Origin of the sequence: Peptoniphilus sp. GNH (genome assembly GCA_021307325.1) — a bacterium.
In the GTDB taxonomy this organism is placed as follows: Bacteria; Bacillota; Clostridia; order Tissierellales; family Peptoniphilaceae; genus KA00134.
The window spans coordinates 1,441,790-1,499,460 of record CP089931.1 but is presented as its reverse complement, the minus strand read 5'-3'; the positions used below and the strand labels follow the sequence as shown (position 1 = coordinate 1,499,460).

General features: G+C 36.8%; 37 protein-coding genes, 1 pseudogene and 1 riboswitch (2 of these 39 running past the window's edge). Of the genes and pseudogenes, 5 read left to right on the top strand and 33 right to left on the bottom strand.

The window, feature by feature from the left end; all coding sequences use genetic code 11:
* From LV469_07215 to LV469_07190, 6 genes are all read right to left on the bottom strand, one after another.
* Positions 1-6,279, bottom strand: the 5' portion of a protein-coding gene (locus LV469_07215; GenBank protein UHR02427.1) for an S-layer homology domain-containing protein. Its footprint begins 1,242 nt before the window's first position; 6,279 of the gene's 7,521 nt are visible here — the first part of the coding sequence; it begins with the start codon at positions 6,277-6,279; its stop codon lies off the left edge, out of view.
* A 50-nt stretch (positions 6,280-6,329) separates the two neighbouring features.
* Positions 6,330-11,351, bottom strand: coding sequence for a hypothetical protein (locus LV469_07210; GenBank protein ID UHR02426.1), 5,022 nt, complete (start codon positions 11,349-11,351; stop codon positions 6,330-6,332).
* 331 nt (positions 11,352-11,682) lie between these two features.
* Positions 11,683-13,035, bottom strand: coding sequence for a D-alanyl-D-alanine carboxypeptidase (locus LV469_07205; protein ID UHR02425.1), 1,353 nt, complete (start codon positions 13,033-13,035; stop codon positions 11,683-11,685).
* Positions 13,036-13,123: 88 nt separating this feature from the next.
* Positions 13,124-15,844: a cation-translocating P-type ATPase gene (locus LV469_07200; GenBank protein ID UHR02424.1), complete on the bottom strand. Its 2,721-nt coding sequence runs from the start codon at positions 15,842-15,844 to the stop codon at positions 13,124-13,126.
* Positions 15,845-16,037: 193 nt separating this feature from the next.
* A complete protein-coding gene (gene surE / locus LV469_07195) occupies positions 16,038-16,781 on the bottom strand; it encodes a 5'/3'-nucleotidase SurE (GenBank protein UHR02423.1) in 744 nt (247 codons plus the stop codon).
* Between the two features lies 1 nt (position 16,782).
* Positions 16,783-17,574 carry an MBL fold metallo-hydrolase gene (locus tag LV469_07190; GenBank protein ID UHR02422.1) on the bottom strand — a complete coding sequence of 264 codons (792 nt, stop codon included), beginning with the start codon at positions 17,572-17,574 and terminating at the stop codon, positions 16,783-16,785.
* Positions 17,575-17,693: 119 nt separating this feature from the next.
* On the opposite strand from LV469_07190, the gene murI reads away from it, so the two are divergent.
* Positions 17,694-18,446: a glutamate racemase gene (gene murI / locus LV469_07185; GenBank protein ID UHR02421.1), complete on the top strand. Its 753-nt coding sequence runs from the start codon at positions 17,694-17,696 to the stop codon at positions 18,444-18,446.
* 33 nt (positions 18,447-18,479) lie between these two features.
* Here the strand turns inward: murI and LV469_07180 are convergent, their stop codons facing one another.
* The 7 genes from LV469_07180 to LV469_07150 are packed head-to-tail and all read right to left on the bottom strand — an operon-like array spanning position 18,480 to position 25,658.
* Complete coding sequence (locus LV469_07180) at positions 18,480-18,905, bottom strand: histidine phosphatase family protein (GenBank protein ID UHR02420.1); 426 nt, start codon at positions 18,903-18,905, stop codon at positions 18,480-18,482.
* Entirely contained in the window at positions 18,902-20,176 is a 1,275-nt protein-coding gene (eno, locus tag LV469_07175; protein UHR02419.1) for a phosphopyruvate hydratase, read from the bottom strand. Before eno ends, LV469_07180 begins: the two co-directional genes overlap by 4 nt.
* A gap of 1 nt (position 20,177) precedes the next feature.
* Positions 20,178-21,683, bottom strand: coding sequence for a 2,3-bisphosphoglycerate-independent phosphoglycerate mutase (gpmI, locus tag LV469_07170; protein UHR02418.1), 1,506 nt, complete (start codon positions 21,681-21,683; stop codon positions 20,178-20,180).
* Positions 21,680-22,435, bottom strand: a complete 756-nt coding sequence (gene tpiA / locus LV469_07165) for a triose-phosphate isomerase (protein UHR02417.1) — start codon at positions 22,433-22,435, stop codon at positions 21,680-21,682. The genes gpmI and tpiA overlap by 4 nt, the downstream gene beginning before the upstream one ends.
* Positions 22,432-23,619 (bottom strand): phosphoglycerate kinase, encoded by a 1,188-nt coding sequence (locus tag LV469_07160; protein UHR02416.1) that lies wholly within the window; start codon positions 23,617-23,619, stop codon positions 22,432-22,434. The genes tpiA and LV469_07160 overlap by 4 nt, the downstream gene beginning before the upstream one ends.
* A 3-nt stretch (positions 23,620-23,622) precedes the next feature.
* Positions 23,623-24,642, bottom strand: coding sequence for a type I glyceraldehyde-3-phosphate dehydrogenase (gene gap / locus LV469_07155; GenBank protein ID UHR02415.1), 1,020 nt, complete (start codon positions 24,640-24,642; stop codon positions 23,623-23,625).
* Positions 24,639-25,658, bottom strand: coding sequence for a hypothetical protein (locus LV469_07150; protein UHR02414.1), 1,020 nt, complete (start codon positions 25,656-25,658; stop codon positions 24,639-24,641). Before LV469_07150 ends, gap begins: the two co-directional genes overlap by 4 nt.
* A gap of 165 nt (positions 25,659-25,823) precedes the next feature.
* On the opposite strand from LV469_07150, the gene LV469_07145 reads away from it, so the two are divergent.
* The gene (locus LV469_07145) at positions 25,824-26,522 is read left to right on the top strand and encodes a hydrolase (GenBank protein ID UHR02413.1); all 699 of its coding nucleotides are present in this window, start codon (positions 25,824-25,826) and stop codon (positions 26,520-26,522) included.
* Positions 26,523-26,737: 215 nt separating this feature from the next.
* Here LV469_07145 and LV469_07140 read toward each other — a convergent pair whose 3' ends face one another.
* From LV469_07140 to LV469_07095, 10 genes are all read right to left on the bottom strand, one after another.
* Positions 26,738-28,195 (bottom strand): nicotinate phosphoribosyltransferase, encoded by a 1,458-nt coding sequence (locus LV469_07140; protein ID UHR02412.1) that lies wholly within the window; start codon positions 28,193-28,195, stop codon positions 26,738-26,740.
* Entirely contained in the window at positions 28,173-28,889 is a 717-nt protein-coding gene (locus LV469_07135) for a thioesterase (protein ID UHR02411.1), read from the bottom strand. The genes LV469_07140 and LV469_07135 overlap by 23 nt, the downstream gene beginning before the upstream one ends.
* A 43-nt stretch (positions 28,890-28,932) precedes the next feature.
* Positions 28,933-29,886, bottom strand: a complete 954-nt coding sequence (locus tag LV469_07130; GenBank protein ID UHR02410.1) for a P1 family peptidase — start codon at positions 29,884-29,886, stop codon at positions 28,933-28,935.
* Positions 29,873-30,730 (bottom strand): RimK family alpha-L-glutamate ligase, encoded by an 858-nt coding sequence (locus LV469_07125; GenBank protein UHR02409.1) that lies wholly within the window; start codon positions 30,728-30,730, stop codon positions 29,873-29,875. Before LV469_07125 ends, LV469_07130 begins: the two co-directional genes overlap by 14 nt.
* Positions 30,727-31,362, bottom strand: coding sequence for a hypothetical protein (locus LV469_07120; protein UHR02408.1), 636 nt, complete (start codon positions 31,360-31,362; stop codon positions 30,727-30,729). Before LV469_07120 ends, LV469_07125 begins: the two co-directional genes overlap by 4 nt.
* Positions 31,355-32,626 carry a hypothetical protein gene (locus LV469_07115; GenBank protein UHR02407.1) on the bottom strand — a complete coding sequence of 424 codons (1,272 nt, stop codon included), beginning with the start codon at positions 32,624-32,626 and terminating at the stop codon, positions 31,355-31,357. The genes LV469_07120 and LV469_07115 overlap by 8 nt, the downstream gene beginning before the upstream one ends.
* Before the next feature lies 1 nt (position 32,627).
* Entirely contained in the window at positions 32,628-34,712 is a 2,085-nt protein-coding gene (locus LV469_07110) for an RNA-binding transcriptional accessory protein (GenBank protein UHR02406.1), read from the bottom strand.
* A protein-coding gene (gene prfB, locus LV469_07105; protein UHR02405.1) for a peptide chain release factor 2 occupies positions 34,709-35,822 on the bottom strand; the annotation gives its coding sequence in 2 pieces (ribosomal slippage) (positions 34,709-35,743 and positions 35,745-35,822; 1,113 coding nt in all). The genes LV469_07110 and prfB overlap by 4 nt, the downstream gene beginning before the upstream one ends.
* Before the next feature lie 47 nt (positions 35,823-35,869).
* On the bottom strand, positions 35,870-36,826 hold the full coding sequence (locus tag LV469_07100; protein ID UHR02404.1) for a copper amine oxidase N-terminal domain-containing protein: 957 nt from the start codon (positions 36,824-36,826) through the stop codon (positions 35,870-35,872).
* Positions 36,827-36,834: 8 nt separating this feature from the next.
* Positions 36,835-37,410 carry a hypothetical protein gene (locus LV469_07095; GenBank protein UHR02403.1) on the bottom strand — a complete coding sequence of 192 codons (576 nt, stop codon included), beginning with the start codon at positions 37,408-37,410 and terminating at the stop codon, positions 36,835-36,837.
* Positions 37,411-37,488: 78 nt separating this feature from the next.
* Between LV469_07095 and LV469_07090 the strand changes: the two are divergent.
* From LV469_07090 to LV469_07080, 3 genes and pseudogenes are all read left to right on the top strand, one after another.
* Positions 37,489-38,736: pseudogene (locus tag LV469_07090) on the top strand (tRNA adenylyltransferase).
* 78 nt (positions 38,737-38,814) lie between these two features.
* On the top strand, positions 38,815-40,155 hold the full coding sequence (gene glmM, locus LV469_07085; protein UHR03598.1) for a phosphoglucosamine mutase: 1,341 nt from the start codon (positions 38,815-38,817) through the stop codon (positions 40,153-40,155).
* 86 nt (positions 40,156-40,241) lie between these two features.
* A complete protein-coding gene (locus LV469_07080; protein ID UHR02402.1) occupies positions 40,242-41,072 on the top strand; it encodes a DegV family protein in 831 nt (276 codons plus the stop codon).
* A 117-nt stretch (positions 41,073-41,189) separates the two neighbouring features.
* Here the strand turns inward: LV469_07080 and thiC are convergent, their stop codons facing one another.
* The 10 genes from thiC to LV469_07030 form a co-directional block, all read right to left on the bottom strand.
* Positions 41,190-42,506 carry a phosphomethylpyrimidine synthase ThiC gene (gene thiC, locus LV469_07075; GenBank protein UHR02401.1) on the bottom strand — a complete coding sequence of 439 codons (1,317 nt, stop codon included), beginning with the start codon at positions 42,504-42,506 and terminating at the stop codon, positions 41,190-41,192.
* A 29-nt stretch (positions 42,507-42,535) separates the two neighbouring features.
* A riboswitch (TPP riboswitch) is annotated at positions 42,536-42,634 on the bottom strand.
* 389 nt (positions 42,635-43,023) lie between these two features.
* On the bottom strand, positions 43,024-50,130 hold the full coding sequence (locus LV469_07070; protein ID UHR02400.1) for an S-layer homology domain-containing protein: 7,107 nt from the start codon (positions 50,128-50,130) through the stop codon (positions 43,024-43,026).
* Positions 50,131-50,327: 197 nt separating this feature from the next.
* Positions 50,328-51,881 carry an ABC transporter ATP-binding protein/permease gene (locus tag LV469_07065; GenBank protein UHR02399.1) on the bottom strand — a complete coding sequence of 518 codons (1,554 nt, stop codon included), beginning with the start codon at positions 51,879-51,881 and terminating at the stop codon, positions 50,328-50,330.
* A complete protein-coding gene (locus LV469_07060) occupies positions 51,878-52,066 on the bottom strand; it encodes a hypothetical protein (protein ID UHR02398.1) in 189 nt (62 codons plus the stop codon). The genes LV469_07065 and LV469_07060 overlap by 4 nt, the downstream gene beginning before the upstream one ends.
* 33 nt (positions 52,067-52,099) lie before the next feature.
* Complete coding sequence (locus LV469_07055; GenBank protein ID UHR02397.1) at positions 52,100-53,413, bottom strand: SPASM domain-containing protein; 1,314 nt, start codon at positions 53,411-53,413, stop codon at positions 52,100-52,102.
* Between the two features lie 12 nt (positions 53,414-53,425).
* Positions 53,426-53,902, bottom strand: coding sequence for a hypothetical protein (locus LV469_07050; protein ID UHR02396.1), 477 nt, complete (start codon positions 53,900-53,902; stop codon positions 53,426-53,428).
* Between the two features lie 131 nt (positions 53,903-54,033).
* Positions 54,034-55,356 carry an RNA polymerase factor sigma-54 gene (gene rpoN, locus LV469_07045; GenBank protein UHR02395.1) on the bottom strand — a complete coding sequence of 441 codons (1,323 nt, stop codon included), beginning with the start codon at positions 55,354-55,356 and terminating at the stop codon, positions 54,034-54,036.
* 5 nt (positions 55,357-55,361) lie between these two features.
* Positions 55,362-56,300, bottom strand: a complete 939-nt coding sequence (locus LV469_07040) for an NAD(P)-binding domain-containing protein (protein UHR02394.1) — start codon at positions 56,298-56,300, stop codon at positions 55,362-55,364.
* Positions 56,297-57,193: an alpha/beta hydrolase gene (locus tag LV469_07035; protein ID UHR02393.1), complete on the bottom strand. Its 897-nt coding sequence runs from the start codon at positions 57,191-57,193 to the stop codon at positions 56,297-56,299. Before LV469_07035 ends, LV469_07040 begins: the two co-directional genes overlap by 4 nt.
* Before the next feature lie 13 nt (positions 57,194-57,206).
* Positions 57,207-57,671: the 3' portion of a hypothetical protein gene (locus LV469_07030; GenBank protein ID UHR02392.1), read on the bottom strand. 42 nt of this gene lie beyond the right edge of the window; 465 of the gene's 507 nt are visible here — the last part of the coding sequence; its start codon lies beyond the right edge, outside the window; it ends in the stop codon at positions 57,207-57,209.

Sequence of the window (57,671 nt, the reverse complement as noted above, 5' to 3'; positions counted from 1 at the left end):
TCGTCCAGAGTTTGCATCTTTCTTTTCAACCTTGACACCTTCTCCAAGCATAAATTTGACTTTTATAGCATCGCTTGGCGCATTAGTATCGCCGCCTGGCAATACATGATCTTTTACATGTAAGGTTTGGTCTTTTACTAGTATGCTTGAGCCGTCACTGAATTCTACTTTTAGGTTTCCTTTGAAGTCACCTGCTTTTTCTGTTTTTCTTTCTGCTTTTGGTGCTTCTATTGTTCCGCCTTCTCCTAGGTCTGTTACTTTTGCCTTATTGAATTCGTCTTTTAATGTTTTGTCTGTTACTGTGTCTTTTAGTTTTACTCCGTCTTTCCAGAAGTTTGAGTCTAGTGTGTCTCCTACCCATGCGGCTAGGTCTTTTCCTTTTAGTCCACCTGCTTCTTCTATTATTTCTTTTGTCGTTTTCTTTTCTGCTGTTGCTGTTACTGTTGTATTTTTTTGGATTCCGTTGGTTTCATCTATTGCTGGTTCTGCGGTCCAGATTACTTCTCCTTTGTAGCCGTTTTTTGTGTCGACTGTTGCGTTTGGCTTTCCTGGTAATTCTTTTTCTTTAGTGTTTTTCTTTACAAATACAACTTTGTCGTCGAAGGGTTTTACTCCTGTTCCTTTTTTGTAGGTTACTTCTACGGAGTCTTTTGCTGTCGGTGGGTTTGGTACGTTCGGTTTTTCTGATCCGTTTTTGTATACATATAGCTTTTGGGTTACTTCTAGGATTGAGTTGTCTTTAAATTTAACTTCTAGTTTTCCGTCTGCTGGATTTAATACTTCGTCTGCTGTTGTTCTGTTTGATTTGTCTGTTATTGTTGCTTTTTGTAACTCTTCTGCTAATTTTTTGTTTGTGTCTTTTTCTGGATTTTTTAGTTCTACTCCATCTTTCCAGAAGTCTGAGTCTAGTGTGTCTCCTACCCATGCGGCTAGGTCTTTTCCTTTTAGTCCACCTGCTTCTTCTATTATTTCTTTTGTCGTTTTCTTTTCTGCTGTTGCTGTTACTGTTGTATTTTTTTGGATTCCGTTGGTTTCATCTATTGCTGGTTCTGCGGTCCAGATTACTTCTCCTTTGTAGCCGTTTTTTGTGTCGACTGTTGCGTTTGGCTTTCCTGGTAATTCTTTTTCTTTAGTGTTTTTCTTTACAAATACAACTTTGTCGTCGAAGGGTTTTACTCCTGTTCCTTTTTTGTAGGTTACTTCTACGGAGTCTTTTGCTGTCGGTGGGTTTGGTACGTTCGGTTTTTCTGATCCGTTTTTGTATACATATAGCTTTTGGGTTACTTCTAGGATTGAGTTGTCTTTAAATTTAACTTCTAGTTTTCCGTCTGCTGGATTTAATACTTCGTCTGCTGTTGTTCTGTTTGATTTGTCTGTTATTGTTGCTTTTTGTAACTCTTCTGCTAATTTTTTGTTTGTGTCTTTTTCTGGATTTTTTAGTTCTACTCCATCTTTCCAGAAGTCTGAGTCTAGTGTGTCTCCTACCCATGCGGCTAGGTCTTTTCCTTTTAGTCCACCTGCTTCTTCTATTATTTCTTTTGTCGTTTTCTTTTCTGCTGTTGCTGTTACTGTTGTATTTTTTTGGATTCCGTTGGTTTCATCTATTGCTGGTTCTGCGGTCCAGATTACTTCTCCTTTGTAGCCGTTTTTTGTGTCGACTGTTGCGTTTGGCTTTCCTGGTAATTCTTTTTCTTTAGTGTTTTTCTTTACAAATACAACTTTGTCGTCGAAGGGTTTTACTCCTGTTCCTTTTTTGTAGGTTACTTCTACGGAGTCTTTTGCTGTCGGTGGGTTTGGTACGTTCGGTTTTTCTGATCCGTTTTTGTATACATATAGCTTTTGGGTTACTTCTAGGATTGAGTTGTCTTTAAATTTAACTTCTAGTTTTCCGTCTGCTGGATTTAATACTTCGTCTGCTGTTGTTCTGTTTGATTTGTCTGTTATTGTTGCTTTTTGTAACTCTTCTGCTAATTTTTTGTTTGTGTCTTTTTCTGGATTTTTTAGCTCTACTCCATCTTTCCAGAAGTCTGAGTCTAGTGTGTCTCCTACCCATGCGGCTAGGTCTTTTCCTTTTAGTCCACCTGCTTCTTCTATTATTTCTTTTGTCGTTTTCTTTTCTGCTGTTGCTGTTACTGTTGTATTTTTTTGGATTCCGTTGGTTTCATCTATTGCTGGTTCTGCGGTCCAGATTACTTCTCCTTTGTAGCCGTTTTTTGTGTCGACTGTTGCGTTTGGCTTTCCTGGTAATTCTTTTTCTTTAGTGTTTTTCTTTACAAATACAACTTTGTCGTCGAAGGGTTTTACTCCTGTTCCTTTTTTGTAGGTTACTTCTACGGAGTCTTTTGCTGTCGGTGGGTTTGGTACGTTCGGTTTTTCTGATCCGTTTTTGTATACATATAGCTTTTGGGTTACTTCTAGGATTGAGTTGTCTTTAAATTTAACTTCTAGTTTTCCGTCTGCTGGATTTAATACTTCGTCTGCTGTTGTTCTGTTTGATTTGTCTGTTATTGTTGCTTTTTGTAACTCTTCTGCTAATTTTTTGTTTGTGTCTTTTTCTGGATTTTTTAGTTCTACTCCATCTTTCCAGAAGTCTGAGTCTAGTGTGTCTCCTACCCATGCGGCTAGGTCTTTTCCTTTTAGTCCACCTGCTTCTTCTATTATTTCTTTTGTCGTTTTCTTTTCTGCTGTTGCTGTTACTGTTGTATTTTTTTGGATTCCGTTGGTTTCATCTATTGCTGGTTCTGCGGTCCAGATTACTTCTCCTTTGTAGCCGTTTTTTGTGTCGACTGTTGCGTTTGGCTTTCCTGGTAATTCTTTTTCTTTAGTGTTTTTCTTTACAAATACAACTTTGTCGTCGAAGGGTTTTACTCCTGTTCCTTTTTTGTAGGTTACTTCTACGGAGTCTTTTGCTGTCGGTGGGTTTGGTACGTTCGGTTTTTCTGATCCGTTTTTGTATACATATAGCTTTTGGGTTACTTCTAGGATTGAGTTGTCTTTAAATTTAACTTCTAGTTTTCCGTCTGCTGGATTTAATACTTCGTCTGCTGTTGTTCTGTTTGATTTGTCTGTTATTGTTGCTTTTTGTAACTCTTCTGCTAATTTTTTGTTTGTGTCTTTTTCTGGATTTTTTAGTTCTACTCCATCTTTCCAGAAGTCTGAGTCTAGTGTGTCTCCTACCCATGCGGCTAGGTCTTTTCCTTTTAGTCCACCTGCTTCTTCTATTATTTCTTTTGTCGTTTTCTTTTCTGCTGTTGCTGTTACTGTTGTATTTTTTTGGATTCCGTTGGTTTCATCTATTGCTGGTTCTGCGGTCCAGATTACTTCTCCTTTGTAGCCGTTTTTTGTGTCGACTGTTGCGTTTGGCTTTCCTGGTAATTCTTTTTCTTTAGTGTTTTTCTTTACAAATACAACTTTGTCGTCGAAGGGTTTTACTCCTGTTCCTTTTTTGTAGGTTACTTCTACGGAGTCTTTTGCTGTCGGTGGGTTTGGTACGTTCGGTTTTTCTGATCCGTTTTTGTATACATATAGCTTTTGGGTTACTTCTAGGATTGAGTTGTCTTTAAATTTAACTTCTAGTTTTCCGTCTGCTGGATTTAATACTTCGTCTGCTGTTGTTCTGTTTGATTTGTCTGTTATTGTTGCTTTTTGTAACTCTTCTGCTAATTTTTTGTTTGTGTCTTTTTCTGGATTTTTTAGTTCTACTCCATCTTTCCAGAAGTCTGAGTCTAGTGTGTCTCCTACCCATGCGGCTAGGTCTTTTCCTTTTAGTCCACCTGCTTCTTCTATTATTTCTTTTGTCGTTTTCTTTTCTGCTGTTGCTGTTACTGTTGTATTTTTTTGGATTCCGTTGGTTTCATCTATTGCTGGTTCTGCGGTCCAGATTACTTCTCCTTTGTAGCCGTTTTTTGTGTCGACTGTTGCGTTTGGCTTTCCTGGTAATTCTTTTTCTTTAGTGTTTTTCTTTACAAATACAACTTTGTCGTCGAAGGGTTTTACTCCTGTTCCTTTTTTGTAGGTTACTTCTACGGAGTCTTTTGCTGTCGGTGGGTTTGGTACGTTCGGTTTTTCTGATCCGTTTTTGTATACATATAGCTTTTGGGTTACTTCTAGGATTGAGTTGTCTTTAAATTTAACTTCTAGTTTTCCGTCTGCTGGATTTAATACTTCGTCTGCTGTTGTTCTGTTTGATTTGTCTGTTATTGTTGCTTTTTGTAACTCTTCTGCTAATTTTTTGTTTGTGTCTTTTTCTGGATTTTTTAGCTCTACTCCATCTTTCCAGAAGTCTGAGTCTAGTGTGTCTCCTACCCATGCGGCTAGGTCTTTTCCTTTTAGTCCACCTGCTTCTTCTATTATTTCTTTTGTCGTTTTCTTTTCTGCTGTTGCTGTTACTGTTGTATTTTTTTGGATTCCGTTGGTTTCATCTATTGCTGGTTCTGCGGTCCAGATTACTTCTCCTTTGTAGCCGTTTTTTGTGTCGACTGTTGCGTTTGGCTTTCCTGGTAATTCTTTTTCTTTAGTGTTTTTCTTTACAAATACAACTTTGTCGTCGAAGGGTTTTACTCCTGTTCCTTTTTTGTAGGTTACTTCTACGGAGTCTTTTGCTGTCGGTGGGTTTGGTACGTTCGGTTTTTCTGATCCGTTTTTGTATACATATAGCTTTTGGGTTACTTCTAGGATTGAGTTGTCTTTAAATTTAACTTCTAGTTTTCCGTCTGCTGGATTTAATACTTCGTCTGCTGTTGTTCTGTTTGATTTGTCTGTTATTGTTGCTTTTTGTAACTCTTCTGCTAATTTTTTGTTTGTGTCTTTTTCTGGATTTTTTAGCTCTACTCCATCTTTCCAGAAGTCTGAGTCTAGTGTGTCTCCTACCCATGCGGCTAGGTCTTTTCCTTTTAGTCCACCTGCTTCTTCTATCTTATCTGCGATAGATTTCTCATATACTGCATTATATGTTTTTGCGCTTGCAACAGTACCACTTTTGTCTACAGCTGGATCCCATGGTTTATTTTTGTCTTGTGTATAAGTTTTTTGGTCTTTTTTTCCTTCGACTTTAAGTTCGCCTATTAGTTTTTTTAATGTTTGATTGCTATAATCGGTGTTTTCCTTAACGTCGATATATGCTTTTTCTTGCCCTGCGTATATGCCTTGTGTATGTGTACCTTTTATGCCATTATCGCCTTGTTTTGCTTTTTCGTTCGCATCGAATGTCAAACGAATGTAATCGTCTGCTAATCCTACCGGATCTTTTGAGCCTGGCTTTGTTGGTGGGACTATTGCGTCTGGTTGGCTTGTTAATGTTATTGTGCCGCCCTTGGTATAGTCATACTCCTTCTTTACTTTGTACTCAACTCCATCAAGTGTTACTTTATAACTGCTAGTTTCATCTCCCGTTTCACCTTCTACTTCTAATTTGGGTGGATTTGATGAATCATAAACGTTTAACTCATTTATATCGCCAGCACCAGTTTCTGGATCAAACATTTCATTATTTTTAAGATTATATTCAGGGTTCATTGTGCTTAATTCAAATGGCACTTCTAAGTCTTTATTATTAAACTTAACTTTTAAGTTTCCTACTTGTACGTCTTGTCCATAGGGGTCTTTTGCGACGAGTTTAACTAGTGGGTGAACAATCTCCATTACTTCAAATTCAAAGTCCCAAGTTGAGTTTTCATCTACTTGTCTTGTATCAGTGGTAGAGTCTGCTCCCTTTACTAGTCTAATGTTTACATTAGAGTTCGGATTTTGAATTTCTGCATAAAGCACTCCCGCTCCTATTTCTGCTGGGATTTCTAATTCTGTGTTTAAAGTTTCATTTTTTTGTACAGTAATTTCTTTTGATGCTACTGGAGAATCCTCGCCTTGGCCTGTCATTTTGAAGAAAAGTTTTATTTCTAGCCCACTTGTCAAAAGGTCTGGACTCATACTATTTTCTTCGCCATTTAAACCTAATGTTATTAAGCTAACCGCTATTTTTTGATTAATTGTTTGACCCGATGATCTTACTGCCGAGTTAATTATTTCGTCTCCAAGTTCTAAGTCATCAAATGCCATGGATCTAATTTGAAATTTTTTTGCTTCGTCTTTTGGTTTTTTAGGGCTTGTGCTTTTTGTTTCCAAAACTTTAAATACTAATTTGTCGCCTTTTAAAGTCCCGTTAACCACATTTTTGTCTTTTTGATTGTTTTCGTTTGTATTGGCAAATACTGTTAAGGGTAGTGCTGTTAATATCATCAATAGTGCCAATATAAATGAAACAACTCTTTTATTGTTGGTCATAGTTCTCCTTCTTTTTTATGTTTAGGGGGATTAGACCCCCAAACATTTTTTTATTTTATTATCCAAGTGTATGGATTTGTTATCTTAAATCCATTTTGGCCTTGAGTACCAATTCTTCCTACTATGTCTACAACATCTCCCTTTGAAAATTTATAATCATTCAAAATGATTTTTTGTCTAGATGCTGTTGCAAAGTCCACTTCTTGCTTGAATTTTATTTGGGCATCTATTCCTTCATAATTAAAATATTTATCTTGCTTATAATTATCTAAACAGGTGCCTTCTTTATATACCGTGATAGTCACTCTTGTGTTCGGTTCTGTTGTTGTCACATATACATAGTTTCTATTTCTAAGAGGCCTTTGGATGCGGATTACAGTTTGTTCTACTGGCGCGTAGCTGGTGTCTGTATTATTTTCATTTCCATACTTGTCGGCTGCCTTTATCCTCATGTCCGTGATGTCATCTTTAAGCTTTAGCCTTTCGATTTCATATGCAAGCTCGCTTTTGGAGTTGAAATCTTTTTGTTTTTCTTGTCCATTTTCCTTATACAAGAGTGTTACTTGTCCTTCTGGTGTTTCGTCTAATTGGATGTATATATTAGTCCACCTTCTCCAGCGCTCTTGTCTTAAATCTTGCGATGTCACAACTGGAGCTTTAAAGTCTAATGTAACGATTTCTGAATCTACCAATCTCTTGTTTGGCTCCTTGGCTTTGATTTTTATTTTTCTCGGTGTGCCATCAGCCTTAGTAAGTTCAGTTTTTGGGACATTAAAGGTTTTTGATTTTCCCGGTGTAGTTTCGGCACCTTCGACTGGAATTGTATATTTATAACTTGTATCTTCAAATGTTCCATCATCTTTTTCAACAAGTAGGGTGTATACAGTGCCAGCTATCGGCTTGTCCGTTACTTTTGGCTCTGGTACCACAAATCTTATGGGGACAATTTCTTCATTATTTTTATCGACTGTATATTTTTCTTGGCTGATATCAGTGACTTTATTTGATTTTAGCCTTTCTTTAACTATCATCTCATCTTCTCTTGTGGTTATCCTTTCACCAGCATTTATGACTCCTACAGCTACAAATTTGTCGCCTGCTTTAAGAGCTGGTGTCAGTTTGCCCAAGATTATCATTCCTTCTTCATCTTGTTTAACTTTGATTCCTGCATCTGATTTTGCTGGATCTTGGTCTAAAACATATTGAGCATAAGATTTGTTTGGATCTATCCTAGGAGGCCTTGTTAGAGTTATTTTTTTGTTCCCCGGCATTTTGACTTCTATTTCATCAAGCTGTCTTTTTGGCGGCCTTATATATACCATGTCATCTTTTTCATCCGGTTCTTCTTTGATAGCTTCATATGCTTGGTTAATTGTAGGTGGTATAAGATCAAAGATTGTATTCTTTACATCGATTATATATCCAGTTGAGTCAAAGTAGCCTAAGTTTGCACCTGGTGCATGTGGTATGACCCCTTCTGGGTGGTCTTTTGATGTGTGTTTTCTTATAGTTGCTGCTGAAAAAGCGTCTACGTCTGGTTTGTTTCCAAGTTCTATATACTGAGTTTTTCTACCATAGTGTTTTACTGAGCCGTCTGGATTTTTTTGCATTTCTTCAATCTTTAAGTTGTAGTCTGACCAAGTTGTCGAACCACCATTAAAGGCATTTATTTGTTCTGGCGTTTTTAGTTCGACTACTATATATGACATTCTACGGCCTTTAGCGTCGTATCCTTTTAGATTTTCCCAAATAACTCCACCCGGCTTATATTCTTTTATAGTGCCTTTTATCGGATAGTATGTCGCCCCTTTAACCACAACTTCGTATCCAAAAGTTCCAACCGCAGGACGTCCTATAAGGGCAAATTTTAAATCTTTTATTAAATTAGGATCTTCACTTATTTGTTTGCCAGACTTGTCATGCCAAGTTTTGCTAGCCTTTACTGTAAAGTCTTTTTTCCAAACTGCATATAGGTCTAGTCCTTTTACGACATCGAATGTATAATCGTAGTTTTCCTCACCATTTCTTGTCTTTGTCGTACCTTTCGCAGCAAGTTTAAAAGTATCTCCATCTCTTAGGTATAGGTCCTTAGTTAAACCTTCCCCTTTTATGTTGATATCCGGTTCTTCAGCATTTTTATTTCTAGAAAATCCTACCAATGAGTAGCCTTTGCGGGTGAATTCAGCTTTTTCATAAACCGATTTTAAATTTGCATCAATTTTGCTTGGATCTGCATCTTTTGCCTTAAGCTTTTCTATGACAGATTTTTCAAGCACTTGTTTGTCAACATATTCTTGCATGCCTTCTTTAGAATCATCCTTATCAAAGTTCGAGTGAAGTCTAATCGTAGGCTCTGCCCAAACTCCGTAAACTTCTATAGCTTCGTCCATGGGTGATTTGGAATTATATACATAGGCGTTTTTCTTTGCCTCTTCCCAGTCTTTTAATTCTTTTATAACCTTATTTTCTTCTATCAGTTTGAAATATTTTTGGGCTGCTGTAAGTCTTTCTCCTTCTGGAACAGGAGCGACATCGTCTTCAAGTTTTTTGCTTGTCCAGCCTATCAGGAGCTTGCCATCTATAAGCTTGTTTCCATCTTTATCCACTACTTCTGGCCATTGTCTTTGTAATAAGGCTTGTTTTTGTTGATTTGCTATGCTTGTGTCACTAGCATTTATATCATAAGGTCTATCGTTGTGGTCGAGGTAGTTTATCATCTTTTTGCCATCAACTTCGACTACCTTTGTTGTGTCGACTCTTATATCATCTAGTGTGCCTTCTATGATCTCGCCCTTGTCGTTTAATTCCCCAAATCCATTTGCTTTATAGCTTTCATTTTTTATAAATTTTTTAGTGTCTTCATCGTAACTATATAGATAATTTTTGTTTAAGGGAGCTATCTTTTTGTAAGATACATCATCTCCAAGGGGTCCTCCCGGTTTAAATGTGACTTTCGCTTGAACCTGTTCTATAACATCCGATCCGTCAAGTGAAGCCGACATTATAGCCCTGTTTGAAACATATACTGGTGTGTCTTTTTTAATATCAGTTGGTATTATTATGGCTTGATATTTTTTTAGTTGATCATCTCCAGCTGCGTTTGGATTACTTGTATCAAATTTGTGGCCCTTGTATGTCACATACTTATCTTCTGCTACTTCAATTCCACCTTGGTCCTTTTTAAGGCTGGTTCTTAATACTGTTTCAGTTTCATCTTTCGCTGCCGAGAATTTTTGATCCTTTCTAAGAGTTTCACCTTCTGGTATAGCTAGTGTCATCTCAGCTCTGTCGTAGTTTGATGCTCCAGTGATTTTTTTATCGTCTGTAAATATTTCATCAACATAAGGCTTATAAATTGTGCTGACCATGGCACCCCCTGTAATAGTTGGTGACCATTTTACAATCCTAGGCCTGTGTTCTACTATTGGTTTAGAAAATTTAAAGAGTTCAGTATTTCCTTTTTTCATGACAAGAGTTTGCTTGTCAGCTTTTTTGAGATTATATACACCCTTTACGCTGATGTTCGCATCTTTTGGTATGATCATGTCATATGGCACTGTCCAAGTATATATTTTTGCATTTCTAAGAGGTACCATGCTAATACTTCCATAGTAGTCCATAGAGAAGTCATCATTGCCAATAGTTATCATCTTGTTAGTGTCATAGATTATGGCAGCACCACCTATATAGCCTTGAGGCTCATTATATTCTAGACTTATCTTATCGCCTTTTGAAAGTTTTATGTCGCTTGTGGATTTTGTAGTGAAGTCAAGCGTTCCTTGAGCATCTCCACTTATGACTGTGGAATAAAAAGAAAATGATTTTAGTCCTGATCCCTTTATTATATTTGCAAGGGTCTCCTTATTTACATAGTATCTAAATCTTGTCGCAACTCCAGAGTTAAGCTCGGTTGTGGTTCCATTCAAGATGGAATCTTGTGGATTGTCGCCTATTTTTTTTGTTTTTATGCTGTCTGCACCTTCATATTGGTCGTCCCAGTTGTTGCCAGCAAGTTGTAAATATGACAGACCGTTTTTGGTTGTAAAGTCATCCTTTTTCAATGAAATTACCGGATTTGCAGGATATTCGTTATCATAAGCATCCCAAATCCTAACCTCAGCAACTGTGCCATTGGCTCTTTCTTCCAACACGTCCATAAAAGACTTATCAAAGACTTGTCTTACAGCCAAGGGGTTTTTTTGATTTCTTGTTGTACCTATTGTGTTTCCTGTTGCAAGTTTTGCCTGCTTGTATATGACGTCTATATAGCCTCCATCCAAATCATAAGTTATATATGATGTCGTATTATAAAAAGGCTCTGGTGTTTCTCCTATAAGGCTTGGATTTAGCTCCTTGTCATAGTCAGTATTGGTAAGTGGCAAAACTGTTGTCAAAGTATAAGAATTGTAGGAAGCGACAGGGTTTTTTTCTGAGGCTCTGGTGTAGACGAGTTCATGATTGTCATCTACAAGTCTCGCTTGCACCAAAACTTGTTCGGTAAAATCTGTTACCCTAACTCCTTCATTTAGTACGAAGTCGATAGGAGTTGAAAGACGTGCAGATCCTCCAACCAAGTTGCCATTATTTGCCAAGCTTTGCACATAGGTGTAATCTGCACCTGTTTCAATTCTTGAAATTTTAGCAAATGGTGATATGCCTCTTGTGTCATTGTTGAAGTCATGAGCTTGTCCGTCAAATGCCAACTTGTACATGCCTGATTTTGACCAGTCAACTTTTGTGGCAAAGTTTTCAGGAAGTTTTATTATAAGCTTTTTCCAAACAGCAGTTGCCAAGTTTTGAAACATATTAAAGCTTATCCTAAGCACATCTCTTCCTTCGGCATTCTTGTAGTAGCCCACATAAGATATGGAGGGTGTTTTTACTCCTTCTGCATTTGCCACCCTTCTTAATATGTTATAGGCTCCCAAGGGCCAAGCATCTGATTTGTTCTCTACTGTTTGGTAGTTCCAGTCAGCTGGTTTTATAGCTGCAAAAGCCTTTGAGGGAATTAGCCCTACTAGCATCAATAGTACCAAACACAAACTAATTACTTTTTGTATTTTTTCCTTCATTACTTCTCCTTTCGACTTTCTGTCGGCATAAAATTTTTGTCGCAGATTTTTGTTTTTTCTTTTACCATTTTATGCCCGTCTTTATTTGTATTATTGGCATAATGGTCTTATTTTCCTATTATACACCAATTGTATGTATTTATGTATCTATGCGCTTGGATTGGCTTTATTCGCACAATTTCATTATTTTACAAATTGTTTTTTTATCATAATTTTTAGAAGTGCTTTTGTCTTTATTCATTAAATTTGTTTAAAAATTCACCTTTTATTTAAATTTTTATAGTTTATTACATTTTTGTTTCAATTGTAATCAAAAAAAGAAGTCTTAGTTTTATTTTTCTAAGACTTCTTTTTCTTGAGTTTCTTTTTTGTCATTTTTTATATCTCTAAATATATTTCTTATTAATATTTGAATTTTTTGGAGCAAGAAGGGTTCTTTTACTTCTTCTTTTGCTATCAAATCGACTACTTGTATCTCTTTTCCATTTTTATAATAGATTGCCTTTCCAAGGCTTTGTCCTCTTTTTATTGGGTAGGTCAAATTTTCATCAATTTTGTAAGAGACTTCAACTTTGTCATCAGCTCTTTTTATTATTTTTACTGCCCGATCTGGATAGGCTCCTATTTTTTGAGGTCTGCCATCGGGAATTTCTATTTCTTTTAGAGCTTTTTTGGGATCTGCCATATCCTCTAAAACATATTCCTTGAAGCCCTTTTCTACTATTTTTTTGACTGCTACATACCTTGCCCAGTCATTTTTGCAGCCCAGTGTTATTCCTATGATGCGCATGGGACTTTTAGAATTTTTGTTGATGCCTGTTGCTATCATACATCTGCCGGCTGCGTTTGTGTATCCAGTTTTAAGTCCGTCTACTCCTTCTATGATTCCCAAGGCAGGGTTTGTTGAATAGCCTATATAATCTCTATCCGGCCTATTTATACATGCCATGGATGTGTAGTCTAGTATCTGTGGATAGTCCTTTATCAAATGCCTTGCAAGTTCAAACATTTCTCTGGCACTCATCCTGTTGTAGAGGGCTTCTTCTTCGCCTGCGTATTTGGTGAGTCCATGAGGATTTATCATGATGGCATTTTTTAGTCCGAGGGCTTGGCACTTTTCATTCATCATCTGTACAAAGTTGTCGACATTTCCTGCGACATGGATGGCTAGAGCATTTATTGCATCATTTGCGGATACAACGAGGGCGGCTTCTATTAATTCTTTTACAGTATAGACTTCTCCAGCTTTTGCATCAAAATTGGAGCCTTTGATAGCAGCCGATGCGGCATCCATTGTCACCTTGTCTTCAAGAGAAATTTTGCCAGCCTTTATTGCATCAAAAACCAAATAGATAGATACGAGTTTGGATGTGGATGCCATGGCTCTTACTGTGTCTATGTCTTTTGCTTCTAGGATGGTGCCTGTGTCATAGTCTCCCAAAAGATAGGCGCTGGTGAGCTGGTCTAGGCTCTTTTTTTCTAGTTCTTCAATTGTAAGGGCCTCCTCATAGGTCGCTCTTTGTACTCCATTTTTGGTGGGTACAAAGATGTTTTGATCTCTTATGGGACCTTCTCTTAATTCAACTTCAAAATTATCTTCTTGCTTGGATTTGCTAGCTGCAAGATTTGTTTGAGGTATTATTAAAATTAGTATTAGGGCTAAAATTATAAGTCTTTTTTTCATCGTTCACCTCGTTCTCTAATTTTACCATATTTTTTTGTGGGCATAATAAAAATTCGAGCCATGGCAAGCTCGAATTTCTCTATTGTTTTTATTTGAATTCGTCCCATCCTTCTTTGCCATCTGTGCCAAAGCGAATCAATTTTTGAACTTCGCCAAGTAGCAAGGGGACAAGAGATGCTACGATTACTATGATTGTATTTTTGCTGCCCAGATCTACCAAATCAAAGATTTTTTCAAAAAATGGCACATACATTACAAGCAAAAGCAAAATAAAGGATAAGCCCACTCCCTTTATAAGGGTCTTGTTGGTAAAGAATCCGAGTTTGAAAATGGTGTGGCCCACAGATCTTGCTGAAAAAGATCTCAAAAGCTCTGCTATTATGAGAGTTGAAAATGCCATAGTCCTTGCCATTTGTAGACCTTCTCCACTGTCTGAGTAGGTCTTTAGGCCCCATAAATATACGAAAAGAGTTGCGCAGGTGATGGCGATCGATTGTACCGCTACTGTTATGGAGATTTTTTTATCCATAATAGCTTCTCTTGGGTCTCTCGGCTTTTCTTTCATTATGTCGGGATCTCCCGGCTCAACTCCAAGTGCCAAGGCTGGGAATGAATCTGTCACTAGATTTAACCACAACAATTGAATTGGCTCCAGAGGCACTGGAACATTTATCAAAATTGCTATTAGGACAATTAAAACTTCTGCTATGTTGCAGGATAAAAGGTAGGCAACGAATTTTTTTATGTTGGAATATATGATTCTGCCTTCTTCTACTGCATGGACTATTGTCGCAAAATTGTCGTCCATCAAGATTAGTTCCGCTGTGTTTTTGGCAACATCTGTGCCTGTTATTCCCATGGCTATTCCTATGTCAGCCTTTTTGATGGCTGGTGCATCGTTTACTCCATCGCCTGTCATGGCAACTATATGGCCATTTTCTTTGAAGGCGTTTACTATCTGAACTTTGTTTTCCGGAGATACTCTTGAGAAAACTCTCTTGGTCTTTACGAGTTCTCTTAGTTCTTCTTTTGAGTAAGCATCTAGCTCTTTGCCAGTTATGGCTTGTGATTCTTCTTCGGCTATGCCAAGTTCTTTTGCTATTGCAAGGGCGGTTATCTTGTGATCTCCTGTGATCATTACTGGGATTATGCCAGCTTCCTTACATTCTTTTATGGCTATCTTGGCTTCTGGCCTTGCGGGGTCTATCATGCCTACCATGCCAGTGAAAATCATTTCTCTTTCATGCTCGGCGCTGTTTGGCTCTTTAGGGATATTTTCGTGGTCTTTGAAGGAGAAAGCCAAGACTCTCAAGGCTTCTTTTGCAAAGTCTTCGTTTGTTTTTAAAATTTCTTTTCTCTTGTCGGCTGTCAGCTCTTCAACCTTGCCATCTATTAGTATTCGGTCGCATCTTTCCAAGACTAAATCTGGAGCTCCCTTGGTAAATCCGTAAACTTTTCCAGCTTCAAAATCATCGTGGAAGGTCGTCATCATTTTTCTTTCAGAGTCAAAAGGAATCTCCTTTTCTCTGTTGACCCTAGTTCTTAGTTCTTTTTGGTCAATGCCCAATTTTTCTGCAAAAGTCAAGAGGGCTCCCTCAGTGGGATCTCCTATTATGTTCCAAGTTCCATCATCTGATGTGAGCTCAGCATCATTTGCCAAGCTTCCTATTTGGCCTAATAAGAACAGATCTTCGTATTCTTTCGCCTCGACTTCTTCATCAGAAAGCAAGATTTTACCTTTCGGATCATATCCACTTCCTTCTAAGTCAAATATCTTATCTGAGACCAAAACTTTTTTTACTGTCATCTCATTTTGAGTCAAAGTCCCCGTCTTATCCGAGCATATTACAGTTGTAGTGCCCAGAGTTTCCACCGCCAAAAGTTTTTTTACTATGGCATTTTTGCCAGCCATTTTTTTCATGCCTAGCGAAAGCACTATGGTAACTATGGCGGGAAGGCCTTCTGGTATGGCTGCTACTGCAAGAGAAATTGCCGTCATAAACATGACTGTAAATTCATGTTTGAAGGCCAAGCCAACAGCAAGTACAAGTCCACAAACCACAAGAACCAAAATGCCAAGCAACTTGGACAGCCCCGCCAATTTTTTTTGAAGGGGGGTCATCTCATCTTCAAGGCCCTTTAGTCCTCCGGCTATCTTTCCTATTTCAGTTTGTTCGCCCGTACTTACGACTAGACCCTCGCCCCTTCCATAAGAAACTATTGTAGAGGAATATGCCATATTTTTTCTATCGCCAAGGGTCAAATCATCTTTATAGACTTCATAAGCGTGCTTTTCTTCTGAAACTGATTCCCCTGTGAGGGAAGCCTCGTCAATTTTCAAGTTCGATGATTTTATAAGTCTCAAATCTGCTGGCACTATGTCACCAGTATCCAAGATGACCACATCTCCCGGCACCAGACTTGCAGAGTCGACTTCCACTTTTTTGCCAGCCCTAATTACCTTGGCTGTTGGTGATGACATCTTTTTTAATGATGCCAAGGCTTCCTCTGCCTTTCCTTCTTGATAGAGCGACAAGAGTGCATTTACTACTACGATTGCAATTATTATTATGGAGTCCAGCCTTTCTCCATTTATTATTGAAACTATGGCAGCTGCAATTAAAATTAAAATCATAGGATCTAAAAATTGATCTGCCAATTTTTTTATAAAAGGCTTCTTGCTCTCTTCTTTTAATTCATTCTTTCCATAGTCTTTGAGTCTTTTCTGCACTTCATTTTCGTCCAGACCATTTGATGATGATTTTAAATTTTTAAAAGCATCCTCAATTTTTTCTTTATAAAAATCCATATATCCTCCTCTGTAAATCCCGGCAATAAAAAAAGACCTTGCCTCAACAAGGTCTTGCTACCTAGGCAGACTTTCAACCGGGCCTTTGCCGTATTGACGATTGAAAATTTAAAGCTACTCCCCTTTTTTACTAATTATAGCTTAAAGGTCTTGATTTTTGCAAGATAATTTCTCTCTTCTCCGGATTCGCCTTTTATTTGTCCTGCAATTCTTTTATGAGTTTTTTATTGGTCAAGTCATGGATTAGTGGCGTTATTGTCACATAACCCTTTTCCAAATAAGCTCTATCCGTGTCTTCTTCTAAGTCTTTTTTTGCCCTGCCCTTTAATTCAAGACTGATGCAATTGTCCTTTTGGATCATCTCATAATCATCAAGAGCATCTTTTGCCACCTTGCAATATTTTTTCCCCTTGATTTCACTTGTAGGCAAAAAAGGCACATTTATATTTAAAACAGAAACATTGTTTTTTAAAAAATCCTCTTCCTCTTTTAAGACTTCGAGCCCAAATTTGACAGCCGTTTCAAAATAGGCCTTGGCATTTACGCTTTTTGCCGAAAGAGCAAGGCCAGATACTCCAAAAAGATTTGCCTCAATGGCTGCTGAAACAGTCCCCGAATAGAGAATGTCCATGCCAGCATTATAACCCAAATTGCAACCAGAAAATACCAAGTCTATTTTATCCTTGCAAACTTGGTGGGCTATCCTTACGCAGTCTACAGGCGTACCCGTCACAGAGTAGACCTTGGCTCTTAGGCCTTCTATCTTTTCTTCTTTTATGAGCATGGGTTCTCTAAGGGTTATGGCGTGGCTCTTGCCAGAGTTTTCAATATGTGGTGCAAACACCACTACCTCATAGCCTGCTTCTTCCAGAGCCTTTGACAAGTAGGCAATCCCCGGAGCAAATACTCCATCATCATTTGTAACTAAAATTTTCATCTCATCTCACCTCATGTATCAAGGAGGCCACTTCTCTTTTTGCCACCTCTATCTTGTAGTCTATGTCTTTTATAAAGGATTTGCCCATAAGATTTGTAACCACTTCGTCTTCTGCCAAGTCAGGTTTATTGTTGTCTTTTGAAAGATGGGCTAGGATTACTTTTTCATTTTTCTTTTTCAAAAGCTTAGAGAGAACATCTGCACACATTTCATTAGATAGATGCCCCTTGTTAGATAGAATCCTCTGCTTAGTCGCCCAAGGATAGCTTCCCTCTAAGAGCATATTTTCGTTGTGGTTGGCCTCTATAAAAAATAAGTCGGAGCCTTCCATACCAGCAAGCATATCTGGATTTACATAGCCGGTGTCCGTCAAAATGGAAATTTTTTTCTTACCGCCTTTGAAAACAAAGCTAGTGCCTTCCATGCAGTCGTGAAAAGTCCTCATGGGAATCACGTCTATATCTTTAAATTTAAAAGGCAGGCCATTTTCAAAGACAAATACATTCTCCAAGGGAAAATTTTTTAATTTGCCAATAATCCCCATAAGAGTCGATTTGTTAGTAAAGATTTTATAGCCATAGCGTTTCGCCAAAACACCAAGCCCCTGTATGTGGTCTGTGTGTTCGTGAGTCACAAAGATTGCATCTATGGACTCCGGAGCTCTTTTAATTGATTCTAGGAGCCCTTCAATTTTCTTTCCTGAAAGACCGGCATCTATTAAAATTTTGGTTGATTTATATTCTATGAACTCGCAGTTGCCAGAAGAGCCTGAAGCGAGTGAGCAAAATTTCATAATATTCCTCCAAACTTAAATTATAACACAAGTCTTTTACTTATTAGTTTTAAAAATTAAGAGCCTATGTGAATTTATAAAAAGATGGTAAAATGTATTTATGAAATGGAGGTGAGAGTATGGAGCGTCCAATTGGCGTTTTTGATTCTGGCATTGGCGGAATTTCCGTCTTAAAAAGACTGTTGAAGGTCTTGCCGCAAGAAAAATATTATTATTTTGCCGATGAAATAAATCTTCCCTACGGGGATAAAAGCCCCGAAGAAATTCAAAATTTGAGCAAAAAGGCTTTCGACTATTTTAAAAAACTTGATGTGAAGCTGGCAGTTCTGGCGTGTAATACTGCCACAGCTTGTGCCAAGCCCTATCTTGAGGCAAATTTTGATTTTCCAATTTTTGGAGTCATTCAAGCCGGTGCCAAGGACAAAAGACTTTTAGGAAAGAAAAAGGTCGCCATCCTCGCCACCAAGGCCACGATAGCTTCTTGCAAATACCAAGAAGAGATTGCCAAGTTCTATCCTCAAATAAAATCTTACGGCATAGCCTGTCCGGGTCTTGCCGATGCCATAGATGCACAAGATTATCCCTTGATTGAAGATTTAATTTTTAAGGCTAGCGAAAAGATTGATGCCGATACAGATGTTGCCATTTTGGCATGCACTCACTATCCCCTTGTAAGAGATGTCTTCGAAAATATTTTTAAAAAGAAAAATTTGGCTCCAATTTTAATCGATCCAGCAGACGGTCTTGCCATCGAAATCGAAAACTATATTAAAAAAAGTGGCATGAAATCGTCTAAGGGCGAGTTGCATTTCTACTCGACAGCTGATTTAAATGAATTTATAAGCAAATCTGAAAAACTTTTAAATAAATAATGCCGACCGGGTTCTCGCCCGCTCGGCATTTTTTTATAGTTTTATTAATTTTCCAGTATAGCCATAGTCCTTCAAGAGATCTACTATGTGAATTGAGCCCTTCTTCACTTCTACCATCTCACCTGTCAATTCGTATATCCAGTCGCCTATAAAAGGCTGATGGCTTATCAAAATATTTATATCTTTTTCACATCCGAGGATCACCTTTCTCAGGTCACCCTGAGCCAAAAATTGAACCTCTTGAAATTTTTTATCAAGAATTTGGCTCAAAATTGTAGCAGTTTCTAAAGCTCTTGTTATGGGTGATGAATAAATTTTATAGTCTTTGTTTGCAACATAGGTCTTCAAAATTGGAAGGGTGTTTTTTAAATTAGCTATCCCTCTTTCTGTCAAATGCCTATGCCTGTCACTATAACCCTCTTCAGCTTCTCCATGTCTTATGAAGATTAGTCTTCTCATTTTTTGTATATATTTCCAGGATAAGTTGAAAGACCCATAAATTCGTCTTCTATGCGAAGGAGTTGGTTGTATTTTGCTACTCTATCAGTTCTTGCTGGCGCTCCAGTTTTTATTTGTCCTGCATTTACTGCGACTGCCAAGTCTGCAATTGTAGAGTCTTCTGTTTCTCCAGATCTGTGAGAGATGACAGTTGCATATCCATTTCTCTTTGCAAGTTCGATTGTTTCCAAAGTTTCAGAAATTGTTCCGATTTGATTTAATTTTATTAAAATCGCATTTGCAGCTTTCTTTTCGATTCCTTCTCTTAGTCTTTTTACATTAGTTACAAAAAGGTCATCTCCAACTATTTGAATCTTGTCGCCAAGCTCTTTTGTCATAATTGTCCAAGACTCCCAGTCATCTTCTGCAAGTCCATCTTCTATTGATACTATTGGATACTTGGAAATCAAATGCTTATAGAAATCTATCATTTCTCTAGATGTCAGAGTCTTTTTTTCTCCAGCAAGCTCATATTTGCCATCCTTGTATATTTCGCTTGAAGCAACATCCACTGCCAAGACTACCTCTTCTCCTGGCTTGTAGCCAGCCTTTTTGATAGCTTCAACGATTACTTCAAAGGCTTCTTCATTTGATGCCAAGTTAGGAGCAAATCCACCTTCGTCACCAACACCTGTGCTTAGGTTTTTTTCTTTTAAAACATTTTTTAGATTGTGATAAATTTCAGAACACATTCTCAAACCTTCTTTAAAAGAAGCCGCTCCTATTGGAGATATCATAAATTCTTGTATATCCACATTGTTATCTGCGTGTTGACCGCCATTTAATATGTTCATCATAGGCACTGGCAGAGTCCTTGCACCCACTCCACCAAGATATTGGTACAAGGGCAGATTTAATTCATCAGCGGCAGCTCTTGCCAAGGCCATGGAAACTCCAAGTATGGCATTGGCTCCCAAATTTCCCTTGTTAGGACTTGCATCTAGCTCTAGCATCATTGTGTCAACGCCTATTTGATCAAATACATCATAGTCGTAGAGCTTGGGGGCAATTATTTCATTTATATTATCTACTGCCTTTTGAACTCCCTTGCCCATGTATCTTTTCTTGTCGCCATCTCTAAGTTCAACTGCTTCATAAGCACCAGTTGAAGCTCCACTTGGCACTATTGCCCTTCCAAATCCACCATCTTCTGTATAAATTTCTACTTCAACTGTCGGATTGGCTCTAGAATCTAAAACTTCTCTGGCGTGTACACTATTTATTAAACTCATTTTATTGTCCTCCTATTAAAGAATTGCCCGTCATTTCTTTGGGCTTTTTTATATTTAATAAATCTAAAAGACTGGGTGCCAAATCACATAAGGCTCCGTCTTTTAAGCTTCCTTTTTTTCCAAACATGATTAGAAAAACCTGATTGGTCGTATGCGATGTCACAGGATTTCCATTTTCATCTTTCATCAACTCACAATTGCCATGGTCTGCAGTTATAAGACCACACCCTCCTCTTTCTTCAAGGGCATTTACAAGTCTACCAAGACAAGTATCGACAGCTTCCACAGCCTTGATAGCTGCCTTAGTATTGCCAGTATGCCCTACCATATCCGGATTGGCAAAATTTACAATTATGAGTGAATATTTATCTTCTTTTATTTTTTCTAGCAAATTGTCTGTAAGTTCGTAGGCACTCATCTCTGGTTTCAGATCATAAGTTGCCACCTTGGGAGATGGAATCAAAATTCTATCTTCACCTTCAAAGGGGACTTCTCTACCACCATTGAAAAAATAAGTTACGTGAGCAAATTTTTCTGTTTCGGCAGCCCTCAATTGTAAGAGCCCTTCTTTTGATATGACTTCTCCCAAGGTCATTGTAGGTATCGTCTCTTTAAACACCACGGGCAGAGGGAATTTTTTGTCATAGGATGTCATACAGGTTATCTCTATTTTCGGAAAGACTTTCCTTTTAAAACCATCAAAATCTTTTGAAGAAAGAGCGCTCACTATCTGCCTTGCCCTATCTGGTCTAAAGTTAAAAAATATAAGTCTGTCTTTGTCTTGAATTTTCCCCTGACCCAGATAGGCAGGTTTTATAAATTCGTCCGTGATGTCTTCTTCATAGGATTTTTTTAGATAGTCTTTTAAGTTTGAAACTTCTTCGCCCTTTCCTTGTGTGTATAGTTCGTAGGCTATCTCTATCCTATCCCATCTCTTATCCCTGTCCATGGCATAGTAGCGACCGATTACTGTCGCAATCTTTCCCACACCTTGAGAATCTAAGAACTCTTGCAACTCTTCTAAATCTTTTATAGCAGAATGAGGATTCACATCTCTGCCGTCTGTGATTGCATGGATGTAAACTTTTTTAAGACCCTCTCTTTTTGCCATAGTGATAAGTCCCTTGAGGTGGTCAAATGACGAATGGACTCCTCCCTTGGATACCAGTCCCATAAGGTGAAGGGCCTTATCTTCTCTTTTGCAAGCTCGCATGGCATCCAAAAGTTCTTTCATACAAAATAAGGATCCGTCCTCTATGGCTCTATTTATTCTCAAAAGGTCTTGGTAGATTACCCTACCAGATCCTATATTCAAGTGTCCAACTTCAGAATTTCCCATTTGTCCTTTTGGCAGACCGACAAATTCTTCGCTGGCATTTATTTTTGAATGAGGACAGGTCTTTAATAATCTATCTATATTGGGCGTCTTAGCCATATAAAAGGCGTTGTTTTCATTTTCTTTTCCCAAGCCAAGACCATCTAAAATTATCAAGGCCGCTGTTTTCATTTTTCTTCACCAAAATTTACAAGGTTTACAAAATCTTCTGCCTTTAAAGAGGCTCCTCCTATCAAGGCTCCGTCTATATCTTCTTCGGACATCAAATCTTTTATATTTGATGGATTCACACTTCCCCCGTATAGGATTCTCATCTTTTGAGCGGTTTCTGAATAGAGTCCTTCTAAAACTTCCCTTATATACTTGCACATTTCTTGTGCTTGTTCTGCCGAGGCTGTCTTTCCACTTCCTATTGCCCAAATTGGTTCATAGGCTATTATGATATCCTCTGCCCAGGTCTTATCTATATCTTTTAGACCGTCTTCAATTTGTTTTTTGATTTTTTTCTTGTGAAGACCGGCCTCTCTTTCATCTAGACTTTCTCCCAAACAAAGTATGGGGTTTAGTCCAAATTCCAAAGCTTTTTTTACTTTTTGATTTATAAAGTCGTCACTTTCTGAAAAATATTTTCTTCTTTCTGAATGACCCAAGATGACGTGCGATACGCCAAAAGGCTTTAAAAATGCCCCAGACACTTCGCCTGTATAGGCACCTTCTTCATGTGAAGACATATTTTGCGCTCCTAGATGAATTTTGCTTCCTTCCAACATTTTACTTGCAAGAGGAATTGACATAAAGCTTGGGCATATCAAAATATCAACTCCAGTAGATAAGGGTCTACTTAAAATTTTTTCAAGAAGTGCTTTACTTCTTTCTATGTCCAGATTCATTTTCCAATTGCCAGCAATCAATTTTCTTCTCATTTTGCATCACCTATCATGGCAGGTTCGATGCCCGGCAAAATTTTGCCTTCTAAATATTCCAAAGATGCCCCGCCACCAGTTGATACATGGGTGAATTTGTCTTCATAGCCAGATTTTTTTACAGCTGAAGCAGAGTCCCCTCCTCCTACTATGGTTATGGCATCAAGATTTGCCAAAATTCTTGCAAGTTCAAAAGTTCCCTTTGAGAATTTTTCCATTTCAAAAACTCCACAAGGTCCATTCCATATTACAGACTTGGCATCTTTTAGTTTGTCCTCTATGAGCCTTAGACTTTCTCTACCTATATCAAGTCCCATAAAGCCATCCGGGATCTCTTTGACTTCTTTTACTTCTCCCAGTTCTGAAAATTCCGATGCCACCACAAAATCCACCGGCAAAATAATTTCAACCGACTTTTCCTTGGCTCTTTTTAAGATGTCCTTCGCCAAATCGAGCTTATCTTCTTCGACAAGGCTCTTGCCGACTGGTTTTCCAAGGGCCTTCAAAAAAGTAAATGCCATGGCGCCGACAATTATTATTCCATCCACCTTGCCAAGTAGATTTTCTATCACTCCGATTTTATCAGATACTTTTGCCCCTCCTAAAATTGCATAAAAAGGTCTTTTAGGATTTTTTAAAACCATATCCATAGACTTTACTTCTTTTTCCACCAAATAGCCCAGGGCCATATCCAAAAATTTTGAAACGCCAACATTTGACGCATGAGCCCTATGGCTTGTACCATAGGCATCATTTACAAAGGCATCTCCAAGACTTGCAAGTTTTTTTGCAAATTCTTGGTCATTTTTTTCTTCGCCTTTTACAAAGCGAGTATTTTCTATAAGGGCAACTTCTCCCTTTTTTAAATTCTTAACTCCTTCTATGACCTTGTCTGATACCACATTTTCATCAGGCAAAAATACAACCTTATTGTCTAGGTGTTTTTGCAATTCCTCAGCCACTGCTTGCAAGGAAAACTCTTTGTTGTATTGACCCTTGGGTCTTCCCAGATGTGACATCAAAACGACATTCTTACAAGTTTTTAAAAGATATTTTATAGTTGGCAGGGCTGCGACTATCCTTTTGTTGTCTGTGACCTTGCCATCTTTTATTGGCACATTAAAATCTACTCTTACAAGGACTGTCTTGTCTTTGTAATCTACATTTTCTATACTTCTATACATATATCAAATCTCCTTAGCGATTTTTGATGTCAAGTCCACAACTCTTTGAGTATATCCCCATTCATTGTCATACCATGACACCAACTTGATAACATTTTTGTCCACAGTTGTCAGTAGAGAATCAAATATAGAGGCGTGAGGATTGCCTATTATATCCGATGAAACTAATTCCTCCTCTGAATATTCAAGAATTCCCTTCATAGGACCCTCTGCCGCTTCTTTTACAGCTTGGTTGACCTCGTCTTTAGTCACTTCTTTTGGCAAAATAAAGGTCGCATCTACCAAAGAGCCAACGGGTATAGGCACTCTCATAGAGATGCCATGAAATTTGCCCTTTAGTTCTGGTATTACCAAACCGACAGCCTTAGCTGCGCCAGTTGAAGTAGGCACGATGTTTTCAGCTCCAGCTCTTGCCCTTCTCATATCGCCTTTTTTATGGCGATTATCTAAAATATTTTGATCTCCTGTATATGCATGGATAGTTGTCATAAAGGCCTTCTCAATGCCAAATTTATCAAGGATAACTTTGGCTATAGGAGCCAAACAATTTGTAGTACATGAAGCATTAGAAATTATATTGTGCTTGTCCTTGTCATACAAGCAGTCATTTACTCCCATGACAATTGTTATGTCTTCGTCCTTGCCAGGGCTTGTAAGTATGACTTTTTTAGCACCTGATTGCAAATGCCAATTTGCTTTTTCTCTCTCCTTAAAAGCGCCAGTAGAATCTACGATTATATCTAAACCCAAATCCTTCCAAGGTGCTTTTTTAGGATCTCTTTCGGCTGTTATATAGACTTTTTCTCCGTCTACTTCCAAATAGTCTTGTCCGTAAGAAATTTCACCATCAAAAAGTCTATATATGCTATCTCTTTTCAAGAGCTTAGCCATGACTTCTGGTGCTGTCGAGGCGTTGATATTTACCAGTTTAAATCCGAGATCTTCCTTTCTCTTTCTCAAAAAATAAGACCTCACGAAATCTCTTCCAATCCTACCAAAGCCCATCAAACCTACTTTAATCATTTTTCTCCTCCAAATTCTCTTAAAACTTCTCTGGCAAGTCCCTCATCGGTCACAAGACTCATAGACGGCCTCATCTTAGCTATGCTCACAAGCGCTTGTGCCTTTTTAGCTCCACCAGCAACAGCAACTACCTTTTTAATCTTTAAAAATTCTTCCTTGCTTATTCCAAAACTCTCTTGAGAATATATTTCTTGACCGTCAAGATCAAAATAATGACCAAAGGCCTCTCCGACAGCCCCTCTTTTTAAAATCTCATTTCTCGTTTTTTGATCTAGACCTCTTTTTTGACCCATGACATCAGCCCTTCCCAGACCGAAAATCAAGATGTCTATATTTCTTACGAGGTCATACACCTCTTTAACCTCCTCATTCTTTAGGAGCATATTTAGCGTTTTTTCATCAACCATATCAGGCACAGCCAAGATATTATAAGAAGCCCTAAATCCTTCAGCCATAATAGCTGCAACTGTATTTGCCTGATACATGGGTATCTTGCCAAGAGATCCTCTAGCTGGCACCACCATAAGATCGTCCACCTTGAGATCCTTGGCCCTATTGGCAACCTCTCTAAGGCTTCTGCCTCCAGTCACGCCAATGATATCGCCTTTTTTTACGAGATCCTTTACGAAATCTACACACGCATCTCCTAAATTTATAAATATGTCCTCATCCTCTTCCACATTGCCCCTTACGACAATAGCCCTATCGATTTTTAACAAATCACACAGCTTAGAAGATATGAGTTTTAAACTTGCCGCCTCTTCATAGACGGGTCTTAGCTCCTTATATGTCATAAGAGCTTTTTTAGTCGGCTTCACACCTGCCGCCTCAACCAAGACCAAGTCGTTAAATCTCAAAAATTCAATTTCATCTCTGACGACCCTCTCGCTAAGGCCAAGTCTTGAAGAAATTCTCCTTCTGCCAGCTAAGTCCTGCTGGATTATAAACTCCAAAATCTCAAAACGTCTTGTGAAAATTTCTCTCGCCTCTGGTATAAAGTCAAACAAGTCTTCCATATAACCTCCGGTACATAATCGTTCCCTTTGTTTAATTTCGTTCCCACAAATAATATACCATATACTGAATTTTCTTCAATACAAAGCTTGTTTTTATATGGTAGAATTTTTAGAGAAAGAAGTTTTTCGCCAATATAAATATAAAAATTTCTTGGAGGTCACGAGATGAAAGATGTAAAAGCAGAAAAAAATAAATTTGTTCCCCGAATAGATACAGAGCTCAAAAAAAGATTGGTAAAGATACCAGAAGTCATATACAAGGCGAGTGGTATTCAAATAATGGATAAGAGAATCAAATCATTTTTATTTACAAATGACGTCTCCATAATTTGCAACAGCAATGCCCATGCCATCATGTGCGTCTATCCCTTCACGCCCCAGCTTTCAATAATAAAATCCATTCTAGATGTGGCAAGCGTACCAGTCTTTCCAGGAGTAGGCGGCGGTACGACAACAGGTGCCAGAACTCTAAATATAGCCATGCAAGCGGAACTACTCGGCGCCCATGGGGTCGTTGTAAATGCGCCCATGATAAACGAAACTATAACAGATCTAAAAGAAATCTTAGATGTACCTGTAATAGCAACAGTCATCTCCAAAAAAGATGACATCATAGGAAAAGTCAAGGCTGGTGCTCGCATACTAAATGTTGCAGGCGGCAAAAAGACCCCAGAACTAGTAAGAGAATGTCGAAAAATCTTGGGAGATGAATTCCCAATAATAGCAACTGGTGGTCACACAGATGAGCATATCTTAGAAACTATACAAGCTGGAGCAAATGCCATAACCTATACTCCCAAATCGAGTTCAGAAATTTTTTCTGATGTCATGGATGAATATAGAAAATCAAAAGAAGATATGTAACTATTTTATAGGCAGATAAATAAAATATAAAAGCATATAAAAAATGAAATGACTTTCATTAAAACTATCTTTTTACTAAATAATACAAATAACATTAAAAGGACTTTTTTATTTAAAGTTGCTTACTAAAAATAAGATTTACAAGTCAAGATGACTTATCACACAAAAATAGAGGGGCTATTTGAAGTCCCTCTATTTTTATAATGTATTAAAATTTAACCCTTATAAGACTTACCATGTTTTGCCAGCAAGTCATTTTTCAATTTCCAAAGATTTTCTGAAAGGTCTACGATGTATTCTTGTGGATTTTCAAGTCTCTTCATTTCTTCCCAAAGGCTTTCTAGTTGATCTTTTGCCCTCTTTCTAATTTCTTCTAGACTTGGAATTTTGTAGACCAATTTCCCCTTGTCATAAATTCTCACAAGAAGTTCTTCTTTTTCAAAGTTTTCTATAATTTTTCTCTTCCAAGTGTAGACTGGATGGAAAATTTCGATTGAGTCGTCGCTCAACTCTTCATCATACAAGGTCACAAGGTCTGCCAAGGCCTTCTTGCTTTTTTTGTCATAGAATCTATATACTTTTTTGAAACCTGGATTGGTGATTTTAGACACATTTTCCGAAATTTTTATCTTGGATATTATCTTGCCTTCTTCTTCGACTGCCGTAAGTTTATAAACTCCTCCAAAAACTGGAGATGATTTTGATGTTATAAGTCTTTCTCCGACTCCGAAGAGGTCAATTTTTGCTCCTTGCATAAAAAGATTTTCAATTGTAAATTCATCAAGAGAATTTGAAGCCATGATTTTCACATCTTCAAAGCCTGCTTCATCTAGCATTTGTCTTGCCTTTTTGGAAAGATAGGCTATGTCTCCTGAGTCTATTCTTATGGCAATAGGTCTATATCCTCTTGGCAAAACTTCTTCATTAAATACTTTGATGGCATTTGGGATTCCCTCTTTTAAAACATCATAGGTGTCAACTAAAAAGGTTGAGGCGTGAGGATAAGTTCTCGCATAGGCTCTAAAGGCATCAATTTCTGATGGGAACATCTGTACCCATGAATGGGCCATAGTGCCAAGAGCTGGCACTCCATAAGTCTTTTCAGCTAAGGTGTTGGCTGTTCCTATGCAGCCTCCTATATAAGCTGCCCTTGCTCCTTCATTTGCTCCTGAATAGCCTTGGGCCCTTCTAGATCCAAATTCAGATACCGCCCTTCCCTTTGCGGCAGTCACTATTCTGTTTGCCTTTGTCGCTATAAGAGACTGATGATTTATAGTTAATAAAATCATAGTTTCTAGCATTTGTGCTTGAATTGCAGGCCCTCTTACGACCATAAGAGGCTCTCCCGGAAATGCAACTGTGCCTTCTTTCATAGCCCAGACATCACATTCAAATTTAAAATTTTTGAGATAGTCCAAGAAGCCTTCCGAAAATATTTTTTTGCTCCTCAAAAATTCTATATCTTCTTCATCAAATTTTAAGTTTTCAAAATATTCTATGACCTGTTCTAGCCCCGCTATTATTGCATAGGTTGCCTCATCAGGAGCAGATCTAAAGAACATGTCAAAATATGTAATCTCGTCTTTTTTGCCCGCTTCAAAATATCCATTGCCCATAGTAAATTCATAAAAATCTGCTAATAGAGAAAGGTTATTTTTGTTGTGAAATATCATCTTTTTCCTCCCATTTATAAATCCTTCCAAAGCTTCTTATATCATCCGGGCTTGATCCCAAAATTTTAAAATCAGCCCACTTGTCATTTTCTGAAATGGCAAGAGAAAACTTTTCATAAAGAAAGATTTGTTTTTTGTAGACTATTTCAATTCTTTTTGCCTTGAAATCTAAGGCATCCATTATATAGGAAAGAGTGTTGGCGTTATTCATGTGTTGGTTGAAGTCCAAATCTCTTTTTAAAACTCTAAAAGAAGATTTGGAGGCATAAGTTCCACCCGCTATTTTCTTTTTTCTGTCGAATAAGTCGCCTTTGCATTTAGCGAGGTCATTATCGCAACTTTTCTTTGGAATCCTTAAAAGTTCGCCCTTGTCCTTATCTATTACTAGCCAAAGGCTCTTGGCCCTTGCCAATTTGCCCGATTTGCCATTTAAATAAAAATTTCTATAAGCAAAAAATTTTTCAGCTCCCAAGTATTGTGTACTCACTTCAACTCTATCTCCACAAAGTGGATAATCGAAAATTTCAAGATCCCATCCGTACAAGACCCACATCAAATTATCATGTTGAAATATAAATTCCCTATCCTCGAGCATAGCCGTTTCTGTAAAGATGTTTAAAATGTTTTCTACTCTCATATTTAAATTTTCATCACACATGAATTTGAATATCTCATATGTTTTTTTGTAGTCCATCCGATCACCTTTTATTATTATATCACAGACGTGTAAAGCCCCTTTAAATGAAGTCTTCGTAAGCTTTTAATCCCTGGCTAGCCTTGGCTTTTTTTACTGCATTTACTATGGATTTTCTTATGACTTCTACTGCCAAGCTCGATAAGATATCAAAATTTACCTTGACCTTATTTTGAGTCATGGCAAAGACACTGTCTCCGTCTACTGATGTATGCACTGGATAAATGGCTCTTGCAAATCCGTTGTGGCCAAGCTCTGCCAATCTATTTACCTGTACTTTCGTAAGCTCGGCATTTGTTAGTATGATAGATATGCTAGTGTTTCCCTTGAAGAGATTGTCCTCTCTATTGAGGCTTTCAAGCATGGCATCAAAGGTCGAGCCCAGGGCAGTTTTCTCTTTATTTAAAAGACCTCCGATCATGTGTTCTCCATCAAAAACATCGCCCAAGGCGTTTACAACGGTCAAGGCCCCCAGCTTTAAATTTCCTACCTCCACTGCATAAGAACCAAGTCCCGATTTCATACAGCATTCCGCTCCCCAAAACTTTCCTATGCTAGCTCCTGTTCCAGCTCCGATATTGCCTTCTAAGTCTTCATTTTTTTGCGCATTTAAACAAGCCTTATAGCCTTCCTCTGCCCCGGGTCTTACATTTTTTCCAAATGCCAAGTCGAATATAGATGCTCCAGAAACTATGGGTACTTTTCCAATGCCAACATCAAATCCTATGTTTTTTTCTTCTAAGTATTGCATTATACCAGCCGCCGCATTTAATCCAAAGGCTGAGCCGCCAGCTATAAAAATCCCATGAACTAGTTCAACAATATTTTGACTTTTAAGGGCATCTGTTTCTCTAGTGGCAGGTCCACCACCTCTAACATTTACTCCGCAAATAGCTCCTTCTTCTGCTAGCACTACACTTAGACCAGTTCCATTTATCTTGTCGGTATAGTGGCCTATCTTAAAGCCTTCTATTTGTGTAATTCTAATCTCTTTCATTTATCCTCCTTATATAGGTCAAGATTTCCCTGCCCATTGACAGTCCAGAAATATGATTAAAGGACAAATAGTTCACGTTTGAATTTATTTCGCAAAATAGAGGGCCATCTTTTCCATAGAGAATATCCACTCCGGAAAAACTAAGGCCCATAATTTTTTGTGCTGCAAGGGCCAAGTCCTTTTCAGCTTGACTTGGCTCTACAAAACATCCCTTTCCTCCGCTAGATATATTGGCTCTGAAGTCATTTTTATTAGTCCTTTCCATGGCGCCTATAACCCGATCTCCAACTATATTGATTCGCAGATCTCTACCCGATGATTCCTCTACAAATTCCTGCATTATAAAATTTTTATTGCCAAGGCCCTGCAGGGTATCTTTCAAATCTTCTTTGCCAAGTGCCAAGTAAACTTGCATGCCAAAAGAGCCTTTTTCTTCTTTAATGACAATTTTTTCGCCGAGATAGTCTATGACCTCATCAAGGTAGGCATCCTCAAAAGACCTGTCAAAATAGGAAAAGGGACCCACCACAGTCTTTGGCATGGGAAGCTTATCCTTTAATTTTAAAAATGTTTCAATTTTGCTATCGCAAATCCTTATTGCTTCAGAACAATTGTAGACGGGTAACCCTTGGAGCTCAAGATTTCTCGCCAAGGCTATGTCCTTGTCCCAAAAGATTACAAAATCATAGTCTAGTTTGATAGATGAAGTATTTAAAATTTCGCCATTGCCCCTTAGTTCTAAATCTATTCCCAGGGCATGGCCCTCTTTTTTAAGGTCTTGGACCAAGCTAAAAAATTTATTTTGCTTGCCCAGAAAAGAATTATAAACTACAAGCCCTTTCACAAAATTTCCTCCAAGTTTAAAATCATATCTTTTAAAATCTCAATTATTCTAAGACAATTTTCGCTATCTTCTATAAGTCCCCAATTGAACTCCATTTGTATGGCTGGCACTTTTAGAAAAGACGATATATCACCCGACACCGTATGATGACTGCTTGCAGAAAAAACATGATTTAATTTGGCATCAATTCCTCTTTTATTTAAAAAATTCAAAACGAAATCTCCCAAATCTAATCTCGAACAGAGGTTGGCCCCATCTCCTGTGCCCAAATCAATATCAAAATCCCTATCCGAACTTGCTATATGAAAATCTAAAAGCAGCTTGAAGGGATTTTCCTTATAGTAGTCTTTTATAGCTGTCCTATAAGGGTTTATCTCGTCAAAATTCGGATCATCATTTCTGTATCCAGTTCTAGTTATATAGGAAAGACCCAAATCCTCTCCAAGAATTTTTACCATGGGTCCAGTCCTAAATTCTGCAGCCTTAATTTTGTCATTTCTAAACTGTCTGATGGCATGAGGGGCTGAAAGCATGATGTCAGATTTCTTTTTTACAAGTTCAAAGCCCTCTTTGGCCTTTGATTTTTCGTCTATATAATATTTTTCTAATTCTTCAATTTTTTCCTTATTCATTGTTAAACACCTTAGATCTTACTTCAGATAGAGATATATAAAATAGAATGAGCGCCAAGACTACAAATGCCAATACTCTCAAGACAATGGAGTCTATTTGAAAAATGGCAGGAATGGAAATCAAAAAACCAAAGATGGAAAGAGCCAGATTGTTCATATTTTTCTTTAAAAGAAAATACTCATCTCTTTTTATTGACACGGAAGTGCCCAAGAAATCCAAACCCAATTCATGCCTTATGTGCGAAGGAATGGCACTTACTATTCCTATATTTTTTATAGAAGTTCGGTTGTTGTAATCTACCTCATCCAAATCACAAAATTCAAATACACGGGCTCTGTAAGACTTGTCTATATAAGTTATCTTGGCAAGATCTGACTCTTCCAGACCCAAAATCTCCATAGATGACTTGGAAAGTCTTATTATATCTTCTCCCTCATCACCTGAAATCGGTCTTATCGCTATAAATTTATTAGTCCTTGAACCTATAAGCCCTTTTAAAATCTTGTCCCTCATACTATCTTCTTCCTTGTCACCATAAATTGAATAAGCTCTTATGTTTTTTGCTGGCCCTCTAGATTTCTCCGCACTATCTAAAAGTTTTTTAAATTCGTTCTTCTTCTCAAAATAAGAACATTTATACTCCAAATTGTATTCGGCATCACTATATATGTCCTTTAGTTCTGGAAATTTATCTAAATAGTATTGGCATATAAACGATGGCAAGTCTGATTCGAGCAAAAGGCGGTATCTTTGAGAGAGGTTGATTATATTTTCCTTATCTTCCTCTTGTCTTGCTATAAGTTTTTCCTTTTCAATAAAAATCTTATGACCGGAAAATTCGTTGACAAACAAGATTCCTGCAAAATCAGAAGCATCTTGGCATTTTCTTAAAAATTTTTTAGATATTTTTACATTTTTTGAAAGTAGCTGCTCAGCCTTTATAGGTTTTACTTTGAAGAAGTTTTCATCCTCACCACAAATTTTTTCAATTCTTATCTCGGATTTATCGCTAAATTCAATCCCCGAGTCTTCTATCTCCTCCTTGAGCCTATTGCACATATAGTATTTTTTTTCTGAATTTTTATATTCTTTTAGTCTTACATTTGCAAAAAACTCTCTGCCATCTACAAATAGCTTTACCCTTTCGTATTCTCTAAATGAAATATTTTTTAAAAGTTCTGTATTAAAATTTATATCTCTTTGTGCGCCTTTTTCCTTTGAATTGCCAAAGCCAAGCTCATCATAAGAAATTTTTAATTCCATATCAGTCTACGCCTTTCATTTTTAGGGAAATCCTATCCCTTTTTAAATCTATTCCAATAACTTCTACATCTACCTTGTCTCCAAGTTTTACAACTTCAAGTGGGTGCTTGATAAACTTTTTAGACAACTTGGAAACATGAATCAAACCGTCAGAATGTAAACCCACATCTACAAAAGCGCCAAAGTCTACAATATTTCTAACTGTCCCCTTTAGTTCCATGCCTATTTTTAAATCCTTTATATCTACAATGCCCTCTTTCAAAAAGACCTCATCAAGGCTATCTCTTATATCCCTGCCAGGCTTTTCGAGTTCTTCTATTACATCCTTTAAGGTAAAAGAGCCTAGACCAGTTGCCTCTTCTAGTTCTTTTAAGGACTTCGTCTTGTAGTCTAGAGCTAAAAGGGCCTTGGCAGCCTTGTAGGATTCTGGATGGACTGCTGTGGAGTCTAAGAACTCTTCTCCGTCTATAATTCTCAAAAATCCGGCGCACATTTCATAGGTCTTGGGTCCCAGTCCCTTTATCTCTTTTAATTCTTTTCTATTTTTAAAGTATCCCTCTTTGTCTCTGTATTCCAATATGTTTTTGGCAACAGACAAGCTCAAGCCGGATACGTGTTTTAAAAGAGATATTGATGCCGTATTTATATTGACGCCCACTCTATTTACGCAAGATTCCACCACATAGTCCAAGGCTTGGTCCAATCTTTTTTCATTTAAATCGTGCTGATATTGACCCACACCAAGATGTCTCGGACTAATTTTTACAAGTTCTGAGAGCGGATCTTGCAGCCTTCTTCCTATCGAGATTGCCCCTCTTACTGTGACATCTAAATCCGGAAACTCCTCTATACCTTCTTTTGATGCCGAGTAGATAGAGGCTCCCGCCTCACTTACAATTGTGTAGGATATTTTCAAGCCATGTTTTTTTATAAGGTCTGCAACAAATTTTTCATTATCTCTTGATGCTGTTCCATTACCTATTGCTACCACATCAATTTTGTACTTGCTTATGAGATCTAAAAGTTTCTTTTCGCTTTCTTTATGTCTATTTTCAAAGCCTGCAATATAGACCAAATCATTTGCCAGATATTTTCCAAACTCATCTAAGATAGAAATTTTTGAGCCCGTCCTCACACCGGGGTCAAGCGCCAAAATTCTCTTGCCTTTTAAGGGTCTTTGCATTATAAGAGCCTCTAAATTTTTGGCAAAAAGTCCTATGGCATCTTCCTGAGCCCTTTCTGTCAAATCTCTTCTCACTTCTCTTTCCAGCGAAGGGAAAATTAATCTCTTGTAGGCATCTCTTCCAATTTCATTTAAAAGTTCTCTAAAGCTTTCATTCTTTACAATTTTGGATAAGACTATTTCCATGGCCCCATCTTCAGACACTTGGATGGAAATTTTTAAGGCTTTTTGCTCCTCCCCTCTATTAAGAGCCAAAATCCTATGATTTAAAACAGTTCTAAGACTCTCTTTATATTCAAAATAATCTTGATAGATGTCATTTTCTTCAGAGCCCTTTTCCGCCTGCAAAATTCCTGTAAACCTTATATATTTTAAAAGCACCTGTCTTATATCGGCATCGTCAGATATGTACTCTGCGACTATGTCTTTTGCCCCTTGTAAAATTTCTTCTTTTGAAAAATCTAGCTGGGACTTTAACTCTTCCAAAGTTTTTTCCACAAGAGCCAAATCTTCCTGCTCCCATATCGCCCTTGCAAGAGGTTCAAAGCCATTTTCTATGGCCTTAGATGCTCTTGTGCCCTTCTTCTTTACATAGGGTCTATAAAGGTCTTCAACCCTTGCCAAGCTCTCTGCAGATAAGATTTTTTCTCTGAGTTCTTCTGTCATCTTGTCCTGTTCTTCTATTAGTCTTATGACTTCTTCCTTCCTTTGGAAGAGATTTCTCAAATACTTAAGTCTCTCATCGAGTTTTCTAAGCACCTCATCTGTCATAGCGCCTGTTGCTTCTTTTCTGTATCTGGCAATAAAAGGTACGGTCGCACCTTCATCCAAAAGCTTGACCGCACCTTCTACATTTTTAATATTTAGTTCTAACTCTTTTGCAATTATTTCTAAAATGTTCATTCTTTTCCCTTTTTTGCTTGAAGATAGGCATTTATAAATTCATCCAAATCTCCATCCATAACTCTACTCACATCTCCGACTTCCTCATTTGTCCTGTGGTCTTTTACCATGGTGTAGGGTTGGAAGACATAAGATCTTATTTGCGATCCCCAAGTTATTTGAGAATAGTTGCCCGAAAGATCTTCTATCTTTTCCTTTTTTTCTTCCATGGCAAGTGTGAGCAATTTTGCCTTCAACATGTGCATGGCAGTTTCTCTGTTTTGAATTTGAGATCTTTCATTTTGGCATTGCACTACAATTCCAGTTGGAAGGTGAGTGATTCTTACTGCCGAGTCAGTCGTGTTTACATGTTGACCTCCAGCTCCGCCAGATCTGTAAGTGTCTATCTTTAAATCTTCATCCCTAATTTCAATTTCTACATCATCTTCTAAAACGGGATACACATCCACAGATGCAAAAGATGTATGTCTTCTCTTATTGGAGTCAAATGGAGAAATTCTCACAAGTCTATGGACTCCCTTTTCCGCCTTGAGATAGCCATAGGCATTTTCACCATCTATTTCCAAAGTCACAGACTTGATTCCCGCTTCTTCTTCTTTTTGAAGGTCCAGAGTCTTTACTGTGTAGCCCTTCTTTTCAGCGTATCTTGTGTACATTCTAAGAAGCATAGATGCCCAGTCTTGAGCTTCCGTTCCACCCGTGCCAGCGTGGATTGCCAAAATGGCATTTGAATCGTCATACTCTTCGTTTAAAAGTGTTTCTATTTTAAAATCTTGAGCCTTTTTTTCGATTTCCTTTAAGTCTTCTTTTAAACTGTCATAAAAGGAAAAATCCTCTTCTTCCTCCATCATTGCTATTAAAGCTTCGGAATCCTCAATAAGTTTTATGAGCTCATCATATTTTAAAATTTTAGACTTGTGGATATTGGTTTCTCTTATAATCTTTTGAGCATTTTGTCCATCGCTCCAAAAGTCTTCAGCCGTTTGCAGCTTTTCTAATTCTTTTACCTTATCTCTTTTACCAGCGAGGTCAAAGAGATTCACCTAGACTTTTTACTAAGGATTTCGCTTCGTCGAGACGCTCCTTGTCGAGATAAATATTTATCTCCATTTAATCACTCCTTTATTCAAAAACCCCCTTAGGGGTCTTTGGAAATTTTATTTATTATTATCTTGTATTTTTTTTAGTAGATTGTCAATAATCTTATCATTTGATAAGTTTTCCTTGCTTTTTTCGTAAATCTCTATACCCTCTTTGGCCTTGTAGGGCAGACCTTGAACCTCAGCTTTAAGCCTGTCATAGGCATCTCTCATCTTGATGGAAAAGTTTGTCAATCTCGAAAAAGCTTTGAAGGCTTCATCACTTCTATTTTCCATAAAAGAATCTTTCATTTCTTTTAAAATTTTGGCTATCTCTTGCGCATTTTCCAAAAATTTCTTATGAGATGCCTTAAACTTTTCTGGAACATTTGCCATGTTCATTTTTTCTTGTATATTTTTTTCCAAATTACTTATTATTCCATCACAAGTTTTTATCAAATCTTCTTTAGAAAGTCCGTCAGCCTTTTCAAAAAGCGCTTCTTTGGCCTTGTTGAAATTTTGCGTCAAATCAGCTCTAAAGTCCATAATCTTTTCAAGATATTCTTTTTCGTCTAAAGTCAATTTAGAAGTATCAAACTCTTGAGTCTTATCCCTTGTCTTTAAAAATACAGTCTTGCTTTCTTGATCCCATGACACATTAAGACCCAAAGACTCTCCTACAAATCTCAAAGGCAAAAATGTTCTAGAATCTTTTAAGCAAGCGGCTACATCTAGGCTCACTTCCTTGTCATTTAAAAGGGCCTTGTCGCTTCCTATTTTTACTGACAATTTATCCTTATTGTTGGAAATTTCTGCGCTTTTTTCTTCTTGATTCCACTTCACTTCATAGCCTAATCTTTCAGATATAACTCTTAAAGGAACCAGAGTCCTGCCCCTTTCTATAAAGGGTTCCACATCACTTTTAATAAGTTTTCCATCTAAATCTATTTTGATTTTTTCTTCCGCCTTGGGACTTGATGTAAAAATCGCAAGCATCAAAAATCCTAGACCGAGAAATTTGGCAATTCTTTTCATATTTCCTCCTAGTCACTAATCCTTTTTGAAGTCTTTTGAGAGTTATTAAATGCAGCTTCCACCATTTTGACACTCGAGTCTGACTCTTGGGCAATTTGCGTATAAGAATTTACTGGATCAGTCGGCTCAAGTTTTCCGTCTTGACCATCTTTTAAAAATACCAGATACTCTTGATTTGGAACCAAAGTCTTTGGCAAAGTATACTCAATTAAAGATAAGTCGCCCTTGTAGTCTTCTATAAAAATCGGAGTAAGACTTCCATCACTTTCTTGGTTTACTCTTAGTCTTGATATATAATCAGACGCATCCATCATGGCCTTTAAAGTTTCTTTTGGCGTCTTTGGCTCTTCTGTTTGGGGAGCAGTTTCTTCATTTTCTGCTGGCTCTTCTGCCTCTGCTTGATTATCAGTTTTAGCATTTGTATTTTTGCCATCACCCGATTCTTCTTTTGTTTCGCCTCCATTGGCAAGATCTGTTTGACCCGCCTTATCTGCTGTGTCGGGAGTCTTTATATCATTTTTCTTCTTGCAGCCCACAAGGACCAATAAACAAATTAAGACAAGTATGCCGAATTTTCTATTCATAAATTACCTCCATTTTCTTTTGATTATAACACATACCAAGCCTATATTTAAGATTTAGACTTGTGTTATAATTTAGCTATGAAAGACTTAGGCAGTGAATTTTCAAAATACATAATAAAAACTTTGAAGGCTAATGGATTCGAAGCCTATTATGTGGGCGGCTATGTGAGAGATTTGATTTTAAAAAGGCCCTCATCAGACATAGACCTCGCATCCTCAGCAAGTCCTTTAGAAGTCAAGAAAATATTTAAAAACATAAAGATTTATGACCATGGCATCTGCTACGGAAGCTTGACTCTTAAAAAAAATTCTGAAACAATAGAGCTCACAAGCTTTAGAAAAGATTTGGCATATAAGGATATGCGAAGACCCTCATCTGTAATCCTATCTACCAAGCTCGAAGATGATTTGGCTCGCCGAGACTTCACAATAAATGCTATGGCACTAGACCTTAACGGAAACCTTTTCGATCCCTATTTGGGCAGAGAAGATTTAAAGAATAAAATAATAAGAGCTGTTGGCAACCCTTATGAGAGAATCGAAGAAGATCTTTTAAGAATTTTAAGAGCAGTGCGTTTTTCTGCTAAATACGATTTTAAAATAGAAAAAACCTTGGCTGATGCCATCATAAAAAATCGATGGAATCTGCAAAAACTCTCTTCTGAGAGAATCTTTTCTGAAATTTACAAAATGATTTTAGCTGACAAGCCTTCTCGGGCCTTTATTCTAATGAAAGATTTAAAAATTTTGGAAGTGATTTTAAAAGACATCTATCTCATGGTGGACTTTGACCAAAAAAATCCCCACCACGACAAGGACCTCTTTTCTCATAGCCTTGCAGTCTTAGACCAAGTTCCACCAATTGATTATTTGCGATTTGCGGCCCTCTTTCATGACACGGGGAAAATTTCATCTCAAAGCTTTAAAGATGGCATCGCCCACTACTACGGTCACGAAGAGCTTTCTGCAATCTGTCTTGAAAAAAATCTAAAGAGCTTGAAAGCTCCAAAAAAATTAATTCAAAACTCTAAAATTTTAATTGAAAATCACATGACCCTTCCCCATCTCATGAAAGATGCTGGACTTAGAAGGCAAATAAGACGACTTGGCAAAGACCTCGTCCTTGCCCTTTATGAGCTCTTGCTTGCAGATAGAAAATCCTCAAGTGAAGGAAGAGGTTTCGATGACATCTTAGAAAAAAGAGCTAGAGTCGAAGAACTCATGAAGGAAAAAACTTTAAATTCAAAAAAATTTTTAAAAATAAATGGCAGAGATTTAATAGAACTCGGTTTCAAACCCGGCAAAATTTTTAGTCTTATCTTAAAAGATATGGAAAATATAGTCTTACATAATCCAGATTTGAATGATAAGAATCTGCTCATAAAAATAATAAAGGAGAAATATATGAAAAAACTTTTCGGAACTGACGGCATAAGAGGTGTGGCAGGAGATGATTTGACACCTGAGCTAGCTTACAAATTGGGCAGGGCCCTTGGCAAAATTCTTGGAAAAGAAAACAAAAAAATCCTAATCGGAAAAGACACTAGGCTTTCAGGCGATATGCTTGAATCTTCACTTGCAAGTGGTCTTATGAGCATGGGATTTAATCCCGTTCTTTTAGGCATCTGCCCCACTCCTTGCGTTGCCTATCTTGTTAGAAAGACAAAGGCCGCTGCCGGCATAGTAATCTCTGCATCCCACAATCCCTATGAGTACAATGGCATCAAAATATTTTCATCATCTGGATTCAAACTCTCAGATGAAGATGAAATACAAATAGAAAATTTAATTCTTCAAGGCATAGAAGAAAAGATGACAGGAGCACAAATAGGCACTTGCACAGACGGAAAATATTTAATAAAAGACTACTCCGACTACCTAAAATCAATCGTAACTCACGATATTTCCAATCTAAAAATAGGCCTAGATTTCGGCAACGGCGCCCTCTATAAAATCGGCGAGGACATCCTAAAAGACCTCGGGGCAAAAGTCTATCCCTTAAACGACAAGCCAAGCGGTCTAAACATAAATGACAAATGCGGCTCAACCAATCCCAACCTAATAAAAGAATTAGTCCTAAAAGAAAATTTGGACTGCGGATTTGCCTTTGACGGAGATGCAGATAGGATAATCGCCATAGATGAAAAAGGCGATACCGTCGATGGAGATCATCTCTTGGCAATATTTGCCAAGCATTTAAAAGAAGAAAACAAGCTCAAAAACTCCGGTCTGGTAGGCACAATAATGACCAATATAGGACTTGATAAATTTGTCGACTCTATGGAGCTTAAGCTTTTAAAATCCAAAGTCGGCGATAGATATGTGCTTGAAGACATGCTAAAAAATGACTATGTCCTCGGCGGAGAACAGTCAGGTCACATAATATTTTTAGAAAACAACACCACCGGAGATGGAATGGCAAGCGGACTGTATCTATTAAATATCATGTCTAAAACCAAGCAAAAACTCTCCGACTTAAACAAACTCATGACCTCCTACCCCCAAGCTCTAGTAAATGCTAGAGTAAAAAAAGAACACATGACCAAGGTCTTGGAAGATGAAGAAATAAAAACAGCCATAGAAAAACTTGAAAAAGATTTGAAAGGCGAAGGCAGATTGGTCATAAGACCTTCCGGTACAGAACCTTTAATCAGAGTAATGGTCGAAGGTCAAGATCAAAAAATTTTAGAAAATCTTGCAAATAATCTAAAAGATCTGATAGAAAATCAGGCCGCCAAATTTTAACTTTTAATTTTATCTAGTTTTAATAACCAGATCTTTAGGGTATAATATTATAAACACAAGAATTTTATTGTAATAAGGAGGTCATTATGCCATCTATAGTAGCTGATTCATGTTGCGATCTTACAAAAGAAGACGCCAAGCTCTTAGGAATTGAATATGTTCCTTTTAAAATAAGCATCAAAGATAAGGAATTTATAGACGATGACAACTTCGATTTTGACGACTTTATAAATAGTATGCAGGCAAGCGATGAAACCATAAAAACATCCTGTCCATCTCCATACGACTTTTTTAAAGCCTTTGACGCACGTAAGGGCGATGATATATTTTGTATAACAATTTCAAAAAAACTTTCCGGAACCTATCAAAGTGCCATAATAGGCGCCAAAGAATACAAGGATAAATATCCAAACGCAAAAATTCACATCTTTGATTCCAAATCCGCCTCAGCCGGTGAAAGCAACCTAGCGTATTTTTTACACGAAAAAATACAAGAAGGCAAAGACTTTGATAGCATTGTCCGCTTGGCTGATAAATATATAGAAGAAATGAAGACCTTCTTTGTTTTGGAATCTCTTGATAATCTTCTAAAAAATGGCAGAATCAAAAAAACAACAGGTCTTCTCTTAAACGTGCTAAATATAAAACCAGCCATGACCGACAACGATGGCGAAATTGAACTTTTTAAAATGAAAAGAGGCTTCAAGTCAGCCCTTGTAGCCATAGCCAAACACATAGAACTCGCAAATACAAAAGATAAAATACTTTCCATAGTTCATGTAGATGCTCTAGACAAGGCCAACTTCTTAAAATCTAAATTAGAAGAAAATTGTAGCTTCAAAAAAATAAACATCATCCATTCCAAGGGTTTAGCATCCGCCTATGGCGACAACGGTGGAATAATACTTGCTTATTAAAACAAAAAGGCTGTGAGTTAAAATGCCCACAGCCTTTATTAAGTTAATATCTTTAAATAAAGAATAGCCCTGCTAATTATTTTTAGCAAGGCTATCTGTGCTTGATTTTTATTTTTGTTATTTGTTTGATTCCATAGGGTTTATAATTATATCTTTTCCTTCAAGGATTAAATTCATATTTTTCATTGAACACATACTTCCGCACATGGTGCAGGTGCCTTCTTCTTCTGGTGTTGATGATACTCTGTATTCTATGCATTTTTCTGGATCTATTGCAAGTTCAAACATGCCTTCCCAGTCAAGTTTTTGTCTTCTCTTGCTCATTTCAAGGTCGATTTCTCTTGCAGATTTAAGTTTTGCAATATCTCCTGCATGTGCTGCAATCTTAGCTGCGATTATTCCTTCTTTTACGTCATTTACATCTGGTAGTCTTAAGTGTTCTGCCGGTGTTACATAGCATAAGAAGTCTGCTCCGTAGCTTGCTGCTATTGCTCCTCCTATGGCACTGGTGATGTGGTCATATCCGGGTGCGATGTCTGTAACTAGTGGCCCAAGCACATAGAATGGTGCGTTGTGGCAGAGTTTCTTTTCGAGTCTCATATTCATTTCTATATCATCTATTGGCACGTGTCCCGGTCCTTCGATGATGACTTGTACATCTTTTTCCCAAGCTCTCTTAGTAAGTTCACCCAGAGTTATAAGCTCTGCAATTTGTGAAGGATCTGTCGCATCATGAATTCCGCCTGGTCTTAGTGAATCTCCAAGGGATAGTGTAACGTCGTATTCTCTCAAGATTTCCAAAAGTTCATCGTAGTATTCGTAGAATGGATTTTCTCTATCGTTCATCTTCATCCAACCAAATAGAAGTGATCCACCGCGGGATACTATTTCGTTAACCCTTCTATTTCTCATGAAAATTTCTGAGTTTGCTCTGTTTATTCCACAGTGAATAGTCACGAAGTCTACTCCGTTTTCTGCATGGTTTCTAACAACATCTAAGAATTCTTCTGCCTTTATAAAACTAAGTCCCTTATCCAAGAATCCAACCGCATCATACATAGGAACTGTTCCCACAATTGCAGTAGATTTTTCGATAAGTCTCTTTCTAAATTCTTGAGTCTTTCCATAATTAGATAGATCCATTATGGATTCCGCACCCATCTTAAGTGCCATATCCACCTTTTGCATTTCAAGATCAAGGTCGTTTAAATCCTTAGAGATTCCAAGATTTACATTGATCTTAGTCTTAAGCCCAGCGCCAATTCCTTCCGGAGAGATAGATTTGTGATTTCTATTTCTAGGAATTACAATTTCACCTTTTGCAATCTTCTCTAAAAGAAATTCTTCGCTGACATTTTCTTTCTTGGCAACAATCTTCATCTCTTCAGTTACAAAACCATGTTTTGCAGCTTCCATCTGTGTCTTATACTTCATAAATTAAAAAAACCTCCTAAAAAATTTATAGGAGAATAACATGCCTCATCCCACGCAGGCATTATCCTGCAGGTAAAAATGGTCGAAGTCTAACTTCCTCTCAGCACATAGCTCCCATAGATTCTTAATTTACTATCGCTATTATAATAAAAAAAAGAGATTTGGTAAAATAGTATTTCCAAACCTCTTTTTTTATTTTATCTCTTCAAATTTCTATGCAAAAATATAGATATGTGATTTTAGAAAATATACCTGTATTTCTAAAAGAAAATGCAAGCTGGTGCTTGGGTCAATATGAAAGAAGAAATGATAAGACTTTCTGTGAATAAGATTTATGTGGAGCAATTAGAAAAAGTTCCAAGTAAGATTTTAAAGAAACAGATTATTTAGATTTATTTAGATTTTAAAAAATTGCCATATAAAAATCGGCACAAAGGTTAGACCTTCATGCCGATTGAGTTTTAAGAAAATAGTTCCCTCATTAAGAGCTCTTAGGCTCTGTTTTATTTTATCTTTTTTAATTTTCTCCCGGTTTTAGTTCTTTAAATGAAGCTTCTTTTTCTCCAGTAGGACCTGAATAAGAGATTAAGTTTACCACTTTAAATCTAATATCTTCCCAACCAGGCACTCTGAGTGTGATTATATCATCCTTGCTCAGTTTTTTGAATTTTATTCTAATTGCCTTGTCTGGTGGATTTAGATAGTAACCCGTTTCCGATCCAAATTCTGCAATTTTTTTCATGGCATTTCCATTTAATAAAACTTCGCCTGCTTCATAAAGCTTTTTATACCATTTTATAGTATTTTCATCTGGCGACTCATTGCTTAAAGTATTTAGCTGTCCATTAAAGGGGGTACCTATTTTAGGTTTTTGATTTAGTTGAGGTTCTTGTGAAGCTGGGTCTTCTTCGTTTCCACTTGCTTGTGGATTTTTAACCTGCTTTAATTTATAACTGCCTCCGTTTTGTTCTGCTTGTAAGTAGACGTCTTCAAAGCCTTCGACAGATACCTTTACTATATCCCCGCTCTTCAAATTGAATATAGACAAGGATTTTTTTGAGCTCTTGTTGTAAATACTAATATTACTTTTAGGAAAATCTACAAAAGTGTTTGCTTGTAGCTTTTCAAGCTTACCCTTAGTATTAAGAGTATCTAGCCAAATTCCGCTGTTTTCGTGATCTTTTTTTAAGACTATTTTTCGATTATCCGAGTCTTCAAAAACAACTTTTTTTAGTTGGGGTTTGGGTGGATTTTCTTTTTGGGCTTGTGGATTATCTATTTGAACCAAGTGGTAGCTTGAATTATATTTTTCCACCTTCAAAAAGATGTCCTTATAGCCTTCTACCTCTACCTTGAATACATCACCCGCTTTTGCATTCGCTATTCCTAATGAGCTTCCAGAATATACATAATATCCTAAGTCATATGATTGTGGGCTAACCTTAACCAGCTTTTCTCCACTAGGATACTTGCTGACACTACCATTTTTTTCCTTCAATTTTAAAAGCCAAGCACGAGTATCACCGTCATTTCCATCTATGGCTATTGCCTTATTCTTTTTATCTTTTGTAAATTTAACATCCTTTTTTTCTACTGCTGGTGGAGCTACATTTTCAAATTGAGCAAGTAATCTTATCTTGCCTTCCTTCACCATTTCTTTTTTAAGGGTCAGGTTCTTTAGATTTTCGCTTGTGAAAGTTTCTCCTTCTCCATTTATTTTCCAGCCGAGGAATTTTTTGCCATTTATGCTTGGTTCTTCAAACTTATATTGTCCAGAAGAAGTTGTAGCGTCTTTGAAAGTTTTTCCTATAACTCCCCTTGCTTGATCGATGGTTCCATTTGCCTTGTCTATTTCAAGTGCAACTTCTACATCCACTGGTTTTTTTACAAGCTTTCCAACTTCATCAGCGATTGCTTTTAATTCTTTTTCGACAATTTCTTCAGTTGCATTGTCCAAATCATAGTTTGCAAATTTTCCCAAGAAGCTTTTTAAGTTTTCTCTACTTTCTTGTGTATAGGACTCGTCTTTTGTCTTTTCCCATGCGGCCTCTAATTTTTTCTGTAAAGCTTCTATATCGCCAAGTTTTTGTAAGCCATTTATTGCTCCTTCAAGGCTTGCTATTTCTTTTTTGATAGCTTCTTTGTCTTTAGAATCTTTCAAAGCTTTAGCTTTTTCAATTTCCTTTTCAAGGATGTCGAAGGATTTTTTAGTGAACTGGAGCTTATCTTTTTTCTCTGCATTTTCAAGCTTTTCATTTAGGTCACGTTTCAAATCAAGCAATTCTTCTTGTACTTGTGGATCATCTATTTGAACCAAGTGGTAGCTTGAATTATATTTTTCTGCCTTCAAAAAGATGTCCTTATAGCCTTCTACCTCTACCTTAAATACATCACCCGCTTTTGCATTCGCTATTCCTAATGATTTTCCAGAAAATACATAATATCCAAGTATATATGAGTTTTGGCTAACCATAGGCAGTTTTTCTCCATTAGGATGCTTGCTGACACTACCATTTTTATTCTTCAAATTTGAAAGCCAAGCAAGAGTATCAGCGTCAGTTCCATCTATGGCTATTGCCTTATTCTTTTTATCTTTTGTAAATTTAACATCCTTTTTTTCTACTGCTGGTGGAGTTATGGTTTCAAATTGAGCAAGTAATCTTATCTTGCCTTCCTTTACCATTTCTTTTGTAAGAGTCTGCTTCTTTAGATTTTCGCTTGTAAAAGTTTGTCCTTCTCCATTTATTTTCCAGCCTAGGAATGTTTTGCCACTTATGCTTGGGTCTTTAAAGTTATAAGATCCAGAAGGAGTTGTAGCGTCTTTAAAAGTTTTTCCTATAACTGCCTTTGCATGATCGACTATTCCATTTGTCTTGTCTATTTCAAGTTCAACTTCTACATCCACTGGTTTTTTTACAAGCTTTCCAACTTCATCAGCGATTGCTTTTAATTCTTTTTCGACAATTTCTTCAGTTGCATTGTCCAAATCATAGTTTGCAAATTTTCCCAAGAAGCTTTTTAAGTTTTCTCTACTTTCTTGTGTATAGGACTCGTCTTTTGTCTTTTCCCATGCGGCATCTAATTTTTTCTGTAAATCTTCTATATCACCAAGTTTTTGTAAGCCATTTATTGCTCCTTCAAGGCTTGCTATTTCTTTTTTGATAGCTTCTTTGTCTTTAGAGTCTTTCAAAGCTTTAGCTTTTTCAATTTCCTTTTTAAGGAGGTCGAAGGACTTTTTAGTAAACTTGAGCTCCTCTTTTGCCTTTGCATCTTCAAGCTTTTTATTTAGGGCAAGTTTCAAATCAAGCATTTCTTGGTCTATCTTGTCTTTTTCAATTATGACAACAAATGGTGATAGGCCATCCACTTCGACTTTTACTTTGCCTTCTTTTACTACATCTGTATAGCTCTTTAGTCCGTCTTTTGACAGGTGTTTTATAAGGGCATTTTTGCCATTATATTCATCACCGACAGCTAGACTTACTTGAAGTTTTCCTTGATAATCTCCTATGAGTTTCACATCATAGGACTTTATGATTTCATAGGTCTTGCCTTCTTTTGCCTTTAAATTCTTGTAGTCTCTTAAAATACTTTCTGGGACGGTGATTTGCACATTGCCATCTTTTATTTCACTCTTATCTTTTATTTCAAGCTTGGCATCCTTGGACAGTTTGCCTTCTAAAGTTATTTTCGCATTTTCATCTGTCAAAGTTTTATTTAGAAATTCCTTCTTTGCTTCTGGTTTCTTTTCTTCTTTTACAGAATCTTCTACCCATACCTTGTCCCATACCTCTTCATATCTCATTTCGTATGTGTAGCTATCATCTTTAACAGATTTTACAAGCTCATAGTTCATGGCAGACATAATTTCTTTATATGCCCAATGAGATTTTTTTACGTCTTCAAAGGTCTTTAGCTTGAACATATTTTTTTCGATTTCATCTGTTGTCAAAGTCTTTTTATAAAGGCGATTTAGCATAGCAACAGCTTCTGCTCTTGTAACTTTGCCATCTGGTCTGAAGGTCTTGTCAGGATAACCCTTTACAATGCCATTTGCAGCAGCTCTTAATATGGCTTCTTCAAACTCATGGCCTCTTATATCTGTGAATGTTTGCTCTGTCGATTTTTGCGGTAGAAGTGGGAAAATCATCCTGGCAAATTCTGCTCTTGTCATCTTATCATCCGGTCTTAGTTTGCCATCTTTTGCAAGAATCATGCCCTTTGAATAGGTATAGTTAAGAGCCTCGCCATACCAAGCATCTTTTACATCATCAAAGTCTAACTTGGTCTTAGATGCTGATGCCTTTTGCAATTTTAAAATCATTTGAGCAGCTTCTGCTCTTGTAACTGCAAAATTAGGTCTAAAAAGCCCGTCTGAATATCCTTCGATATAAGACTTGGCTACAGAGTTTTGGGAGCTTTTTACCTTTACCGGTACAAGTTTTCTCGTGCTTCTGTATTCATAGTGGCCTTTATTTTGCTCCTTCTTTTCTTTAGGGTCTTTATTATTTTCTTTTATCGGATCTTGTTCACTTACAATATTGTCATTGCTATCTTCTTTTTCATCGGCCTTTACATCGCTCAAAAATACGTAGTCCTCACTTTTTACGAAAATATCTTCTGCTAGTTTTACCGAAAATACAATTTTTAGCAATTGAGTATTTGGAAAGTCTCTTTTTATTTCTGCTTCTTTGAAGCTTATTTCATACTTGCTACTTTGAGCACTTCTTACTTGAATTTCTGGTTTGACATTTTTGATGTCATAGTATTGGCCATCCAACTCATTCTTTTCAAATTTAGGAGTCACTCCTGTTACGGCATCTGTTTCGTAGTCCTTCTTGTCAATTCTATAAACTGTGAGTTTTGGATAGGCATCCTTGGATATAGATGCCAATTTAGATAAATAAGTCACCTTGCCATTTTTGATTTTGGCATGGAGCCTCTTGTTGTCGTGTCTATTGGTAACGACTTTTGCATCTTCCAAGGCCATATCGATACGAATGTTTTTGGTCTTGTTTTCAAATTTATTTTTATAAATCAAAACCAAATTCTTCTTTTCATCCTGACTGAGATTTTCCTTAGAGGCAAGTTCTTTTGCCTTTTTCAAGCTTTCAAGCAATTCATTTATAGTTGATGAATTTCTGTCCGTGTTAACTCCGTTTTGCTTTAAGGCATTTTCATCAAAGGTTAGATTTTTTATATATTCTTTTGCCCTTGCTACATTGGCATCGGTTGTGTCTACTTCTTCTTCAGGCATGTAAGGCTTTTCTTCCGGTTCTTTAGAAAATTTTTCAAGCCTATACTTGTTTTTTACACCTTCGCTTGCAACTGCCTTTAGACTTACCGGCACATAGCCATCAACCGTTATATCAACCTTATCACCTACATTTAGACCATAGATGTATAAAAAGCTTCTATCAACCTTGTAGCCTTTTTGTCCTTCTACCTCTTGATCTAGCATTTCAATTTTTTCAGACCCAATGGATACAAGGCCCTCTTTATTTGCAAGCTTCTTTATCCAATCTTTGGAATCATCACTTTTTTCTGCTACTTGAATTGATTTTTGGTGGAATCTATTTGTTTTAAACTCAACCCTTTTTATTCTTTGACCCGGTTTTGCATCTTCAAAAACAGGTGCTTGTTCACCCTTTAAGCCTTCTTCACCCGATGGGTTTATGAGCTCTTTTCCAATCTTATTGTCATCTAGCTTTTTAGGCACTGAACTGTGTCCCCAGAATTCAGGATACTCTTCAGCAATTTTGCCACTGCCCTTTTTGCCATCTTCAACCTTTCCTATGACATTTTTGGTGATCTTTACGCCATCTTCTTTTGCCGGACTAACATCACTTCCATTGCCCGCTCTTAAATATGCAACCTTGCTAGAAATTGTTCCTTTTCCACAAACTGCATATCCACCTTCGCCACTATGACCTGTGCCTCCCAAGGCAACAAGTCCTCCATCACCGAGGATCTTGCCGTCATTTTTTAAGACTAGGGCATTTCCTCCTCTTGATGTGGTGGCAGATGTTCCTCCTCCGTAGGCATAGAGATTTGAATTTTCTAAAATTGTAAGAGAACCTCCGTCAACCTCTACCCCGGTTTGTCCTCTATAAGGCCTGCCGTCGGATTCGCTTCCGGTTGGAGATTCATCTCCTTTTACAAAGACATTGCCTCTTATAAAGGCCTTGCCCTTTACAAGTACAACGGGCCTTGTGTTCTTGACAGCCTTATTGGCATCTGTCAAGTTGTTCGTATTGGAATAGATGTAGGAGCTTTCCAAGACAGCTCCATCATTTAATATGATTTGGCCTTGAATTGATGAACCCGAGACCACTTTTGCATCAGACGGTTTTCCAAATTGACCTTGGAATTTTCCATCAGGATCATAATTTACCCTGAGTCTTCCGCCATTAACTGTAATCTTTCCGTAAATTGAAGAGTCATGAATATTTAAAATCGCACCCTTATTTACAATTATATTTACTCCAGAAAAAACTTTCATATTAACAAGAGTCAAGTTACTTCCCTCTTGCAAAACAAAATCTTGGATAGGAATCCTATCTTCATCTGGTTTGTATTCAAACTTGTCTCTTCTAGGATTTTCGCTCAAGTGAAAAATTAGACCCAATTGTCCATAAGTTCCACTTTCATGCGAGCCCTGCCACAAATTTATATTCTTAGGTACTGTATATGATTGGCCCTTTTCCTTATTATTTTCATTAAAATAAGCGATATACCAAGGTTCTTGGTTAAAGAGCACCTTGCCGTTTGCAGTTGTTTTAAGTCTTGTATTTACATCCTTCATGACCTTGTCAAGATAAGTCGTTTTTATATCCGAAACAGAAAACCAGGCTTCATTACTGCTTGCCCTTCTGCCATAGATGTCTACAAGCTCTACCCTTACTGGATAGTCTCCCACATTTTTGGGTTCTCCGGAAAGAGTTATAGAAGAATCTCCCGCATTATAGCTAGGCTTCATACCAGATTTTTCATCTAATATAATCTTTGTGCGTCCCTTGTCTACTTCTATATCCGACTTGGAAAGCTCCTTCCAAGCTCCTGGGATAGGCCCTTGATTTTCTTCCGTAATTTGTCCATAGACCTTGATGTCGGAGTTTTTGTTATCACTTGTCGTTCCAGTACCAGCACTTACAGCATCATACTTTCTTTGACCTACAAGAGCCCCCTCAAAATAGCCCTCAAGTTTGATATGTAGTTTGCCCTTGGGCGGATGAGCCAAGTCAATCCTTTCAAAATTTTTATCCTTTCGAATAAAATGTAGCTCTTCCCCTGAATTTAATGTCAAAGTCAAAGTGTGTTTATTTCTAATCGGATCAATGTAGAGCTTGCCGCCTGAAACACAATAGGTTTTACCTGATACCCATCCAACACTACTTGAATAATTTATCTTTTCATGCTTAAAAACTGTATCAGTCTTTACGCCAACTATCTCTTTTGCTATGGCTTCTGGTTCTATTGATATCGTCATACTTCTGGATTCTTCAGCTATCACAGCCAATTTTATATCCTTACTAGCTGTCTTGCCCTCACTATCTGCAAATACAGTAGTCAGATTAAAAATCATCATAAGACATAAAATCAGGGCCAATACCCTCTTCTTCATCTCTTAATACCTCCTCGATTTATTGACAAAAATTTGTCTTGATAGAAATTATCGAAAATATTTTAGCAAAATTTTTCCGAAATTTCAATATAACAAGTCGGCATTATTCAATCTTATCCTTAATGCTTCGGCAAATAAATACACTTTTTTATAGGCTTAAAATAGCAAAAAATCCAAAACAAATAGTCTTGGATTTTCTATAAAGCTACTAATTCATATACAAAATTTTCTAAATTTTCATGGCTTATTAACAAGATAATTTTATCTTTTTTTATTTCTTGCAAATACTCTAAAAATATCTGCTTAGATTTTTCGTCTAAATTTGATGTCGGCTCATCAAACAAAAGTAGGTCCGCATTTTTGCAAAGAGCCGAGAGAATTGCTAGTCTTTGATTCTCCCCACCCGATATCTCATCTTTAAAAAAACTTTTAAGCTTGGGTGAATTCGTGTTTTTAAATATCTTTACATTTTTAGTGTTTTCAAATGCTTCATCATCTAATAGGATAGGGTCTTGCTCTGTAAAGGCGATCAAGTTTTTTCTAAGATAAAATGTATCCAATTCTTTTATATTTATATCGTTAAATAAGATTTCGCCATCATAGGCTTCTGGATACAACCCCACAATAAGGTTGAAAAGACTGGACTTTCCCCTTCCATTTATCCCTCTTAAAAAATATATATTGCCCTTAGTAAAAGAATATGAAAAATTTTTAAATAAATTATTTTCACCAAAAGAAAATGTCAAATTTTTTATTTCGACTTTTTCTATGTTATCGAGTTTTATCTTTCCAAAATTTTCTCTTTTTATATCTAAAATTTCATTTACTCGGTTTAACATAGCCTTGGCAGCTTGACTTTCACTTCCTATATTAAAAAAATACTTGATAGATTCAATTATGTTATAAAAAAAACTAGATAAGATTGTAAATTCGCCAACACTTAGTCTCTTCTTGAAAACTAAAAAGCCTCCTATTACAAAAATACTAGCCTCAATAAAAATTCCAAGTCCCACATCAAAGGCCCCGTAGCTATAATTTACCTTTAAATTTTCAAAGGACGTCTTATACAAAATGTCAAAAGAGCGAAAAAGGTGCCTTTTAAGGGTTGTGGCAAGGGCTTGAATTTTTATTGTCTTTAAGTGGTCCAGCTGCCTATATGATGCTGCAAAAAAATCAGTCTGGGCATCTACCATTTCCTTACTTGCTCTAAAAAGTCTTTCTCTCATAAGTCTATATACTCCCACATATGCTAGTGAAAGAAGAAGGGAAAGACAAGCTAGATAGGGAGCCTTTATTAGGATGAAAAATAACGAGCCAAGAAGGATCAAAAGCTGGCAAAGTGAATTTCTTATAACTGATAAGATAAAAATTATAAGAGAATTTGAATCATTGTTTAGTCTTTGAACCAGACTCGCCTTATCAAAAAGAAGTGTATTTAAAAATGGAATCTCTTGGAAATGTTCGATGAGATCTTTATTAAATGCAAAGCCGGATCTTATTTGAAGGCTCATATAAGCTCTCTGCTCCAGATAAGAAGCTAAAAGATTTATAAGTCGTAACAAGGCTACAAAAACTGCAAATTTTATTATGATAGAGAAATCTAAAAGGTCTATTAACAAATCTATAAATCTGCCCGAAAGATAAGTTACAAAAAGTCCTAGAATGGTCGTAAACATACCTATGCCGAGATAGAGGACTAATTTCCCCTTCATGGGGACTATGTAAAGCCTAAAGATTTTTCTAAAAGTCATTTTATAGTTGCTCCAAACCCTTTTTTATCAGGTCTGCAAGCCATAAGCCCCTTACAACTTCCCACCGATTTATCTAAACCTTTCACAGAACAATTTGTTGTAGCTCCATAACATACGCAAGTCTTAGGCGAACAATTTGCATAAAATAATTTTTTGCCACTTCTTGCACTAATCAAAAACTTCATATCATATCTCCTCTCTTATAATATCTATGAAAACTACAAGTTTTTCATTTCTTCATTAGATGAATTTCCCAAGAGTATACTTGTGATTTCCTTTATGTAACCATCAAAATAATAGTTGTTTTTTAAGCACGTCTTTTGTTTCTTATTTATCCTGTCATAAGGGCATCCTCCCATGCAGATTGGAAGGTATACGCAGGCTGAACACTCTTTATCGCTTGTCGGATCAAAATTCATAAGGTCGAGATAGTATGACCTGTTGTTAAGAGATATGCCATCTTCTGTCAAATGACCAATAGCCGTTTTTTCATATCCAATGTCTGACCAGCACTTAAAGACTTTCCCATCAGATGCCATTACATAGGATGATAGGCCATCTGCACCGCAAAAATTTCCTCTTAAATTAGGATATTTCTCAAGAATTGCTGATGGGTATGTCCCTTTGAAAAATTCAAATTCTTTCTTTGAAAATTCCACATCACTTAGGCAAAGAGAGTCTGCATATAGGGACTTATAGTTTTCAACTTTTCCCAAATATGTAGATATCTTATCGTCTTTATTTATACTTTCTAATTCTGATATTAGACCATTTATCTTGTCTATATTCTGCTTGTCAACATTTATCCTAAGAGATATATTAGGCAATATGTCTATAGAATTTTTTAAATTGTCTAAAATAGTCCTATAAGTAGCTCCTCCGCCTTTTAAAAATCTCTTTTTGTTGTGCGATTTTTCATCTCCATCAATTGTGATTTGATATCCAGATACTTGAAGACGATTCAATTCTTCTACTATTTTTCGATTTAAAAGAAATCCATTAGATACCATAAAAGAAAAATAATTAAACTTATACTGCTCTTTAAGTCTTAAAAAATTTTCTGCCAAATATTTTAAATCAGAAAATGCCAGCAGGGGCTCACCCCCATACCAAGTTATATTTAGAGAACCTAAACCATTTTTCGCAGCATCTTCTACAAATCGCACTATATTTTCTCTATGTTTTTTGGTCATGTAAGAATCTTTTAAATTTTCCTTTTCATAGCAATAAGCACATCTAAAATTGCAATCAGCTGTAAGAGCTATTGTTAAAGAAAGAGATGAAGTTGAATACCTTGACCGATTTAATCTAAATCGTATTTCCTCAAGCTCATCTATATCATCTTCGACTAAAAATCCCCCTTGAAGAAAATTATTCTTCATTTTAGTGCCAAGCCCCTCAAACTTTTCTTCTTCATAAGCCGAGATTTCATCACCTTCCAAAACTGCCAAGGCATTTGTCTTGGAATTATAGAGTATATATTCGGATCGCCCTTCCAAATCAACCTTGAAATTATATTTGGATTTTTTCATAAATCCCCCAAATCATTTTAATTCAATTTTAAACTCACCCTCAGAATCTTGTGCTGATATTTTTACAAAAGATTCTTCATTTTTCTTTGTAGCAAATTCATAAGTGGCTTCTTCTTCCCCATAAAAAGAAACTCTATGTAAATTTTCTCCAAGTTTTACTTCAAAGTCCAACTTTCCACCAGAGGTGTTGCCATAAATAATAAGCTTCTCATCCTTTTTGCTCGCTTTAAAGTTTATGGTTTTTTGGAGATTTAAAAGAGTGTATTGCAAATGCACACCCTCTTCTAGATTCATATCGAAATCTTCCCCTGATTCTAAAATAACTTTATCTTCTGAATCAGCATTTTCCCCCTTGTTTAAATTTTCCGATATACTAGAATCTTTCTTAATCTCAATATCATTGACATTATTACAAGCGAAAAGTCCTAAAATAAGAATTAGGCAACCAAACACTAAAAAAATTTTTTTAAATAAAAATTCGCTTTTCATGATTTTATTATACTTCCATAAGTATTAAAAAAAAAAGACCTTTGCCTATGCAAAAGTCTAAATTTCGTCTAATTTTTGTGTAAATTTTTTCTTTTTATTTTATCGCTTTATGTTCTTGAGTTTTTAAGTTTTTAAAATCTCTTTCGTTTGCTGGTTGAGGGTATGTTTTCTTCATCTCTATACTTGGCTACTGTCCTTCTTGAGATTTCTATGCCTTCTTTTTTTAAAATGTCCGAGATTTTTTGGTCTGATAGGGGCTTTTTAGGGTCTTCTTTTTCTATTATTTCGATCAGCCTTTGGCGAACTTGTCTGGAGGATACATCTTCTGTCTTTCCTGTGAGACCGACAGTGAAAAAGTCCTTCAGCTCGTAAGTTTTTTCATTATATACGAGATATTTTCCTCTGGTTGTTCTGGATATAGTTGACTCGCTCATTTCTATGTCATCTGCTACATCTTTTAGGGTCATGGGAGTCAGAATATCCTCTTTGAAAAATCTTTCTTGGAGTTTGACAATTGACCTTATGACTTTTTCTATTGTTTGTCTTCTCTGTTCTATGGCTTTTACTATGAACATAGCTTTTTTTATCTTGTCTTTTAAATATTCTTTGACGTCTTTATCTTGTGTCGATTCTAGAAGGTCCAAGTAGTAGTTGGATATTTTTAGCTTGTCTTTGCCATCGTCTATTATTTCTATGTTTATTTCTTTTCCGTCTAAAGTTACTATGGCATCTGGTGTTATGTAGAGCGTCCTTTCTTTTGATGCAAACCCTGATCCCGGTTTTGGATTTAGTTCTTTTATTTTGTCTACTGCTTTTTGGATTTCTTTTACATCTTTTCCCAGATCTGCGGCAATTTCTCTTAGTTTATTTTTTGATATTTCTTCTAAGTAGTTTTCGATTATTTTTGCTTCTAGACTGTCTTTTTCTACTTGAAGCAAGAGAACTTCTCTTAGATTTCTGCCACCTACGCCGCTTGGCTCAAGACTTTGAACTTTTTTTAAAATTTTTTCAATTTTTTCAATTGGCAAATTCATACACCTTGCTATGTCTTCACAAGATGTACTGAGGTAGCCTTTAGAATTTATGTTGCCAATTATATAGTCTGCGATTTCTTGGTCCTTTCCTTTTAGCATGAGACCTGGAAGTTGCATATTCAGATAATCATAGAGGGATTCTTCTTCTACTGCAAATTGCTCAAAGCCAAATTCTTCTTTGTCGTCTGTGGGATTTTGTGGTCTGTAACTTTGATGTTCTCTGTAGTTTTTTAAGAATTTCTCTAATTTATCATCTGCAAATTTTTCATCCGGCATTTCCAAGACCACATTTTCTTGGGCTTCTTTTTTTATATAGTCGGACAACTCCAAATTATTCAGTTGTAATATTTCTATTGCTAGTACAAGCTCTTGTGTTATTGCAAGCGTCTGTACTTGTTTTATGTCTAGATTGAGTTGCACAATTTTCAGTATCCCTTCTTTATGTCAACTAAGCTTTCTAGCTCTTTATTTTCTTTTAAATTTTTTAAGTTTTTAAGGGCCGTTCTAAATAGCCTTTCTTGGTCGTCTTCGCAAGAAAAAGATATGTGGGGGAATATATAGACATTTTCCATCTCCCAAAGTGGTGAGTCCTTTTGAAGTGGTTCTGTTTCAAACACATCCAAGGCTGCCCCTCTAAGGCGTTTTTCTTGCAAGGATTTTATGAGTTCTTTTTCGTCTATTACAGCTCCTCTTGATATGTTTATGATTAGGGCTTCTTTTTTTAGATTATCTAAAAATTCTTTGTCTATAAATTTTTCTGTTTCTTTGGTATCTGGCAGGGCAGAAATCACATAGTCCACTTCTTTTAGGCCTTTTAGGACTTCTTCATTTTTCCAAATCTCGTCAAATTCTTCGTATTTTTTACCAGATCTATTTAGTCCTATGGTTTTTACATCAAATGCTTTTAGTCTCTTGGCGGTTTCTCTACCTATGGCGCCCGTTCCTAGAATAAGGGCAGTTTTGCCATATAGGTTTCCTGAAGAAGACCTGTATGTCCAGATTTTGTTTTCTTGATTTTTGAGATTGAGTCGGTCATATTTTTCCAATTGCAAAATATTATAAAGTACCCATTCAGCTATGGGTTCTCCATAAGCGCCATGGTTGTTTGTGACTTTTATCCCGCGGTTTCTTATGAGATAATCTAAGTCCAGATAGTCGATTCCTGTTGATAGAAGAAAGATGTATTTTAGATTTTTGAATTTAGAAAAATCAAAATGCCTTAGCCAGATTCCATCGACAATTATATCTGCATCGTAGTCTACTTTATCCTCTTCTTTCGGTTTATAAAATGATATTTCATATCCCAAGTCTCTGATTTCTTTTACTAGCCAATCTTCTTTTCTCTTTTGCATTAAGACTTTCATTGTCCGCCTCCTATAAATTTAGAAATTTCTCTGATGTATTCGTAAAAATTTGTAGCCATAAGGCCATGAGAGCCTTCCAGTATCACAAGCTTGGCTCTTTCTTTTAGAAGTTCGTAGGACTCATGGGCTGTTTCTTCTAAGACTACCTTGTCTTTTGAGCCATGTAGAATCAGAAGCTTATTGTCTATTTTTTTGTATTCTTCATTTGTAATCAAGTCGAAATTGTAAAGACTTTTTATAATTTCTCTGTGATTGTTTTGTTTTAGCGCCTCTTTTGTATTTCTATCAAGCTCGGCTTCATCTACTTCCATATCGCTATAAACTGATTTTTTTAAGATGTTTCTTATAGCTGTGAATCTAATTTCTTCTTGTAGACCGAAATTTTGCGCTTGTCTGTAAAATTCTTTGATGTCTTCCACTTTTTCAAGAAAGGTCTTGCTGCCGAAGTTTTCAAAGGGTTTGAAATCCATGATTCTTTTTTCTAGAACCTGCTTATAGCCATAACCACCAAGACCCACTCCCGATAGGATGATGGCCTTATCTATCCTGTCTTTTATGAGAGGATCTAGAAGCATTTGATATACAACGCCTGCCCCCATTGACCAGCCTAGCAAGAAAACTTGTCCCGGAACCTTTTTTATCAAAAATCTTGCCATCAAATCTGCATAAGATTTTAAATCCGGATAGTCCGAGTTGTGGCTGGAGTCTCCAAACCCCGGCAAGTCTGGTGCCAGTATCCTATATTCACTTTTAAAGGCTTCTATGGTGCTTTCAAAAAAAATTGATGATGACATGTTGCCATGGATGAGGATCAAAGTTTTTTTATCCTCCGCCCTGGTATCAACATAAGCAAGTTTTTCGCCTAAAAAATCTTCAAATGTTTTTTCTATCATCTTGCAGACCGCCTTACTTGTCCACCTTTAAATTGAAGCCCGATGCCATTAGCTCATCTCCCAAAATATACACATCTACATTCAAATTGTGAAGCAGCTCATAGGGATTTCCTGTGACAGCATCAGTTATAAATTCCTTTTTGTTTCCGTCTCTTGGATCCTTGTATTCAACCACTAAGTGAAGAAATTTTCTCGAGCCCCTTTGAGAGACCTTGGTGCCGATTATTTGGCCTCTTGTTTTTATTCCGTCTTTTACAAAATGGCCCAGTCTTTTTGAAAACACAAGAGTCTTTTTATATATAAAGCCAGTAAAGCTCAATAAAACTGCAAAAGCTACAAAAAAATACAGGTAGTTGGATGTCAGCTCTTCCTTGTTTAAAAATACAAATGCCACCATTACCATAAAAAGAATAAACCACATGATTCTTACATAGCGCTTGGTTGCCTTGTTAAAAAATGTAAGTAATTCTTCTTGGTA

Excerpts from the sequence above, each read along its gene's own strand:
- LV469_07150 (UHR02414.1), bottom strand. The coding sequence starts at position 25,658 with ATGGAAGACTTGTTTGACTTTATACCAGAGGCGAGAGAAATTTTCACA.
- surE (UHR02423.1), bottom strand. The coding sequence starts at position 16,781 with ATGAAAATTTTAGTTACAAATGATGATGGAGTATTTGCTCCGGGGATT.
- glmM (UHR03598.1), top strand. The coding sequence starts at position 38,815 with ATGAAAAAACTTTTCGGAACTGACGGCATAAGAGGTGTGGCAGGAGAT.
- LV469_07130 (UHR02410.1), bottom strand. The coding sequence starts at position 29,886 with ATGAAAGAGATTAGAATTACACAAATAGAAGGCTTTAAGATAGGCCAC.
- LV469_07070 (UHR02400.1), bottom strand. The coding sequence starts at position 50,130 with ATGAAGAAGAGGGTATTGGCCCTGATTTTATGTCTTATGATGATTTTT.
- gap (UHR02415.1), bottom strand. The coding sequence starts at position 24,642 with ATGATTAAAGTAGGTTTGATGGGCTTTGGTAGGATTGGAAGAGATTTC.
- tpiA (UHR02417.1), bottom strand. The coding sequence starts at position 22,435 with ATGAGAAGAAAATTGATTGCTGGCAATTGGAAAATGAATCTGGACATA.
- LV469_07055 (UHR02397.1), bottom strand. The coding sequence starts at position 53,413 with ATGAAAAAATCCAAATATAATTTCAAGGTTGATTTGGAAGGGCGATCC.
- LV469_07135 (UHR02411.1), bottom strand. The coding sequence starts at position 28,889 with ATGGACTACAAAAAAACATATGAGATATTCAAATTCATGTGTGATGAA.
- LV469_07065 (UHR02399.1), bottom strand. The coding sequence starts at position 51,881 with ATGACTTTTAGAAAAATCTTTAGGCTTTACATAGTCCCCATGAAGGGG.
- LV469_07100 (UHR02404.1), bottom strand. The coding sequence starts at position 36,826 with ATGAAAAGAATTGCCAAATTTCTCGGTCTAGGATTTTTGATGCTTGCG.
- LV469_07180 (UHR02420.1), bottom strand. The coding sequence starts at position 18,905 with ATGAGAAGACTAATCTTCATAAGACATGGAGAAGCTGAAGAGGGTTAT.
- thiC (UHR02401.1), bottom strand. The coding sequence starts at position 42,506 with ATGAAGTATAAGACACAGATGGAAGCTGCAAAACATGGTTTTGTAACT.
- murI (UHR02421.1), top strand. The coding sequence starts at position 17,694 with ATGGAGCGTCCAATTGGCGTTTTTGATTCTGGCATTGGCGGAATTTCC.
- LV469_07140 (UHR02412.1), bottom strand. The coding sequence starts at position 28,195 with ATGATATTTCACAACAAAAATAACCTTTCTCTATTAGCAGATTTTTAT.
- LV469_07145 (UHR02413.1), top strand. The coding sequence starts at position 25,824 with ATGAAAGATGTAAAAGCAGAAAAAAATAAATTTGTTCCCCGAATAGAT.
- LV469_07190 (UHR02422.1), bottom strand. The coding sequence starts at position 17,574 with ATGAAATTTTGCTCACTCGCTTCAGGCTCTTCTGGCAACTGCGAGTTC.
- LV469_07200 (UHR02424.1), bottom strand. The coding sequence starts at position 15,844 with ATGGATTTTTATAAAGAAAAAATTGAGGATGCTTTTAAAAATTTAAAA.
- eno (UHR02419.1), bottom strand. The coding sequence starts at position 20,176 with ATGAGTTTAATAAATAGTGTACACGCCAGAGAAGTTTTAGATTCTAGA.
- LV469_07035 (UHR02393.1), bottom strand. The coding sequence starts at position 57,193 with ATGATAGAAAAAACATTTGAAGATTTTTTAGGCGAAAAACTTGCTTAT.
- LV469_07050 (UHR02396.1), bottom strand. The coding sequence starts at position 53,902 with ATGAAAAGCGAATTTTTATTTAAAAAAATTTTTTTAGTGTTTGGTTGC.
- LV469_07095 (UHR02403.1), bottom strand. The coding sequence starts at position 37,410 with ATGAATAGAAAATTCGGCATACTTGTCTTAATTTGTTTATTGGTCCTT.
- gpmI (UHR02418.1), bottom strand. The coding sequence starts at position 21,683 with ATGAAAACAGCGGCCTTGATAATTTTAGATGGTCTTGGCTTGGGAAAA.
- LV469_07120 (UHR02408.1), bottom strand. The coding sequence starts at position 31,362 with ATGAATAAGGAAAAAATTGAAGAATTAGAAAAATATTATATAGACGAA.
- LV469_07110 (UHR02406.1), bottom strand. The coding sequence starts at position 34,712 with ATGAACATTTTAGAAATAATTGCAAAAGAGTTAGAACTAAATATTAAA.
- LV469_07115 (UHR02407.1), bottom strand. The coding sequence starts at position 32,626 with ATGGAATTAAAAATTTCTTATGATGAGCTTGGCTTTGGCAATTCAAAG.
- LV469_07040 (UHR02394.1), bottom strand. The coding sequence starts at position 56,300 with ATGAAAGTCTTAATGCAAAAGAGAAAAGAAGATTGGCTAGTAAAAGAA.
- LV469_07060 (UHR02398.1), bottom strand. The coding sequence starts at position 52,066 with ATGAAGTTTTTGATTAGTGCAAGAAGTGGCAAAAAATTATTTTATGCA.
- LV469_07080 (UHR02402.1), top strand. The coding sequence starts at position 40,242 with ATGCCATCTATAGTAGCTGATTCATGTTGCGATCTTACAAAAGAAGAC.
- LV469_07210 (UHR02426.1), bottom strand. The coding sequence starts at position 11,351 with ATGAAGGAAAAAATACAAAAAGTAATTAGTTTGTGTTTGGTACTATTG.
- LV469_07160 (UHR02416.1), bottom strand. The coding sequence starts at position 23,619 with ATGTATAGAAGTATAGAAAATGTAGATTACAAAGACAAGACAGTCCTT.
- LV469_07205 (UHR02425.1), bottom strand. The coding sequence starts at position 13,035 with ATGAAAAAAAGACTTATAATTTTAGCCCTAATACTAATTTTAATAATA.